Origin of the sequence: Thioalkalivibrio sp. ALRh (genome assembly GCF_000381425.1) — a bacterium.
Taxonomy (GTDB): domain Bacteria; phylum Pseudomonadota; class Gammaproteobacteria; order Ectothiorhodospirales; family Ectothiorhodospiraceae; genus Thioalkalivibrio.
The window spans coordinates 1-56997 of sequence record NZ_KB906523.1 but is presented as its reverse complement, the minus strand read 5'-3'; the positions used below and the strand labels follow the sequence as shown (position 1 = coordinate 56997).

The window sequence follows — 56997 nt, the reverse complement described above, 5'->3', positions numbered from 1 at the left end:
GGCTGCAGCAGGATATAGGCGAACAGAACGGCCGAGACCGCTCCCGAGGCGCCCAGGCTGCGGTAGAAGCGGTTGTCCCGATGGCGCAGGTGGGTGGGCAGGATCGCCAGCACGATGCCGGCCAGATAGAACGCCACAAAGCCCAGTACGCCGATCTCCGGGACCAGCACGCGCTCCATGGCCATCCCGAAGAAGAACAGCGTGATCATGTTGAACGCGAGATGGGTACCGTCCGCGTGAATGAACCCGTGGGTGATCAGCCGCCAGTATTCCCCGCGGGCCACCGCCGGTGGCCAGTAGATCATCCGCTCCATCACGCGCGGTCGCTGCCAGGCCCAGACGGAGGTCGCCACGGTACCCGCGATGATGAACAGCGTGATGTAAAAGTCCTGTTCCATTGATGATCGGCCACGGTCGGGGGGCCGATTTTTCTGATGGGTTCGGCCCTGGATATTGAAAAGTTCGCTCGACTTCCTACGTATCGGGGTAGGAGCCCTGAATGCAAGTGCGTACGACACACAATACGAGGAGGTGACCGCATGGACCTGCAAAAGCTCAAGCCGTGGAACTGGTTCAAGCGCGAGGAACAGGAACAGCCCGAGGTCCTGCCCGTGCGGCGCGATGACGCCACGGGCGACCCGCTGCTGCGGATGCACCAGGAGATGGACCGGATGTTCGAGCAGTTCTTCGGTCGTGCCCCGGGCGGTGCCCTCGCGGGGCGTACCGGTCCATTGTGGCTGAAGCCCAGCGTGGACATCGCCGAGGGACGCAAGGCCTACCGGATCTCGGTGGAGGTGCCCGGGATCGCGGAGGAGGAGATTGACCTCTCGATCGATGGCGACGACCTGATCGTCTCCGGCGAGAAACGCCAGGAACACGAAGAGGACGAGGAAGGCTACCACCGGATCGAGCGCAGTTACGGGCGGTTTCGCCGGGTCCTGAGCCTGCCCGGCGACGCCGACACGGACGGCATATCCGCGCACTTCAGGAACGGCGTGCTGGATATCCATGTGCCCCGCCGCAAGGATGGCGAGCGCCCCGGGGTGCGGCGAATCGAGATTGGCCGTTAGCGTTGCGTGGGGGCACCGGTCGGGACATGCGCATCGGACCGGCGCAGTCTAGGCTGAAGGACAGGTAAGCGGCAGGGAGGCCGATGATGACGCGCCGTATCGTGATCTGCGCGGACGGGACCTGGAACCGTCCGGAAGAGGACGTCGAGTCCGACGTCCCGACGAACGTATTGCGCCTGGCTCGGGCGGTGGCGCCGGTCGACGCCGCTGGCGACACCCAGCAGGTGTTCTATGACTGGGGTGTGGGGTCGTACCACGCCCGGGTCAGTGGCGGAATAACCGGGCGGGGCATCCACAAAAACATCACCGATGCCTATCGCTACATCGTGCAGAACTACGCCTCCGGCACGGAGCTCTTCCTGTTCGGGTTCAGCCGGGGCGCGTACACCGTGCGCAGCCTGTGCGGCCTGATCAACAACTGCGGGGTTCTCCGGCGCCCGGATGCACGCCTGATCGAAGAGGCCTTTCGCCTGTACAAGCGCACAGGGGCGGCTTACAAGCCCGAGGGCAAGCACTCGCGCGCCTTTCGCGAGACCCACAGCCATCCCTCTCGGACGATCCGTTTCGTGGGTGTCTGGGATACCGTCGGGGCACTGGGCATCCCGTTTTCGGTGCTCGGGCTGTTCGACCGCACCGACGAGTTCTACGACACCAAGCTCGGCCCGAATGTCCGGATCGCCCGGCATGCACTGGCCATCGACGAGCGCCGCGCGGACTTCGAACCCACCCTGTGGGAGCCGCGCGAAGGGCTGGATCTGGACCAGCAGTGGTTCGCCGGGGTGCACGCGGATATCGGGGGCGGCTATCCACCCGATGCCCGGGGGCTGCGGGTCGCCGATATTGCCCTGGACTGGATGCTGGAGCAGGCATCCGCCGCAGGACTGGAGTTCGAGCCGCACCTCCCGGCCAGCCTGCGCCCCGACGCTCGCGCCGCGATCCACCAGTCGCGGCGTCACATCTATCGCTTGCGCCGTACACTGGTCCGGGATCTCGACCAGGGGGATTCCCCGACGCGGCTGCACTCGTCGGTCGAAGAACGCTACCGGCAGTCGCGCGACTACCGTCCTCCAAACCTCAAGGCCTATCTCGACAAGCGATCCCGCGACAGGTGACCTCACTGGCGCCGGGTCGTGTCATCATGAATGCACCGGCACGGGGGCGTTTGGAGGTATAACCGCCGCTTTGGCGGGGGTACCGGGCTCGGGGCGAGAGAGTGGCAACGGCTTTGGGGAGGGGGCATGGCGAGGTCGCGTGACGCGAGCCAGGAACGCTGGATCGATCGGTTTCGTGTGCTGGCGACACTGGGGGAGAGTGCGCGCGACGGCCTGTATGTCGCGCATGACGGCGTACTGGACCGGCGCGTGATGGTACGTACGCTGACGCACCAGGCCCTGGGCGATGCCGAGGCGCGTGATGACCTGATGCGCGCGGCCCGCGCGGTGAGCCGTTTCCGGCACCCCCACAGCGCGGCGATCTTCGAAGCGGGGCCCTGGGACGAGGGTCTTTACCTTGTATGCGAGTACATCGAGGGCGAAACGCTGGATGCCCTGCTCGCCAGGGGACGGCTGCCGCTGGACCGCGCCCTGGCGCTGATGCGCGAGATTGTCGATGCCCTGGCCGCTGCGCACGAGCAGGGGATTGTTCATGGGTCGCTGCAGCCCGCGAACATCACGGTGGGCGCGGATGGTCATGCGCGAGTCACCGGTCTGGGGCTCGCGTTGCCCCAGGGTAGCGAACAGGCCGCGGGGCATCAGACACAGACGCGCCATTACCTGGCCCCGGAGCAGCTGCGCGGCGGCACGCCTGCACTGGCAGGGGACGTGTTCTCGCTGGGGGCGCTGTTCTACGAACTCATGGCGGGGCGTCGGGCCTTTCCCGGGGACACCGACCAGGGTGTTCTGGATACGATGGAAACCGGCGTCTTCGAACCGCCGTCGAAGCACACGGGCGAGGGCGACGAACGCCTGGATGCCATCGCCCTGAGGGCACTGCGGCCCGATCCGCACGAGCGTTACGCAACGGCCCAGGCGCTGCGCGAGGCGTTTCTCGCCGTGACCGAGGGCCGCGAGTCCGACGCGGGAGATCCGGGCGACTTCATCCTTCGAAGGATCCGGCGCAAGCCGGACTTCCCGGGGGTCTCGGCCCACATCCGCGAGATTACCCAGTGCTCGGGCGACAGCCAGCAGCGCTCGGTCGCCGAACTGTCGAATGCGGTGCTGAAGGACTACGCGACGACACAGAAGCTTCTGCGGCTGGCCAATTCCCCTTTCTACAGCAACTTCGGCGGCAACATCCGCACGGTGTCCCGTGCGGTCGTCCTGCTGGGATTCGAGCAGGTGCGCACGGCGGCGCTAGGCCTCGTCCTGCTGGAAAACCTCAAGGGCGGGAGCCAGTCCGCTCGCCTGATGCAGGCGATGGTTCAGACGCTGTTCAGCGCGATGCTGGCGCGCACGCTGGCCCGGCAGCTCGGCGGAGTCGAAAGCGAACAGGCGTTCGTCTGCGCGTTGTTCCACGACATCGGGCGGATGTTGGCGCTCTACTACCTCCCCGAGGAGGCCGACGAGATTCAGATCCGGCAGACGCAGGGCGTTTCCGAGGGCAGTGCGGCGCGCCAGGTGCTTGGGCTCTCGTACGAGGCACTGGCGCGTGCCGTGCTGGAGGACTGGAACTTCCCGCGCGAGATCGTGCAGGCGGTCGAACGGGCGCCCGAGGGCACGTTGCCGGCGGTACGCGACCCGGACCAGCGTCTGCACCGGATCGTGACCCTGGCCAGCGAGATGGCGGGCCGGATTATCCACCAGGACCCGGCGGAGCAGGATCTCGCCCTGGCCGAACTGCGGCGCCGCTACAAGGCGTCGCTGGACGTCGAAGCTACGGGTATGCGCCGGGCCATTCAGGACGGGCGCGAGCATCTCGAGCAGTTTCTGAGCGTGGTCAAGCTGCCGCGCGAGGGGCAGGAACATCTGCGGCAACTGCGACGGAATCTGGGGGTTGGCGAGACCGCGCAGGGTGGCGATGTTCCGGACGAGGAGGCCCTGCTGGATGCCAATGGTGGCCTGGCGGCCGACGGCCCGGGCTCCGGGGCGGCGTCACCGGCCGAGCAGGCGGCGGCGCTGATGGAGTCGCTGACGGACATGCTCGATGCGATGGTCGAGGGATTCGAGCTGAACCCGCTGGTGCAGGCCGCGCTGGAAAACATCTACCAGGTGCTGGGGTTGCGCCGCGCGATGCTGATGCTGGCGGATCGGGAACGCCGCACGCTGGTGGCCCATACCGCGTTCGGGCATGAGGCGGAATCCCTGTCCGGGCGCTTGCGCTTGTCTCTGTCCGGCTCCGGCAATGTCCTCTCGCTGGCCATGACACAGCGCAAGGATATGGTGATCAGCGACAGTTCGGACCCGGCGATCAGCCGCTACCTTCCGGGGGAGTTCCGTGATGTGCTGGATGCGCGTAGTTTTCTCTTGCTGCCTCTGGGTGTGCGTGAGCGCTGCGTGGGGCTGCTGTACCTGGAGTTGGCGCCGGGCAGTACGGAACTGGACCCGCTGGTGCTGCGCGCTCTGAAATCGGTTCGGAATCAGCTGGCCCTGGCGATCTGCGAGGCGCGTTCCTGACGCGATTCAAGGCGACCCCTCCCCGGCGAGTACGCCGATGCGGTAGTCGGGGAGCATGTCGTGGGCACGGCGGCTGTGGGGGCGGCCGGTACCCTTCGTATCCCATCCGTGCGAAGCATCCGTTCCGCAGTCGTCCTCGATCGGCGTCGGATGGCGCGGCAGGTACTTGGTGAAGTCATAGACCACGCCATGGATCGCCATCCAGCAGTCGTCTTCGCTGGCGTGGCGGGCCAGTTCCTCGAGCGTGATGCCCTCGTCACCCTCCACAACCGGTGGGGTGGTGTCCGGGCCCAGCAGGTGCACGGCCAGGAGGGTCAGCAGGCTCGCGATGAACGCGACTAGGAGCGTGTAGAGAGTCTGGCCGGTTCGTGTCATGGCGTTCTCACAGCAGATGGAAGGCCTCGGAGTGGATGCGCGCGTTCGGCACGCCTTCGGCATGCAATAGTCCGCGTACGTAAGAATCGACGACCCCCGGACCGCAGATCCAGAACTCGGCGGATGCGAAATTCGAGCAATGCTGCCGCAGGAAATCGGCGCTGAGCAGGCCGTCTCGTTCGCGCAGGTGCAGCGTTACGTCCAGATGCTCGATTGTTTCGGCGAGACGCTCGAGTTCGTCATGGTAGGCCGCAGCCTCTCGGCGATCGGCAAGCTGGAACAGGTGCACAGGGGGATCGGCCGAACGTCCTTCGTGCGCCAGCGTGCGGACTGCGGACACAAATGGGGTCACGCCGACTCCTGCTCCCAGCCATATGGCCGGACGCTTGCGATTATGTCCCTGCAGGAAGGTGCCGTACGGTCCTTCGACCTGGACGGGGCTGTCCCTGGCGATTGTCTGCAAGGCGCGCGATCCATCGCCCAGGGCCTTGATTCCGACCCTCAGGTATTCCTCCCCGGGCGCGGAGGCGATGGTAAAGGGGTGTTCTTCGCCCTGGCCGTTGGCTAGTCCCGGGTCGAACGGTGTCAGGTAGACAAACTGGGCCGGTTGATGCGCCAGCGGTCTTCCTTCGGGGCGCAGACGCAGCTCCACCATGGTCGGGGTTAGTCGCTCGACTCCGTCGACCCGGTAGTCATGCCGTCCGATCCGGGGCGAGAGCAGCTTGCGCCACAGGTAGGCGGCCAGTGCCAGGATCCCGAGCAGCCACCAGGGCCAGGTCGCCTGCGCCAGCGGCCAGGCATGGACAACCCCCAGCAGAAGCGCGAGGCCGGACAGCACATGCAGGCGTTTCCAGCGGGCGTACCCGGGCTCGCCAAAGAACTTGAAGGTCGGGGCCAGCACGATGACTAGCACGACCAGTGCGCCCCATCCGGCCAGGATGGGCCAGTGATCGGGGCCCGGGAACAGGCGGTGAACGGCGGATGCCACCGAGTGTCCCAGCCCCCCGGCGGCGACGAGCCAGACGTGCACGATCGCGAGGAGCAGGGCGGCGGCGCCCAGGGCGTGGTGGCGTCTCCAGAGGTCGATCAGCCCGCCGAACGGGCGGTCGATGTGCGGTAGCCGGATGCTCAGGATGCCGGCCAGCAGCATGCAGGTGAGGGCGAGTACCCCGGAGACCTGCGTCAGCCAGCGGATGACCTCGTCGCGCTCCCAGATGATGGGCGCCAGGTGGCCACCGGCCCAGAGCGGGACGAGCAGGGCCAGCAGTAACAGAAAATCGCCCCGGTGGAGTCGGTTCACGGCGGCGCCCCTGAAGGGTGACCATCCGTCGAGTATGGAAATGCCTCGTGCGCTTCGCAAGTGGGCGTCAGAGCTTGCGCCGGTACCAGTGGATCACGATCCAGTCGTACAGCGCGTGGGTGATGATGACCACCAGCAGGTTGGCCGTCAGGTAATAGACGAGCCCCAGATAAAGCCCGATGGCCGTGGCAAAGACGAAATAGAGCCGCGTGATCGCATGGGCCAGGCCGAAGACCACCCCGGCGATCAGGATCGCCAGGAACGCCGGCAGGTGGGTGTCGAGCCAGGTCTGCAGGACACCGCGAACCAGGAGCTCTTCGCCGAGTCCGGCCAGCAACGAAATCAGCAGGATGGCCCCTGGCCAGGCGCTTCCGAACAGTCGCGCGATGAAATCGCGCACCTGTCCGGAAAGGGTGTCGTAGGCGGACCCGCCGAAATGCGCGATGAGCCCCAGCATCGCCAGCATCGGCAGCACCGCGATCACGCCGATCAGCGCATGATTCGGATCCCAGTGCAGGTGCTCGCCCAGCGGAACCCCGGCGATTGCGGCCAGGAAGAATGCCAGGGGGATCAGGGCGGCCTGGAACATCAGGCCGACCAGGAGGGGGTGGCTGCGCAGGTTCATGGGCGCAGGGTAGCGCACCCATGGGGTGGTTACGTGTTTTCCGTCAGCGCATGCACATGGCTGCGTACGCTGCGCGCCAGCGCCGCGAGATCGTAGCCACCCTCCAGCACCGAGACCAGACGGCCGGTCGCGTGCCGCTCGGCAATCGCCATCAGCTGGCGCGTGACCCACTCGAAGTCGCTCTCGAGCAGATTGAGCCCGGCGAGCGGGTCGTCCCGGTGGCCATCGAACCCGGCTGATATCAGGATCAACTCCGGCCGGAATCGTTCCAGGGCGGGCAGCCAGTCGCGCTCGATCGCCGCGCGAAAGGCGGGGCCGTCTGTCCCCGCCGCGAGTGGGGTATGGACCAGGTGTTCGCGCCGGGACAGCGGCCGGTCCGGATAGAACGGATGCTGGAAGCTGGAACAGAACAGCGCCCGGGGATCATCGCGAACGATGTCTTCGGTCCCGTTGCCGTGATGGACGTCGAAGTCCGCGATTGCGACACGGCTCAGGCCGTGTACGTCCAGGGCCCAGCGTGCCGCGATTGCCACGTTGTTGAACAGGCAAAAGCCCATTGCCCGGTCCCGCTCAGCGTGGTGTCCCGGGGGCCGAACTGCACAGAAGACATTACGGGCCTCGCCCTCGAGGACGCGGCGGGTACCCTCGATTGTGGCTCCCGCCGCATGGTGCGCGGCGCGAATGGAATGCTCGTTGATGTGCGTGTCGGGGTCCACGGCAACGCGAACGCCCGGGTCGGGTTGGGCCGCGTGGATCGCGTCTACATGGGTACGGGAGTGGGCGCGCAATAGGTCCTCGTCCGTGGCCGCCGGCGGGTCCTCGATACGCTCCAGTCCATTGAGGTTTTGCAGCGCGGCATCGATCGCGGCCAGTCGCTGCGGGCATTCCGGGTGTCCGGGTCCGGCATCGTGGAGCCGGCAGGCGGGGTGGGTGATGTACAGGGTACGGGCCATCGCCATCGACCTCTGCGTAGTGGCCGCGGGGTACGGCAGGGTTCAGCGCAACTGGCTGTCCTTGGAGGCGCGCCGGTTGTAGGGGCTGAAGGCCGCGTCCGTCTCGTCATGCGCCTCCTGGCAGGGGACGCACAGGCGTACGCCGGGCAGGGCAAGGCGGCGGGCCTCGGGGATTGTGGCCCCGCATTCCTCGCACGCCTCCAGGCTCTCGCCCTCGGGGAGTTGGCTGCGCACGCGCGCCAGTGCGTCCTCGACGGTGTCGTCGATCTGTTCCTGTTCCGCGCCGTCTTTGGACCAGCCACCCGCCATCACACCATTCCGTCAAAGCCTGTTGGGTGTTAGATACCCAGGCCCTGGCAGGGAGTTCCCGAGGTGTTAGTCGCCGTGGCCGAATTCGCGGGCGACGTAGTCGATGTCCTTGTCGCCCCGGCCGGACAGGTTGGTGAGGATCGTGATGCCGGGGTTCTCGCGGCCGTATTTCATCGCCCAGGCGACGGCATGGGCACTCTCCAGCGCCGGAATGATGCCCTCGGCACGCGACAGGCGGTAGAAGGCCTCCAGGGTTTCGTCGTCGCTGATCGCATGGTAGGCCACGCGTTCGATGGTCTTCAGGTACGAGTGCTCCGGGCCTACACCGGGGTAGTCCAGCCCCGAGGCGATGGAGTGGACCGGGGCCGGGTTGCCTTCCTCGTCGGCCAGCAGCATGCATTTGAAGCCGTGGATCATGCCGGGCTTGCCGTAGGTCATGGTGGCGGAGTGTTCGCCCAGCTTCGTGCCGCGTCCGAGCGGCTCGACCCCGTTCAGCTGCACGCCGGCGTCCTCGATGAAGCCGGCAAACATACCCATCGCGTTGGAGCCGCCGCCAACACAGGCGACCACATGATCGGGCAGTTCGCCGCCGGTCATCTCCATGAACTGCTCGCGCGCCTCGATGCCGACCACGGACTGGAAGTTGCGCACCATCAGCGGGAACGGGTGCGGGCCCACCACGGAGCCGATCGCGAACAGGGCCTCGTCGGCCTGCGACAGGTAGGACTGGAAGGCGGAGTCGACGGCCTCCTTGAGCGATCGCCCGCCAAAGGAGACCGGCACGACCTGCGCGCCCATCAGCTTCATGCGGGTGACGTTGGGCGCTTCCTTGGCGATGTCGATCTCGCCCATGTGGATCTCGCATTCCATGCCGAAATATGCGGCCGCCGTGGCCAGCGCGACCCCGTGCTGCCCGGCGCCGGTCTCCGCGATCAGCTTGCGCTTGCCCATGTGCTTGGCCAGCAGGGCCTCGCCCATGCAGTGGTTCAGCTTGTGCGCGCCGGAATGGTTCAGGTCTTCGCGCTTGAGATAGATATGCGCACCGGCCTCGCGGCTCAGGTTGTGCGCGTAGTACACCGGGGTGGGGCGGCCCTGGTAGTGCTTGCGGATGTAGCGCAACTCGTTCAGGAAGTCGGCCGAGCGGGCGAGCGCGAGGTAGGCGCGATTGATCTCGGCAAAATGCGGTTCCAGTTCCGGGGGCAGGAACGCACCCCCGAACTCGCCGAAATAGCCTTCCTGGTTCGGAAAATCCTTCAGGTACGACATCGCCCGCCCTCGTGCATGTTCGAAAGGGCGAATGATCCTGTGCCGGGCGCGCTTTGCCAAGCCCGTTCGCGAAATCCGCGGGCCTCAGGAGGACGACAGGCGGTCGCAGACCTGGGCGGTGAGTTCCAGGGAGCGACGCCGGGGGCCGTGATCGAAGGTCGTGGTGGTCAGGATCAGTTCGTCGACCTGCGTGGCCTCGAGGAAGCGGCGCATCTCCCGCTCGACGGTGTCGGGCGCCCCGATCGCGGAGCAGGCCATGGTCTGTTCGACGATCGCCCGTTCGGCGCGGTCGAGCTGTTCGCGGTAGTGCGGGATCGGGGGCTGGATCGGTTCCGGCCGGCCGCGCCGCAGGCTGATGAAGGCCTGCTCCATGGAACTGGCCAGTGTCTGGGCGTCGGGATCGGTGTCGGCCGCATAGACGTTGTAGCCGGCCATCACCCAGGGCGCATCCAGGTCCGGGGAGGGCCGGAACTCGCGGCGGTAGGTGGCGATCGCGTCGTGCAGCTGACCCGGCGCGAAGTGCGAGGCAAAGGTGTAGGGCAGTCCCAGGTGGGCCGCGAGCTGAGCCCCGAACAGGCTGGATCCGAGGATCCAGATTGGAACGCGCGAACCGGCGCCCGGTATCGCGCGAATGGCCTGGTCTGGCGCGGGGTCGGCCAGGTAACCCTGCAGTTCCACGACATCCCGCGGGAACTGGTCGGGATCGCTCTCCGCGCTGCGGCGCAGGGCGCGGGCCGTGGCCGGGTCCGTGCCCGGCGCCCGCCCGAGCCCAAGGTCGATCCGACCCGGAAAGAGGGCATTCAGTGTCCCGAACTGCTCGGCCACGATCAGCGGCGCATGGTTGGGCAGCATGATGCCGCCTGCACCCACGCGGATGCGCGCAGTGGCGGCCGCGACCTGGCCGATCACCACAGCAGTCGCCGCACCGGCGATCCCCGGCATGTTGTGGTGCTCGGCGAGCCAGTATCGCGTGAATCCCAGTTCGTCCGCCCGCCGGGCCAGGTCGAGGGTGTTGTGCAGGGCCTGCCCTGCGTCTGACCTCGTGGTGATCGGTGCGAGATCGAGTATGGAGAAGTCCGTCATCGGGGCATTGTAGGACAGGGTGTGTTGTGCCGATTGTCGGGTGACGGGGTGACGGGGAATCGAGGCACCGTGCGGGCAGAGTGGGTCTATATTCCGGGGTAGGGACGGAAAGAGGGCCGCAGCATGGGCATCGCGAGAACCCTGAGTGACTATCTGGCGGCACAGGGTGTCGCTTATGAACTGGTTCGGCACCCGTATTCCAGCAGTGCCACCCGAACGGCAGAGGCCGCGCACGTGCCCGGTGATCGGCTGGCGAAGGCCGTGCTGGTGGAGGATGCCGGCCATTACATGCTGGCGATCCTCCCGTCGTCGCGGCGCCTGCACTTCGGGCAGCTCCACCACCTGATTGGCGAACACGTCGGGCTGGCCACCGAAAGGGAGGTGGCGGAACTCTTCCCGGATTGTGCACTGGGCGCGATCCCGGCGCTGGCCGAGCCCTACGGCCTGGAGGCGATGCTGGACGAACATGCCCCCACCGAGGGGGATGTATATCTCGAGGGTGGCGATCACGAGACCCTGGTGAAGCTGCCGGCCCTTGCCTGGCGGGACCTCCTGGGTGCCGCCCGGCACGGGTTATTCAGTCGGCATTTGTAGCCGCTGTCGGTTGCACCATCGGCGTGTGCGGTGAATGCTGCGCCGATGGATATCGCGATTCGTTTGCAGGGGCTGGTGCGCGGTTATAACGGCACCCGCGCGGTCGATGGTGTTGATCTGGAAGTCCCGAGCGGGAGCATCCTCGGTCTTCTGGGGCCGAATGGTGCCGGCAAGACCACCATCGTGCGCATGCTGTCCACCCTGATCAGTCCGGATGCGGGAACAGCCGAGGTGGGCGGCTTCGATGTCGTCCGCGATGCGGCGCACGTGCGCGAGATCATCGGGCTGACCGGGCAGTACGCCTCGGTCGACGAGAAGTTGACTGGACGCGAGAACCTTTTGCTCATCGCGCGGCTGCTGGGTCTGGGTCGTCGCGATGCGCGCCGGCGCGCGGACGAGTTGCTGGGGCAGTTTGACCTTTGCGGTGCGGCAAACCGTCCGGCACAGACCTATTCCGGCGGCATGCGGCGCCGACTGGATCTGGCGGCCAGCCTGGTCGGGAACCCCGCCATCCTCTTTCTCGACGAGCCGACCACGGGGCTGGACCCGCGGGCGCGCCGCGACCTGTGGCGCCTGGTGGCGGAACTGCGGGAGCAAGGCACCACCGTGCTGCTGACGACCCAGTATCTGGACGAAGCGGACGCCCTGGCGGATCGGATCGTGGTGCTGGACCGTGGGCGGATCATTGCCGAGGGGACCTCGGCGGAATTGAAGGAACGTGTGGGTGGCCGCTCGCTGTTCGTGGTGGTGGCCGACTCGGCCCGGCTCGATGATGCGGCCGAGCAGATCACACGTATCGTCGGGGAGGGCCCGCAGGCGCGGGACAACACCCTGAGTGTCGCCGTGACGAGCAGTAGCGTTGTGCCGAAGGTGCTGCGGGCCCTGGATCAGGCGGGGATCGAGGTGGTCGAACTCGGTCTGCGCACTGCGAGCCTGGACGATGTCTTTCTGGCGCTGACCGGGCATGCGGCCGAGGTCACGTCCGAGACGACAGAGGAGGGCGCATGAACGCACTGGACCAGACGCTGGCGCTGGCCTGGCGCAGTCTCGTGCAGGTACGTCGCAATCCCTGGGAGCTGGGGGATTATTCCATCCAGCCGATCCTGTTTCTGGTGCTGTTCCTGTACGTGTTTGGCGGGGCAGTGGCCGGCTCGACCGAAGCCTATCTGCCGTTCGTGCTGCCGGGCGTGATCGCGATGAACATGCTGTTTGTCACCGTGTATGTCGGGCACGGCCTGAATACGGATCTCACACGCGGGGTGTTCGACCGTTTTCGGGCCCTGCCCATTCCGCGCTGGGCGCCGCTGGCCGGGCGCATCCTGGCCGATCTTTTGAAGCAGGCGCTTTGTATCGCGCTGTTACTGATCGTGGGGGTGTTGCTGGGGTTCCGGGTCGAGACCTCGGTCTGGGAGGTGCTGGCGATGGTCGCGCTGGTACTGGTCTTCGCCTCGGCCGCATCGTGGATCATGGTCCTGGTGGGTGTTCTGTCCCGCGACCCGGAACATGTACAGCTGTTCGGTTTCACGGCGTTGTTCCCGGTGACGTTCGTCTCCACCGCCTTTGTACCGCTGGATACCATGCCCACCGTGCTGCAGCCCTTCGTGCAGGCCAACCCCGTCTCGTTGCTCGCGGACGCCTCGCGCGCCCTGTTGAGCGGAGGCGACGCGCTGGAGCCCGCTTTGTGGACCCTTGTCTGGGCTGCAGCGATCGCGGTGATCTTTGCACCACTGTCGGTCTGGGCCCTGAATCGGCGTCTGGCCCGGGGATAGGGGCTCGGGTAAAGCGCTAACCCGGAATCACATGCGCAGGTCCACGCGTTCGGAGCCTGGCGCGTCGATGCCGCGGTGCAGCAGCAGCGTGCCGCTCGCGTTCAGGAGCTCGGTGGTGAGCTGGCGAAAGCTCACCACGGTCTCGGTCAGGCGGAGACGGCTCTCGAGCAGGTCGCGCTGGGCCTGCGCCACGGCCAGTGCTGTGCCGGCTCCGACGCGGAATCGGGTCTGCTCGACTCGCAGGAGCTCCTCCTGCAGCTCAATGGTCTCTTCCTGCGCGCGGATCTGCTCGCGCACGCGGGCGGCGTCGAACCAGACCGATCGCACGTCTTCGATCGCAAGCTGTTCCAGGTTGGCCAGGGTCTCGGCGATCTGCTGCCGGGTAAGGCGGGCGCGGGTGTGTTCGGCTTCCGCCGCACGGTTGCCGATCGGCATCTCGAAGCGCAGCCCTGCGGCGAGGTCGTAGCCGTCGCCCTGGGTGTCGCGGAAGGTACGCCCGAAGCTGTCCGCATAGCCCGATTGCCCCAGCGTGACGAAGAAGTCCAGCCGGGGGAGCAGTCCGTTGCGGGTGCGGATGACCTCCAGCTCGTCGCGCTGAACCCGCAGGCGGGTCTCGTTCAAGTCCGCGCGGTGATCGCGCGCCAGTGCCACATAGGTATCGAGCGGCTCGATCTCGTAACGGTCCAGCGCCGGTTCGGAGCTGGTCAGCAGCCGCGTGTCCCACAGGCCCCCGTCGCCCTGGAGCAGGCGCGCCAGGGTGTCCTGGGCGCGGGCGCGCTCGCTGCGGGCATCGATCAGCCCCTGGCGACGCAGGGCGACCTCGGCGCGTGCGGATACGGCCTCGGTCTCCGGCCGATCACCGGCATCGATGCGGCGTTGTGTCTCGTCCAGTTGCTGGCTGGCGACCGCCAGGGCCTCCTCGAAGATTTCGATCTGCTCGCCGGCGAGCACCAGGTCCCAGTAGGCGGTCTCGACGTCGGTGATCAGCTGCTCGACGAAAGCGCGCACCTCGTATTCCGTGGCCTCGACGTCCAGCCCGGCCTGCTGCAGGCGCACGAGATTGGACTCGATTCGGCCCCCGCGCAGAAGGGCCTGGGTCAGCGTCAGGCCGGCGCGGGAGGAGAACTGGGTCTGGTCGACCCGCGAACTGCTGGCGCGCTGGCTGCGCACGGACAGGCTCAGGTCGGTACCCGTCGGGAGCGACTGACGAACGCCCGCCTCGCCGAAGCGCTGGGTCGAGGTAACCTCGTCGGTGTCTTCTTCGGCTTCCTCCAGCAGGCGCACGCTCTGGTCCCGGCTGACCTCGACCTCGGCGAACAGCTCGGGGTCGAATACAGCGCGCTCCTGTGCCTCGAAGGTACCCGCGATCGCGGTTTGCAGGCGTTCGGCGCGCAGGCCACGGTTGCCTTCCAGTGCCCGCGCCACGGCTTCTTCCAGCGAGAGTGTCTCCTCACCGACCGGTTCGCGGGCGAACGGATCGATCGCCATCAGCTGCTCGGCCGGCAATGAAAGGCGCAACCCGTTGCCGGTCGGCTCGTCTTCCTCTGCCGTGGCGGGAATGGCCAGGGCGAGCGAAGCCAGCAGTGGCAGGGCGACTCGGTACGGGCTAGGCATCTTCGGTTCCGGCTCGGTAGACGGGCTGCGGGCGCTCGCCGCGACGGTGGAACAGCAGGTAGAGCGTCGGGATCAGCACCAGGGTGATCAGGGTAGACGACAGCAGCCCGCCGATCACTACCCGCGCCATTGGCGCCTGGGCCTCGCCACCGTCGCCCATGCCGATGGCCAGGGGCGAGAGGGCCAGTATCGTGGTCAGCGTGGTCATCAGGATGGGTCGCAGACGCTCGCCGGCGGCGGCCACGACGGCCTCGTGCAGGTCCATGCCGTCGTCGCGGTGTCGCCGGGCCATGCGATCCACCAGCAGAATCGCATTGTTCACCACAATCCCGACCAGCAGCAGGACGCCGATCAGCGACTGCACGTTGAGCGTGGTGTCGGTGACGATCAGCGCGCCGGTGACCCCGATGATCGCGAGCGGGATGGAGAACATCACGATCAGGGGATCGCGCAGGGATTCGTACAGGCTGGCCATGACCATGTACACCAGCAAGGTAGCCAGCATCGTACCCAGCAGCAGCTCCGAGAAGGCGGCTTCCTGTTCTTCGATGTCGCCCGTGACGGAGTAGTCGATCTCCTCGGGCAGCGGGATGTCGGCCAGGGCCTCGCGGACCGAGGCCGCCACTTCACCCAGCGAGCGGTCGCCCAGATTGATGAACAGCGTCCGTACGCGGGCCTGTTCACGTCGTTCGATGCTGTCGGGCCCGATCTCGGTGTCGAAGGAAATCAGGCTGCGCAAGGCGACGCGTTCGCCGTCCTCGCTGCGCACGGTCAGGTTGAGCAGGTCGTCCAGCGAGCTCTGGTCGGCGTCGCGCAGCTGCACCCAGATGCGGGTCTCGTCGCCTCCCGCGCGCAACTGCCCGGCGCTGGAGCCGCCCAGCGCGGTCTCCAGCGTCTGGGCAATAGTACGCACATCCACGCCGAGGTCGGCGGCGCGGTCGCGATGGATACGGGTGGCGAATTCGGGCTGGCCGCCATCGGTCCCCACCCGCGTATCCGTAATACCGGGGACATCGGCCAGCGCCTCCTCGAACCGTTCGAGCACCGCATTCATGGTCGACAGCTCGAAGCCGCGCACCTCGACCGACAGGCGTTCCTCGTCATCGCCACGCCCGAATCCGCGGAAGAAGATGCCACTGGATGCGCGGACACGGATCTCCGTTCCCGGCGGGGTGCCCAGGGCCTCGCGCAGGGCAGCGGCAATCTCCTCGGAAGAACGGCTGCGACTGTCGCGCGAACCGACCATTACGCGCATGTTGCCGGACGCGGGCGACGACGCTCGGAAGGCAGAGGCGCCAGAGCTGGACACCAGGTTCTGCAGCTCCGGCACCTCGTCGCGAATTACCTCTTCCAGGCTGGCCATGGTGGAATACAGCTCGTCGAGTGGTGTCCCCGGTTCCATGGAGACATGCACGCGCAATTCACCCTCGTCGGTGGCGGGCAGAAACTCGGTGCCGACGCCGCGCAGCCCGGCCAGTGCGATGACCATCAGCAAGGCACTGATCCCGATCACCATCCAGGGATGCGCCAGGGTGCCGCGCAGAAGGCCCTGATAGCGCTGTTCCATGCGGGCGAGGGCGCTGGTGTCGCGCTTCGGCATCGGGGCACGCGCCATCAGCATCGGCACCACGGTGAGGGCCACGATCAGCGAGGCGGCCAGCGCGAAGGCGACTACGGCGGCAAGTGGTTTGAACAGCTGCCCGGCCAGTTCCTGGGCGAAGAACAACGGCAGGAAGATGGCGACGGTGGTCAGCGTACTGGCGATGATCGCGGGCGCCACGCGCCCGGTACCACTGACGGCCGCCTCGATCGCGCTTTGCTCCGCGTGTTCCTCCCGCCTTCGGGCGATGCTCTCGATCACCACGATCGCGTTGTCGACCATCAGGCCCACACCCAATGCGATCCCGCCCATGGTCATCAGGTTGAGCGAGTGTCCACCAAAGTAGACCAGCCCGAAGGTTGAGATGACCGCCAGAGGAATCGCGGTGGCCGCCACCAGCGTGTAACGGATATTGCGCAGGAAGACGAGCAGCACCAGAACGGCCAGTGCGCTCCCGTAGAGGATGGACTGCCCGACATTGGTAATGGAGCTGCGGATGAATCCCGCCTCGTCCGTGACGGCGCGGATGTCGATCTGCGGGAAGTCGCGGTTGAGACGGACCAGTTCGGCGTGGACCGCTGCGGAGACCTCCACTGTATTGGCGTCCGCCAGTTTGCGCACGGCCAGCTGGACGCCTTCTTCCTGGTTGACTCGGAAACGACGGGTGACGCGCTGGTGGGTATCGCGGACCTCGGCGACCTGATGCAGGTAGGTCACGCCGTCCTCGCTGCGCTGAACCACGGTATCGCGTATCTCGCCCACCGAGCGGAACTCGGCAGGTGTACGCAGCCGGTATTCACGGCGACCGTCCATGATCGGGCCACCCGGAGTGATCACGTTGGCATCGCGGATGCGGTTGCGCAGGTCGTCCAGCCCCAGGTCGATCGCCTGTATCCGGTCTGGATCGACCTCCACGCGGACCTCGCGTTCGAGCCCGCCAAACGTATCCACCGCGGCCACGCCGGGGATGCGCTCCAGGCGTGGCGCAATGCGGTTGTCAATCAGGGTGCGCAGGTGAATGGCATCGAGCTGCGAGCCGACGCCCAGGCGCATGATGGGCGAGTCCTGGGTGTCGAACTGGCGCACCAGGGGGCGATCCGCCCCATCCGGCAGCTGACCTTCAATACGCGCCAGCCGATCGCGCAGGTCATCAACGGCCTGTCGGATATCGGTGCCCCAGGCAAAGTTGACGCGCACATTGCTGTTGCCTTCGGCCGAAGTGGACCGGATCTCCTGGGCCCCGGTGATTGCGGCCGCTGCCTGTTCCACCGGACGGGTCACCAGTTGCTCGACCTCCTCGGCCCCGGCGTTGGGGTAGGAGGTCATCACCGTGACCACCGGATAGGTGATGTCGGGCAGTAGGTCGACCGGGAGGCGGGTCAGCGCGGTCAGGCCCAGGATCACCACGATCAGGGCCACCATGCTGGTCAGCACGGGGCGGTGGACGGTAAGTCGAGCCGGATTCACGGCTCTTCGGTCTCCGACAGGTCCGGGGCGAAGTCCGCGCCGGGCACACTGCGCGGGTCGGTCAGGCGCAGCGGGGTGCCATCGGCGAGCAGGTGTTGCCCCAGCACCACCACCTCGGTGCCCTCGGTCAACTCGGGTTCCAACAGCTCGATCCAGTTGCCGTCACGCACGCCGGTAACGGCCATGTGGCGGCGCGCCTCTGGCCGTTCGCCGCTACGGTCTACGCTGAACAGGGTGGGACCCGCCTCGCGCTGGATGATGGCGTCCCGCGGTATCGCCAGCGTGTCCGAGCGCTGGCCGAGAGTGATCGCGGTTTCGACAAACATCCCGGGCCGCAGGCGTTCATCGTCGTTCGGTACTTCGACCTCGATTCGTGCCTGGCGCGAACCCGGGCGAAACTCGGGGGAGATCCGTGTGATGGTGCCTTCGAATAACGTGTCGGGGTACGAGGAGGTGCGCACGGTCGCTTCCTGGCCGCGCGAGATCCGCGAATAGTCCGCTTCGGTGACTGCCAGAATCGCGCGGACCGGCTGCAGTGTGACGAGTGCCAGCGCGGGTTCGTTGGCGCTGATCACCGAGCCGGGGTCAACCAGGCGTTCGGCCACCCAGCGGGTGGTGCTGCCCGGGTCGGCGTCGATACGCGTGTAGCCTAGCTGGATTTCGCGGGTGCGCAGGGCAGAGCGGCGTTGTCGAATCTGGGACTCGGCAAGGGCCACGCGGGTCTGTGCCAGGGCGAGTTCGGTTTCGGCGGCCTCCAGCTCCGAGCGCGAGGCGATCCCCTGGTCGCGCAATTCGCGGGTGCGCCGCAGGTCGCGCTGGGCGGCGTTACGGCTGGCGACGGCCTCCGCCAGGCTGGCTTCGGCCACTTCCAGCTCGGCCTCGGCCTGCGTGACGTCCTGCTCGAATTCCTCGGTATCCAGTTGCAGCAGGGGGTCGCCCGGTTCGACTCGGTCGCCCAGGTTGACGAAGACTTCGGCCACACGGCCCCCGACGCGCGGCGTAATCACGATACGGTCGGCGCCCTCGATGCTGCCGGTGAATCGGCGGCGCTCCACCAGATCCTGTTGTTGCACGGTGGCCACCGCGACGGCCACGGGCCGTGTCTCGCCGCCACCCGCGCGCGAGGAAGAGGCCTGTTCGTCATCCGGGCCCCAAAAGAGCCAGGCGAGCACACCGCCCGCCAGGAGGAACAGGACCAGGGTGATCACGGTGGACAGCTTGGGCATGCACGCGGCTCGAAATGGGTGAACGGGATCACGTTATGCTGCGAGTGTGCCGCAAGCCGCTGAATCGCGCATGAACCTCGTTCATTTTGCTGATTTCGGTTCAAATACGCTGGGCCGGCGTCTACAAGCAAGGGTACGGGACGCGCGAGAGAGGAGGGTCGATGACCAATACAAGGGATGGGGTCGGACTGGTGGGCTGGGTGGCCCTGGTGTTCCTGGTGGCCTCCGCGGGCGGGTATGCCACCAGCCTGTCGGTGCAGGACTGGTACCAGACGCTGGAGCGACCCGAGCTGAATCCACCCGATGCCCTATTCGGCCCGGTCTGGACCGTCCTGTTTGCGCTGATGGCCGTGGCCGCCTGGCGGGTATGGCGTCGCACCGGCTTCGCGGGTGCACCGCTCGCGATGGGGCTGTTCCTCGCCCAGCTGGTGTTGAACCTGGGCTGGTCCGTGCTGTTCTTCGGCATGCAACGGCCCGATCTGGCACTGGTCGAGATCCTGATCCTCTGGCCCCTGATCCTCGCGACCCTGATCGTCTTCTGGCGCCACGACCGAATCGCGAGCGCGCTGCTGGTGCCGTACCTGCTGTGGGTAGGTTTTGCGATCTACCTGAACGCGGCTATCGTCGCTCTCAACTAGGGGCACTGCTCAGCCTGTAATGCGGTTGTCATGATCGGGAGGTATCCTGACGCGATTTTTCGCGGGAGGGCGTCATGGCCGTACGGGTCGGCATCAACGGGATGGGGCGGATCGGCCGCCTGGCGCTGCGTGCGGCTTGGGATCGCGATGACCACGAGATCGTGCACCTGAACGAGGTCGCGGCGGACGGCACGGTCACCGGGCACCTGCTGGAGTTCGATTCGGTGCACGGGCGCTGGGATCGCGGCATCCGGGCCGAGCCGGATGCGCTGCAGATCGACGGCCGCAGCCTGCGCCACACGCAGCTGGGCGAACCGGGGCAGGTGCCCTGGGCCGAGTCCGGTGTAGATATCGTGATCGATGCCAGCGGCGCCTTTCGCACCATGCAGACCCTGCAGCCGCACTTCGATCGCGGGGCCCGGCGTGTGGTCGTCGCGGCGCCGGTGAAGGACGAGCTTGCGCTGAACGTAGTGATGGGCGTCAACGATTCGGCCTACGATCCGGCCCGGCACCGCGTCGTCACCGCTGCCTCCTGCACCACCAACTGTCTGGCGCCCCTGGTCAAGGTGCTGCACCCGGCCCTGGAGATCCGCCACGGGTCGATCCTGACGGTGCATGACATGACCGCCACGCAGTCGGCCGTGGATCTGCCGCGCGACAATCTGCGCCGGGCCCGTGCGGCCGGGTTGAACCTGATCCCGACCACCACCGGCTCGGCGAAGGCGATTGGTGACATCTTCCCGGAACTGAACGGACGGCTGAACGGCCATGCCGTGCGCGTGCCGCTGATGAATGCCTCGCTGACGGACTTCACCTTCGAGGCGGCGCGCGAGACCTCCGCGGAGGAGGTGAACGAACTGCTGCGCTCGGCGGCCGCGGGCGAACTCGCCGGCATCCTGGGCTTTGAGGAACGCCCGCTGGTCTCCAGTGACTTCCGCACCGACCCGCGCTCGTCCATTGTCGATGCACAGTCGACGATGGTGGTGGATGGGACGCAGGTGAAGGTGCTGGCCTGGTACGACAACGAATGGGGCTATGCCAACCGGCTGGTCGAACTGGTCGCGCGCGTGGCCGAGCAGGGCGTGTAGGACGAATGGGCAGCCCGGCCGAAACGCCGAACGCACCGCCCACCCTGGGGCTGGGCGCCTACGCGCGCATCACCGCGAACTACTGGGCGTTTACCGTCACCGACGGCGCGATCCGCATGCTGGTCGTGCTGTTCTTCCACCAGCTGGGCTACAGCCCGCTGGAGATCGCGTTCCTGTTCCTGTTCTACGAGCTGTTCGGGGTGATCACCAACCTGACCGGCGGCTGGCTGGCCGCGCGGCTGGGGGTGAACACGACGATGATCACCGGGACCCTGCTGCAGGTCGCCGCACTGCTGATGCTCACGGTGCCCGAGGCCTGGCTGGGCGTGGCCTACGTGATGTTCGCGCAGGCGCTGTCGGGCATCGCCAAGGACCTGAACAAGATGAGTGCGAAGTCCGGGGTGAAGCTGGTCGCCGGCGACGGAGAGGGGCGGCTGTTTCGCTGGGTCGCGGTGCTCACCGGCTCGAAGAACGCGCTGAAGGGGGTGGGCTTCTTCGTTGGCGGCGCGCTGCTGTACTCGGTCGGGTTCCAGATGGCGCTGGTGATCCTGGCCGGGATGCTGGCGGTGGTGATGCTGTTCTCCATCGTCGGCCTGCCGCGCGGGCTGGGGAAGGTCGGGGGCAAGCCGAAATTCACCCAGATGTTCTCCAATTCTGCCGCGATCAATGTGCTCTCGGCCGCGCGATTCTTCCTGTTTGGCGCGCGCGATGTCTGGTTCGTGGTCGCCTTGCCGGTATTCCTCAGCGCGACGCTGGACTGGAACCACATGCAGGTGGGGGCGTTTCTGGCGCTGTGGGTGATCGGTTACGGGATCGTGCAGGCGTCGGTGCCGCGTCTGCTGGGTCGCGGCGGGCTGCACCCGACCGGGCTGACCGCGCGGCTCTGGGCCTTCATCCTGATGCTGCTGCCCATCGGCATCGTGATCGGCCTGGAGACGGGCCTGGACCCGGCCTGGGTACTGATGGTCGGGCTGGGCGTGTTCGGCGTGGTGTTTGCGATCAACTCCGCCGTGCACTCGTTCCTGATCCTCGACTATGCGGAGGCCGACCGGGTCGCGATGAAGGTCGGCTTCTACTACATGGCCAACGCCGGTGGGCGTCTGGTTGGCACCGTCGCCTCCGGCGCCATCTTCATGGTCTGGGGCCTGGAGGGCGCGCTGATCGCCTCCACCCTGTTCATCTTCGCCACCTGGATGATCTCCTCCCTGCTCCCCCGCGAGGCCGCACGCGCCTGAGACGGTGGTTCGACGGCAGTCATCAAATTACTGTAATTCCTCGATCACCGCCGCTAGGGTTCGCGAGCGGTAGCGGTCCGCGTGGCGCACCCAGCCGAGCTGGCGGGTGATGGGTGGGGCGGGCCATTCGAGGATGGCCAAGTCGTCGGTGGCCATGGTGCGGGGGAGGAAGCCGATCCCGAGGCCGGCGGCGATCATCATGCGGATGACCTCCAGGTACGGGCTCTCCTGAGCCGCGGCGGGGTGCTGGCCCTGTGCGGCCAGCGCGTGGTCGATCTGGCGGCGGGTGGTGGAGCCCACCGGCGGCAGGATCGCCGGCCAGTCATGAAGGCGCTGTAGAGTGTCCTGCGGGGCATCCTGGGCACGGCCGCGGGCGATCATCGGGACCAGGTCGTCGGTCCAGACGGGTTTAGCCTCCGAGCCCTTCGGCAGGTCGTCGGGCAGGGTGGCCAGGGCCAGATCGGCGTCACCGTGTATCACCGCCTCGATGCCGGCCTCGGAATCCATGAACGCGAGTTCCAGCTCCAGCTCGGGGTAGCGGGTGCGCAGAGCGGCCAGCGGCGTGGGCAGCCGGTGCAGGGCGATGTGGTGCGAGGTGGCCAGGCGGATGCGGCCACGAACGACCTGGTCGAGGTCGGCCACCTGCTGCTCGATCGCGTGCAGGCGGGCCAGGATCTCGCGGGCCTCGGGCAGCAGGCGCGCGGCGACCTCGGTGGGCCTCACGCGGCGTCCCTGGCGCTCGAACAGGGGGCGTTGCAACGTCGCCTCCAGCGACTGTATGCGCTTGCTGATCGCCGGCTGGGTCAGGTGCAGCCGCTCGGCTGCGGCGGAGAAGGCACCGGTGTCGACCACCGCCACGAAGGCCTGCAGGGACTCGATGCTTAGCTGTTCCGGACGCATCCGCCGCCTCCGTGGGATAATAACCGGCTGACTGATGCGGTGCCGGTTTGCCAATCCATAACCATATGGAATGATAAAGATAATAAATCGGATTTGAAAGAATAGAAGGGCGGCCGCAGACTCTGCTTAAACGGTTGTCCTGAAATGACGTCATTGCGAGGAGCGCAGCGACGAAGCAACCTCCATCCGGAACCACCCGATCCCGGTACTGGCGCTCTGCCAGCTTCAGGAGGTTGCCGCGTCGCCTTCGGCTCCTCGCAATGACGGTGCTAGTGGCGACGCTGTGCAAGGGCGGGCCGGTATGGCGCTGGTAGATCATCGGCGGTGGGGCGCAAGAACGATAGAACGCGGCGTGGCCGCGGGAGCGGGTAATGGCAGGCAAGACACTGTACGACAAGCTGTGGGAGGCGCATGTGGTGCGCGAGGAGCCGGATGGCTCGACGCTGCTCTACATCGACCGCCACCTGGTGCACGAGGTGACCAGCCCGCAGGCCTTCGAGGGTCTGCGTCTGGCCGGGCGCAAGCCCTGGCGCGGGGACTCCGTGCTGGCGGTGCCGGACCATAACGTGCCCACTGCCAATCGTGACCGCGGGATCGAGGATCCGGTCTCGCGTACCCAGGTGGAGACGCTGGAGACCAACGTCACGAGCCTGGGGCTGAAGTTCTTCCGGATGGCCGATGTGCGCCAGGGCATCGTGCATGTGATCGGTCCCGAACAGGGGGCGACCCTGCCGGGCATGACGGTCGTCTGCGGCGACTCGCATACCTCCACCCACGGCGCGCTGGGCGCGCTGGCCTTCGGCATCGGCACCTCCGAGGTCGAGCACGTGCTGGCCACGCAGTGCCTGTGGCAGAAGAAGACCAAGGCCATGCAGATCCGCGTGGAGGGCGAGCTGCGCCCGGGCGTGACCGCCAAGGATGTGGTGCTGGCGATCATCGGCCGTATCGGCACCGCGGGCGGTACCGGCTATGCGATCGAGTTCGCCGGCTCGGCGATCCGGAGCCTGTCGATTGAGGGGCGCATGAGCATCTGCAACATGTCCATCGAGGCCGGTGCCCGCGCGGGCATGGTCGCGGTGGACGAGAAGACCATCGAGTACGTGCGCGGCAAGCCCCAGGCGCCGAGCGGCGAGCTGTTTGAACAGGCGGCGGAGTACTGGCGCACGCTGGTCTCTGACCCCGATGCCGAGTTCGACGCGGTGGTGGAGATGGATGCCGCCGAGATTGCCCCGCAGGTGAGCTGGGGCACCTCGCCGGAGATGGTCGCGCCGATCAACGGTCGCGTGCCGGACCCGGCGGCCGAGTCCGATCCGGTGCGCGCCGAGGGCATGAAGCGTGCGCTGGAGTACATGGATCTGCGGCCGAACACGCCGATGACCGAGATTCGTCCGGACAAGGTCTTCATCGGCTCCTGCACGAACTCGCGGATCGAGGACCTGCGCGCCGCCGCCGAGGTGGTCAAGGGCCGCAAGAAGGCCGACAACATCAAGCTGGCGATGGTGGTGCCGGGCTCCGGGCTGGTGAAGCAGCAGGCGGAGCAGGAAGGGCTGGACCGGATCTTTCTGGATGCCGGCTTCGAGTGGCGCGAGCCGGGGTGTTCCATGTGCCTGGCGATGAACGCGGACCGGCTGGAGCCGGGCGAGCGCTGCGCCTCGACCTCGAACCGCAACTTCGAGGGCCGTCAGGGGCAGGGCGGGCGTACCCATCTGGTCAGCCCGGCGCTGGCCGCCGCGGCCGCCGTGGCCGGACACTTTGTCGAACCGTCGGCACTGAAGGAGGCGTAAGCGATGCAGGCCTTTACCGTACACCGTGGGATTGTCGCGCCGCTGGATCGCTCCAATGTCGATACCGACGCGATCATCCCGAAGCAGTACCTGAAGTCGGTCAAGCGTACGGGCTTCGGGCCCAACGCCTTTGACGACTGGCGCTACCTGGACCCGGGCGAGCCCGGTATGGACAGCTCGCAGCGCCGCATCAACCCGGACTTTGTGCTCAACCAGGCGCCGTTCGACCAGGCAAGCATCCTGCTGGCGCGCAAGAACTTCGGCTGTGGCTCCTCGCGCGAGCACGCGGTGTGGGCGCTGACCGACTTCGGTTTTCGTACGGTGATCGCGCCGTCGTTCGCGGATATCTTCTTCTCCAACAGCTGCAAGAACGGGCTGCTGCCGGTGGTGCTGGCCGAGTACGAGGTACAGGCGCTGTTCGATCAGGTCGAGGCGAACCCGGGCGCGCAGGTCGAGGTGAGCCTGGAAGAGATGACCGTAGCGGCACCGGACGGTACCGTGTTCCGTTTCACGCTCGATGAGGATCGCCGCCACCGCCTGCTGAACGGCCTGGATGACATTGCGCTGACGCTGCAGTACGCCGATGACATCCGCGCCTATGAGGAGCGCCAGCGCCGCGAGTGGCCCTGGATGGCGGAGCAACGATAGAAACGATAGAGATGGCGCGGGTGGCTTGAACCCGGGCCTCGTCATTGCGAGGAGCGAAGCGACGAAGCAATCTCCCAAACAATGGCCGAGCGCAGGTAGCGGGATCCGGTGGTTTCGCCCGGAGATTGCCACGGCCCCTACGGGCCTCGCAATGACGAGGTAGAGGTGCCGTCACTGCGACGAAGCAACCTCCGTCCGGAACCACCGGATCCATGTGCCGGCGCTCTGCCAGCTTCCGGAGGTTGCCACGGCCCCTGGCGGGGCCTCGCAATGACGGGGCCGGGGCGCACCGTCATCGCGAGGAGCGCAGCGACGTGGCGATCTCTGTGGGTGGCCCCGGCGTCGGCCGGGACGAACGTCGTGGTTCCGTCCGGAGGTTGCCACGGCCCCTTGCGGGGCCTCGCAATGACGGTGCTATTGGAATCGTACAAGTAAAAGCTAACAGTTGGTTAGGAGAGGTTTGTGAGCCGAATTCTGGTATTGCCCGGGGACGGGATCGGGCCCGAGATCGTGGCCGAGGCGCTGAAGGTGCTGGAGCGTGTGGGCGAGATCGGCGGCCTGGATCTGGAGATCGAGCAGGGGCTGATCGGGGGCGCGGCGCACGATGCGGCAGGTCACCCGTATCCGGAGGCCACCCGCGAGGCGGCGCGCCGCGCCGACGCGATCCTGCTCGGCGCGGTCGGCGGCCCGCAGTACGAGTCGCTGGAACGCGACCTGCGCCCCGAGCGCGGACTCCTGGGTATTCGTTCGGATCTGGGCCTGTTCGCGAACCTGCGGCCGGCGATCCTGTATCCGCAGCTGGCCTCGGCCTCCACGCTGAAGCCGGAGGTCGTCAGCGGGCTGGATATCCTGATCGTGCGCGAACTGACCGGCGGGATTTACTTCGGCCAGCCGCGCGGGATCGAGGAGCGCAATGGCGAGCGCTATGGCTTCAATACCGCCGCCTACAGCGAATCGGAGATCGAACGCATCGCGCGGGTTGGTTTCGAGTCCGCGATGAAGCGCGGCAAGCGCCTGTGCTCGGTGGACAAGGCCAATGTGCTCGAGGTCTCGGAGCTGTGGCGCGAGGTGGTCGAGCGCGTCGGGAAGGAATTCCCCGAGGTCGAGCTGTCTCACATGTATGTGGACAACGCGGCCATGCAGCTGGTGCGTGACCCCAAGCAGTTCGACGTGATGGTGACTGGCAACATGTTCGGCGACATCCTGTCCGATGCCGCGGCCATGCTGACCGGGTCCATCGGGATGCTGCCCTCGGCTTCGCTGAACAGCGAGGGGGTCGGTCTGTACGAGCCGATCCACGGCTCCGCGCCGGATATCGCGGGGCAGGGCAAGGCCAATCCGATGGCGACCGTGCTGTCGGTCGCGATGCTCTTGCGCCACAGCCTGAATCGTAATGACCTGGCCGAGCGCATCGAGCAGGCTGTGGGGCGGGTGCTGGATCAGGGGCTGCGCACGCCGGACATCTTTGGTGAGGGCATGACGCTGGTGGGCACCCAGGGGATGGGTGATGCCCTGGTGGCTGCGCTGGAGGGCTAGGCGTTGTAGCCAATGATGCGTTTCGCTGCGCTCAACGCATCCTACGAATGTTTCAACGGATCAATATTTTGCAGTTAGAACTTAAACCGGGAATGAACGATGAGTGACCGCAAGTTTGACGTGGCCGTGGTGGGCGCAACCGGCGCCGTCGGCGAGACCCTGCTCTCCATCCTGGCAGAGCGCGACCTGCCGCTGGGCCGTGTGCATGCGCTGGCCAGTTCGCGCTCGGTCGGCAAGACGGTCGCCTTCGGCCGCCGCGAGCTGGAGGTGGAGGATCTGGCCACCTTCGATTTCTCCACCGTGCAGATCGGGCTGTTCTCGCCGGGGGCCTCGGTGTCCGCGGAGTACGCCCCGAAGGCGGCCGCGGCCGGCTGCGTGGTGATCGACAACACTTCGCAGTTTCGCTACGACCCGGAGATCCCGCTGGTGGTGCCGGAGGTCAATCCCGAGGCCGTCGCCGGCTACAAGAAGCACGGGATCATCGCGAACCCGAACTGCTCCACCATCCAGATGCTGGTGGCGCTGAAGCCGCTGCATGACGCGGTCGGCGTCGAGCGCATCAACGTCGCCACCTACCAGGCCGTCTCCGGCACCGGCAAGGATGCGATCGAGGAACTGGCCCACCAGACGGCGGCGCTGCTGAACGGCCGCCCGGTGGAGTGCAATGTCTATCCCAAGCAGATCGCGTTCAACGCGCTCCCGCACATCGACGTCTTCCAGGACAATGGCTACACCAAGGAAGAGATGAAGATGGTCTGGGAGACCCGGAAGATCATGGGTGACGAGTCCATCCTGGTGAACCCGACCGCCGTGCGCATCCCGGTGTTCTACGGCCATTCCGAGGCCCTGCACATCGAGACCCGCGAGAAGATCAGTGCCGAGAAAGCGCGCGAGATCCTGTCCGCCGCACCCGGCGTGACGGTGCTGGACAAGCACGAGGACGGGGGCTATCCGACCGCCGTGACCGAGGGTTCCGGCAAGGATGCGGTGTTCGTCGGACGCATCCGCGAGGACATCTCGCATCCCCGCGGGCTGGACCTCTGGGTGGTGTCCGACAACGTGCGCAAGGGGGCCGCGTTGAACACAATCCAGATTGCCGAGGTTTTGATCCGGGATTACCTGTGATTTAATCCGGTAAAAGTCCGGGAAAATTCATACCCGGCAACACGCGGCCAGGGGGCGCTGGGGCCAGGAAGATGGCCCCAGGCGATGACAGGCCGCGCGGCACATTCAGGGGGGATTCGTGCGCAAGTTACTACTCGGGCTACTGCTCTTGCTGCTGGTTGCACCGGCATCATCGAATTCGGTGAGTTTCGGTGAGGTCAACCTGCAATCCCATCTGAACCAGACCTTGCGGGCGGAGATTCCGCTGCGCGGGGGTGCCGCAGCCAGTGATTCACTGCAGGTGCGCCAGGCTTCGGAAAACGAATACCGGCGCGCAGGCATGAGCCGCGGCAGTGTGCCGGGCGACCTGAACATCCAGGTTCAGGGTGAGGGGTCCGATCGTCGGGTGGTACTGACCACGCGTCAGCCGGTGCGCGAGCCCTATGTGGGCATCCTCCTCGAGGCCCGCTGGGATGGTGGGCGCTCGATGCGCGAAGTCTCCCTGTTGCTCGATCCGCCGGACACCATGCCTTCCGGAGCGGCCGCTCCGGTCCCGCGTGACACCGCTCGGGGGGCACCGCGTCGACAAGACACGCCGATGCCGCGTGAAGGTGAGTCCTACACCGTGCGCAGCGGCGATACCCTCTATCGCATCGTGGAGCGCGCGGGTCTGGCCGGTATGGCGGATCAGGCGATGGTGGCGTTCCTGGAGGCCAACCCCGACGCGTTTTCTGACCAGAACATCAACAGCCTGCGCGCGGGTGCCGAACTGACCGTCCCGTCGCGTTCGGAGCTTGAGTCGCGCAGTGCGGCCGAGGCGCGGCAGGAAGTGCAGCGGCAGGTTCAGGCCTGGCGCGACGGAACGGTGACGGCAGCCCGCGAAGAACCCGAGCCTGAAGAAGCAGCGGAAGTCGAGACGGAAGTCGAAGCGGTCCCGGAAGAGGATGAGACGGTAGCGGAGGACGACGAGGCCGCCGCGGATGACGCCGTGGCCGCTACGGACGAGGACGATGAAGCGGCCGCGGCTGACGACCGCCTGGAGATTGTGACAGAACTCCTGCCGGAGACGGATGAAGGCGCGGCTGCCGCGGCCGAGTCCCCCGATCTGCTCCAGGAAGCCATGCTGTCCCAGCGCGCCGAGATGGAGGGGATGCGCGATCAGATTACAGAACTGCGCGAGGAACTGGGTGAGCGAGGCCGTCTTGCGGAGCTTTCGAGCGAGAATATGGCCGAGCTGGAGGAGCAGCTGAGCCAGCTGCGGGCGGAACGCAATGAACTGATGGCACGGCTCGATCGGGCCGATGCCGAACGCAATGCGCCGCTGCACGAGCGGATCATGAACGATCCGCTGCTGCTGATGATGGCGATTGCACTGGTGATCCTGCTGCTGCTGGTGCTGTTGGCCTTTGCGCGCGGTGGTCGGCGCGAGGTGGTGGTTGAAGAGCGTGCCGCCGGCATGCCGGCGCGGGCGGACAACAGCGGTGTGCGGGCCGCGGCCGCGGATCCCGTCGGCTACGAAGCGCGTGAGATCGATGGTGCGGGCGCGGGATCGAGCGGCGCCGGTGCAGCCGTAGCCGGAGGGGCCGCAGCGGGCCTGGCGGCCGGAGCGGTCGCGGGCAAGGACGATGATCGCGAGCAGTCGGACGAGCCGGAGGAGTCGGTGAGTGAGCCTGTCGTGGTGAGCTCCAGTGGCGACGCTTCGGTGGACGACGTGCTGGCGGAAGTGGATGTCTGCCTGGCCTACGGGATGAATGATCAGGCCGAAGAGACGCTGACCCAGGCCATCGAGCGCGATCCGGATAATTCCCAGTATCGTCTGAAGCTGGTCGAGGCGCGCATGGCGCTGGGCGACGAAGAGGGCGCCCGCGAGGCGGCATCCGCCCTGCGCGAACGCCTGCCGGCGGACGATGTTGAAACCCGCAATCATCTGGCGGAGCTGGAATCGCGTATCGGTGGCGCCGATGATGACAGCGCTGGACCTGCGGGCGCTCCGGCGGGTGTCGAAGGTCTGGGTGCTGCGGTGGAGCCGCAGGCGGCGGGTGACGGCGAAGCGCCGAACGAAATCGACTTCTCCGGCCTGGATCTCCCGGATGTGAAATCCGAAACCGAAGATCTCGGGGACACCGCCGAGCCACAAGAAGAGACCGATTCCGGGCTGGCCTTTGATTTCGACGAGACCTTCGATGAAGGGGCTTCGACGCCTGCGGAGAAGACGTCTTCGGAAACGGACGAAGCGCGCAGCGACGACCTGAACGACTTGTCATTCGATATCGACGACAGCGATCTGCCGAACCTGGATGAAGAGACCCGGGGCGACGCGGCTGGGAGTGACATCCCGGCATTGGATTTGGGAGCCGACGATTTGCCGGCTGCCGGCCAGGAAGAGGACTTGCCGCTGGAGGGCGATGCCTCTGCGCCCATCGGGGCGGACGAAGACAATGAGACACGGTTGAGCCTGGCGCAGGCCTATGCGGACATGGGCGATGACGAGGGCGCGCGTGAACTGATCGACGAGATTGTGGCCACCGGGTCGGACGACCAGAAGGCCCAGGCGGAGGCGATTCGTCAGCAATTGGACGGCTCCTGAGCCGTCCATCTGTCTTGTGAAGAGTATCCTGTCGCGATGATGCGGCAGGGTTTCGATAGGCAACAAGAAACGGCCGGGTCGGCGTCCCTGTGGGCGCTCCCGGCCGTTTTGCTGGTGTCGGTGGTGCTGGCGACCGCGAAGCCGGCCGTGGTGCTGGCAGTGCTGGTTGGCGCGGTCGGGTTGGTATGGGTCGGGCCGTTCGCCTGGCGGCGATGCGGGCGCCTGCTCTGGCGACTGAAATGGTTTTATCTCTCGTTGCTGGTGTTCTTCGGCGTATGGCCAGTCGAAGCAGGCGGGGATTCGGTGCTGGCCGGCCTGAGCGAGGCCGCCTGGCGGATCGGGGCGTTGGCGCTGGTGGTGGTGCTGGTGGTCTGGCTGACGGAGCGTTTCTCGCGCGGCGAGCTGGTCTGGGCGCTGTCGACCTTGTTGGCGGGTCCTCGTGGTTGCTTTGGCGCGTGGGGCGCGCGCTTCGCGCAGCGGCTTTTTCTGGCTCTGGCGCTGTTCGAGTCGGATCGGGTTAATACCGAGCGCGAACGTGAGCAACTCCGGGGTGGATGGCGGGAACGACTGCAGGCGGCGCGCGACTGGCTGATTGCTCGGCTGGATCGGGCCTTGAGTGGGGAGGTGCCAGCGCCAGGGGCTCGCGAGTCCCACCAGGACATGGACGAGGTTCGGAAAGAGGGCGCGGGGGCCGTGGTGTGGTTGTGGACAGTGGCGGTTGCAGGTGGCTGGATCGCCTGGTGGTGGTGATCGGGTGATGACAAATACGACTTCGGCAATGCGTGATGCAGACCGGGTGCCTGGAGCGGTTTGTCAGCGCTGGGCGTTGGGGGTCGAGTACGACGGGCGTGGGCTGCTGGGCTGGCAGCGTCAGAAAGACGGCCCCAGCGTGCAGGGGCATCTGGAAGCGGCGCTGAGTTTCGTGGCCAATCACGGGATCGAGCTCAGCTGCGCGGGGCGCACGGACGCGGGTGTGCATGCGACCGCTCAAGTGGCGCACTTTGACACTTCGGCGGTGCGGGAGCGGCATTCCTGGGTGTTGGGGGTAAACAGTCGCCTACCGGACGGGATTGCCCTGCGCTGGGCCGAGCCGGTCGCTGAAGACTTTCATGCGCGTTTCAAGGCATTCGGTCGCCGCTATCGCTATGTGATCGCGAATCGAGCGGTGCGGCCTGCACTGGAAGCGGGGCGGGTGGCCTGGTGGCGCCGTCCGCTGGATGCCGCGCGGATGCACGACGCGGCGCAGGTCTTCGTGGGCGAACACGACTTTTCCAGCTTGCGCGCCGCCGGGTGCCAGGCCAAGTCGCCGATCCGGGAGGTGCACTTGATTGCGGTCCAGCGGCGGGGTTCGTATGTGATTCTGGATATCCATGCCAATGCCTTCCTGCATCACATGGTGCGCAATATCGCCGGGGTTCTTCTGGCGATCGGCGACGGGCGCGAAGAGCCGGGCTGGGCTGCACGGATTCTTGCGGCTCGCGACCGGCGCGTCTCGGGGATCACGGCGCCGGCCGGCGGGCTTTATTTCGTGCACGTCGACTATCCGCCCGAGTTCGCTCTCCCCAGTGCCGAGGGGCCGATGCTGGAAGGGATCCCCGGCAATGGGGCGATCTGATTGCGGGAAAGGGGTCGCGGGCCGCGGTTCTGGTAGGCTTTGGCGCTTGATGAATGAGGCCGGAGCGGGATGCGCTATCGGGTAAAGATTTGCGGGATCACGACGCCGGAGCAGGCGGTGGCCGCGGCGCGTGCCGGGGCCGACGCGATTGGCCTGGTGTTTCATCCGCCCAGCCGCCGTTATGTCGAGCCCGACCAGGCGGCGGAGATCGCTGCGGCGCTGCCGCCCTTCGTGACGACGGTGGGGCTGTTCGTGGATCCGGAGCCGGCGCGCCTCGAGGAGATCCTTTCCGGGGTGCGCCTGGACTGCCTGCAGTTCCACGGTCATGAATCGGCAACGGAATGTGCGCGTTTCGGGTACCCCTATCTCAAAGCGGTGTCGATGAACGAGACGGGTGATCCGCGGCCGGTGATGGACGCCCACCCCCAGGCGCAGGGCTTTCTGCTGGACAGCCATGGAGCCGGACGTAGTGGCGGTTCCGGCCACCGGTTCGACTGGGACACGGTGCCCGATGGGCTGGACCGGCCCTGGCTGCTGGCCGGGGGGCTGGACGAGGATTCGGTACGCGAGGCGCTGGAACACCTGCGCCCGTACGGGGTCGACGTAAGCTCCGGGGTCGAGAGTGGCCCGGGAATCAAGGATGCACGGCGCATGGAGGCCTTTGTGAAGGCCGTGCGCCAATGCGAGGTGAACGAATGAGCAAGATCGACTGGGCGGCGTTCCCGGATGCCCGCGGGCATTTCGGGCCCTATGGCGGGCGCTTTGTGTCCGAGACGCTGATGGGTGCGCTGGACGAGCTGCAAAAGGCGTACGAGCAGTACATGGGCGATGCCGATTTCATGGCAGAGCTGGACCATGATCTGAAGCAGTTCGTCGGGCGACCCAATCCGCTTTACCACGCCGAGCGCCTGTCGAAGGAGCTGGGCGGGGCGCAGGTGTACTTCAAGCGCGAAGACCTGAACCACACCGGCGCGCACAAGGTGAACAACACCATCGGTCAGGCCCTGCTGGCCAAGCGCCTGGGCAAAACCCGCATCATCGCGGAGACCGGTGCCGGCCAGCATGGCGTGGCCACCGCGACCGTGGCCGCGCGCCTGGGGCTGGAATGCGTGATCTATATGGGCGAGGAGGACACGCGCCGCCAGACTCCGAACGTTTTCCGTATGCGTCTGTTAGGGGCCGAGGTAGTCGCGGTGAAATCGGGCACGCGCACGCTGAAGGACGCCTTGAACGAGGCGATGCGCGACTGGGTCACGAATGTCGACGACACCTTCTACATCATCGGTACCGTCGCGGGTCCGCATCCGTATCCGGCCATGGTGCGGGACTTTCAGGCCGTGATTGGCCGTGAGGCGCGGGAGCAGCACCTGGAGATGACCGGCAAGCTGCCGGATGCCCTGGTGGCCTGCGTAGGTGGGGGCTCCAACGCCATCGGCCTGTTCCATCCGTTTCTGGATGACGAGTCCGTGGAAATGATCGGCGTCGAGGCCGCGGGCGCGGGCATCGAGTCCGGCCGGCATTCGGCTCCGCTCTGTGCGGGGCAGCCGGGCGTGCTGCATGGCAACCGCACCTACCTGATGGAGGACGAGCATGGGCAGATCGTCGGGACGCACTCGGTCTCCGCCGGGCTCGATTATCCGGGCGTCGGACCTGAGCACGCCTGGCTGAAGGATACGGGCCGTGCGCGCTATGTCGCCGTGACCGACGACCAGGCGCTGGAGGGCTTTCATCGGCTCACCCGTACCGAGGGCATCATCCCGGCACTCGAGACCTCCCACGCCATCGCGCATGTCCTGGAGCTCGCCCCGACCATGCGCCCGGACCAGAGCATCATCGTCAACCTGTCGGGCCGGGGTGACAAGGACCTCAACACCGTGGCGGAACGCGAAGGAATCACGCTATGACTCGCATCGAGCAACGTTTTGCCAAGCTGCGGTCGGAGAACCGTGCTGCGCTGGTGCCCTATGTGACCGCGGGAGACCCGGAGCCGGCCGCCACCGTGCCGCTGATGCATGCGCTGGTGAAGGCCGGTGCGGACCTGATCGAGCTGGGGGTTCCGTTCTCCGACCCGATGGCGGATGGGCCGGTGATCCAGAAGGCCTGCGAGCGGGCGCTGCGCTACGGCACGAGCCTGCGGGATGTGCTGGGCATGGTCGCCGAGTTTCGCAAGACCGATCCCGAGACGCCGGTGGTGCTGATGGGCTATCTGAACCCGGTCGAGCGGATGGGTTACGAGACTTTTGCCGAAAAGGCCCGTGAGGCGGGGCTGGACGGCCTGCTGACGGTGGACCTGCCGCCCGAGGAATGCGACGACGTCGCGGGGCTGCTGGAAAACGCGCAGATCGCGCCGATCTTCCTGGTGGCGCCCACGACCTCGGACGAACGCATTGCCCATGTATCGCGCGCGGGGCGGGGGTTCATCTACTACGTGTCGCTCAAGGGCGTGACTGGTTCGCAGACGCTGGATACCTCCGCGCTGGCCGAGCGCCTTGAGGCCATTCGCCAGCATACGAATCTCCCGCTGGGTGTGGGTTTTGGAATTCGCGACGCCGAGACGGCCGGGCGGGTCGCGCGCGTGGCCGATGCCGTGGTCGTGGGCAGCGCGATCGTGCGTCTCGCCGAGGAATTTGACGGTGACCCGGTCGGTTTCGCTCATGCCGCGTCCGAGGTCGTCGCGGGGATGCGCGTGGAGATGGACCGCGTGCGCGCGTCCGGCGTCGAGGCGTCGGTGTAGTAGAATGCGGCGCTCGCAGGACTAAGGGATTCAGGATGAGCTGGTTTGAAAAACTGATGCCTTCGCGCATCCGTACCGACAACAGCAGCAAGCGGGGCGTGCCCGAGGGGCTGTGGGTGCGCTGCGAGGGCTGCGACGCCACGCTGTACCGCCCCGAGGTGGAACGCAATCTCGATGTCTGCCCGAAATGCGGGCATCACCGGCGCATGAGCGCGCGGCGTCGTCTGGAGACCTTCCTCGATCAGGAGGGGCGCGAGGAAATCGCCGCTCAGATCGAATCTTCCGACGTCCTGAAGTTCCGCGATTCCAAGAAATACAAGGACCGTCTGGTCGCCGCGCAGAAGTCGACCGGCGAACGCGACGCGCTGGTCGTCATGCAGGGCCAGCTGATGGGGCGCCCGCTGGTGGCCTCCGCTTTTGATTTCCGCTTCATGGGCGGGTCCATGGGTTCTGCGGTGGGCGAGCGCTTTGTCCGCGGTGCCAACCGTTCTCTGGAGCAGCGCATTCCGCTGGTCTGCTTCAGTGCGTCTGGCGGGGCGCGGATGCAGGAGGCCTTGTTCTCGCTGCTGCAGATGTCCAAGACCAGCGCGGTGCTGGCGCGGATGCGCGAGGAACGTATCCCGTTCGTCTCGGTGATGACCGACCCCACCATGGGCGGCGTCTCCGCGAGCCTTGCGATGCTCGGCGATATCAACGTCGCCGAACCCAACGCCCTGATCGGTTTTGCCGGTCCGCGCGTGATCCAGCAGACCGTCCGCGAGACGTTGCCGGAGGGCTTTCAGCGGTCCGAGTTCCTGCTCGAGCACGGTGCGGTCGACATGATCATTGAACGCGGCGAGATGCGCCGTCGTCTGGCCTCTGTGCTCGGCATGCTGACGCACGGGCCGGCCCCGGCCCCCGAGGCGCCTCCGGTCGAGGAAGAAGAGCCGGAGGTGGAAGTGATTCGTGCGGAGGACACCGGCGAATCGACGGATGCCCCGCGCTCTACCTGACTCCATCCGTGCGCTACGCCACACTGGCTGAATGGCTGGCCTTCCAGGAGCGATTGCACCCGGTGGGGATGGACCTCACCCTGGAGCGCATCGCCCTGGTCGCCGATCGGCTGGGGCTGCGTGGTCCAGGGGCGCGCCGTACGGTCATTGTCGCGGGGACCAACGGCAAGGGCACGGTCACCACGCGCACGGCAGCGCTGTTGCAGGCCCAGGGCCTGAATGTCGGGCTCTTCACCTCTCCTCATTTGCTCCAGTACAACGAACGTATCCGCTTGAACGGCCGCCCGGCTTCGGACGCAGACCTGTGCCGGGCATTCGAGGCGATCGACCAGGCTCGGGGTCACGATTCGCTGACCTATTTCGAGTTTGCAGCCCTGGCTGCGGCCTGGCTCTTCCGTGAGGCTCGGGTCGACGTGCAGGTGCTGGAGGTCGGGCTTGGTGGACGGCTGGATGCTGTGAACATCTGGGATGCGGATGTGGCGGCGGTTACCGCCGTCGATCTCGACCACCAGGCCTGGCTCGGTGATTCGCGCGAGGTGATCGGGCACGAGAAGGCCGGCATCATGCGTGCGGGGCGCCCCGTGGTGCTCGGCGAGTTGTCGCCTCCCCAGAGTGTGCTGGACCATGCCCAGGCGCTTGCGTGTCGTACTGTCCGCCTGGGCCGCGATTTCGACCTGCTGGTTGAACAGGAGCGGCTCGTCTGGCGCTGGAATGGGGCCCAGGTCGAGTGGAATGTCCCGCTGGCGCGTGGGCTGAGTGGTGCGGCGCTGGCAAATACCGCCACCGCGCTGGCGGTGGTCGAGTCGCTTGGCATGGACGCCGGGCTGAGTGCGGCCACAATGGAGCGGGCTCTGAAGGTGCGCCCGCCGGGCCGTCTGCAGCGCCTGAATGGCCCGCCCGATTGGCTGCTGGATGTGGCGCACAACGCCCAGGCCGTCGCCGAGCTCGCCCGCTGGCTGCGCGAGAACCCGTCGGCAGGCCCGACCGTTGCGCTGGTGGCGGTGATGGCCGACAAGGATCGCAGTGCCATGTGGCGCGACCTGGACGGGCTAATCGATATCTGGATTCCGGTACCGCTCGATCTCCCTCGGGCCCTTCCTGCCTCCGATCTGGCCGGGGAGCTGGAACAGGTGGGTCAGTCCGGGGTCCGTCCGGCTGGCGATATCCAGCAGGCCTTGAAACAGGCCGCCGAATCGGCAGGTTCACAGGGTCGTTGCGTCGTATTCGGCTCGTTTCACACGGTGGCTGCGGTCCTTGAACAGGCACCGAAGCTGGCTGCTGCGGCCTTGAGAGAGTCACTCCCGGACTCAGCGGTAGCGGAGGGAGTGTGACATGGCGAGGCTGAAGCGGATCATTCGCCTTGCCCGGGCGGGCGCGTGCGGCGTAAGGTCGCTGGGAAGACCCGACGCACGGGACCCCAATGCGAACATGGCATGACCACCGATAATCCCATTCGCTTTCGCCTCACAGGCGCGGTGATCCTGATCGTGATCGCCGTGATCTTTCTCCCGTGGCTGTTTGATGGCGCGGGCTATGAACACATGAGTGGTATCGATGACCCGGTCCCCGATGCCCCGACCTTCGCCGCACCCGATATCGCGCTTCCTTCCGAACGCGAGGCAACGCCTCCGCGACCCGAGCGTGAGGGGGAAGGGGAGAGCCGAATTGCTGACCTGCATGCGCTGGAGAACGGCGAGGAGGGTCGCGAGACCGCAGCTGACAAGGACAATGGGCCGATCCCCGAACCAGTGGAAGCCGCTCCGGAGTCCAGGGCGATCGAGGCCGGCTGGGCTGTCCAGGTGGGCAGCTATCGGGACGGAGACAATGCGCGCGAGGAGGAGGCGCGCTTGCGCGAGGCCGGCTTGCCGGCGTTCATCGACGAGTCGGAGGCTGAGGGGCGCAGCATCTATCGAGTCAAGGTTGGACCGGTGGCGCAGCGCGACGAGGCCCAGAAGCTGGGCGAGCAGCTGAAGGACGAGCTCGATATTACCGGCATCGTGGTGACCTTCCCGTGAGGTCCGGGCATTCCACAAGCGCGGGCGAGCGCCTGCGAATTGCGATTCGCTGCGGTACACTACGCAGCCTTTTCGCACCCGAAGTCCGCCGCGCGTGAACTGGATCGACCTGGTCATTGTTGCCCTGATCGTTGTCTCGGGGCTTATCAGTCTGTTTCGTGGCTTCGTGCGCGAGTCGTTCTCGCTCGCGACCTGGATTGTGGGCATCTGGCTGGGTATTCGACATGCCGCCGAGGTTGCCGAAGTCCTGCCGCAGGCGCTGTCGGATGCCACTTTGCGCTTGGGCGTGGGGTTCGCGCTGATCTTCATCGGGGTCCTCATTGTGGGCGGCATTCTCGGAGTGCTGGCCAATCGTCTCGTACGCGGGAGTGGCCTGACGGGTACCGACCGCTCGCTCGGCGTAATCTTTGGTCTGCTGCGCGGGGTGGTACTGGTCGCCGTGCTGGTTTTCGCTGCGTCCCTGACCTTGATGCCCGAGGAGGGCTGGTGGGAAAACAGCCGCCTGATCCCCGAGTTCGAGCGTCTGGTCGACTGGATGATCGCGCAATTGCCGGAGGGCTGGCAGGAACAGATTGGTGAGCTGCTGGCCTCCGATCCTGTAGAACCGCCTCCGGATGCCCCTGCCGATGATGCGCCGGCACCACAACCCGAACCCCCCGCCGAAGATCTCTAGTCGATCGCCTTGATGGAGCCCTGAGCCGTATGTGTGGAGTAGTCGGAATCGTCGGGCGTGGCCCGGTGAATCAGCCGCTTTATGATGCCTTGCTGGTGTTGCAGCACCGCGGGCAGGATGCCGCCGGGATCGTGACCTGCGACGACGAGGGTCGGTTGCACCTGCGCAAGGACAACGGCCTGGTGCGGGATGTATTCAACGACCAGCACATGCAGGGGCTGATCGGCAACATGGGCATTGGTCATGTGCGCTATCCGACCGCCGGGAGCTCCAGTTCTGCCGAGGCCCAGCCGTTCTACGTGAACTCCCCGTTCGGTATTACGCTGGGACATAACGGCAACCTGACCAATGCCCGCGAACTGAAACAGGCCCTGTTTGCGACCGATCGTCGGCATATCAACACGGATTCCGACTCCGAGATTCTGCTGAACGTCTTCGCGCAGGAGCTCCTGCGCTATCTGGATAACGGTCTGACCGCCGACTCCGTTTTTAACGCAGTCGAACGCGTGCACGAGCGCGCCAAGGGCGCTTACGGCGTGGTCGCGATGATCGCCGGGCGCGGCCTGTTGGCCTTTCGCGACCCGAACGGTATCCGTCCGATCGTCTATGGCTCGCGTGAAGCCGAGGAGGGCGGGCGAGAATGGATGGTTGCCTCCGAGAGCGCCGCGCTCGAGTCCCAGGGCTTCGAGCTGGAACGCGACCTGGCGCCCGGCGAGGCCGTGTTCATTACCCCCGAGGGCGAGGTCTCGACGCGCGTCTGCGCCGAGGACACCCAGCTCAACCCCTGCATTTTCGAGCATGTGTACTTTGCCCGGCCCGATTCGGTGATCGACAACGTGTTTGTGCACCGCGCGCGCATGCGCATGGGCACCGCGCTGGGCGAGAAGATCCGCCGCATCTGGCCGGATCATGACATTGACGTGATCGTGCCGATCCCTGATACCGGCCGCACCGTGGCGCTGGAGATGGCGCACGAACTGAACATCAAGTATCGCGAGGGGTTCATCAAGAACCGCTACATCGGCCGCACGTTCATCATGCCGGGCCAGACGAAGCGGCGGAAATCGGTACGCCAGAAGCTCAACGCGATTTCGCTGGAGTTTCGGGGCAAGAACGTGATGCTGGTGGACGACTCGATCGTGCGCGGAACCACCTCGCGCGAGATCGTCATGATGGCCCGCGAGGCCGGGGCCAGGAAGGTCTACTTCGCCTCCGCCGCGCCCCCGGTGCGTTATCCGAATGTCTACGGGATTGATATGCCCGCGGCGCATGAACTCATTGCCCATGGCAGAGACGAACAGGAAGTATGCGAGGCGATCGCCGCCGACCGCCTGATCTACCAGGACCTGGAAGATCTGCAAAAGGCCGTGCGGCGGGGGAACCGAAACATCGAGACCTTCGACTGCTCCGTGTTTACCGGCGAGTACGTGACTGGATTGCCCCCTGATTACCTCGAGTATCTGGCCTCGCTGCGGGGCGAAGGACTGGTGAATACGCCCGTGGCGGGCGAGGTGCTGGATCTGGCCAACAAGAAGTGACGAGAGAGTAGTGACCTTGCCGAGTTTGCAGTGGATCGAACCGGTCGTGGAAGCGGCGCGGGAACAGGCGGGAAGCGGCGAAGGTTTGCCGGCGGTCGTGGTGCGCGTGGACCAGCAGCGCCTGTACGTGTGGGAAGACGGCAAGGTCACGGAAATCTTCGATGTCTCGACCTCCGAGCGAGGCATCGGGAACCAGGATGGCACGTACAAGACGCCGCTGGGGCTGCATCGCATTGCCGAGCGCTTCGGCGATGGTGCCGAGCGCGGCACAGTGTTCCGGGCGCGCGCGAACACTGGCGAGATTGCCGAGATCCTGACCGGCGAAGGCGAGCGCAGCCAGCGCGACAACATCACCTCGCGCATCCTCTGGCTCGAGGGCCTGGAGCCTGGCCTCAATCGTGGGGGCAGCATCGATTCCTACCACCGCTACATCTACATCCACGGTACGGATGAAGAGGGGCGGATCGGCCAGCCGGCCTCCGTAGGGTGCGTACGTATGCGCAACGACGAGGTCATCGAACTGTTTCCTCGCCTCCCGGTGGGGACCCTCGTCGTGATCCTGAACGGCCCGGATTACGAAACCGGTCGTATCCTTCCGGTTTAGCACACGTCCGGCGGCCCAGCGCGGCTCGCGTTCGGCGTGATCCAGAAATCCCTAATTTTCTAACAATTTCCGAGGGAACTCCGTCAGCATCAGACGGCTCTCACAATAACCTGCGTTTGGCGTACGTGAATTCGCGGCAATCGCCTGATACAATCAGGGAATTATTCCTGACAACAACTGTCAGGTAAAAAGGGAATTATTCCTGACTATGATTGTCAGGAAAGGTGAACGGATTCGAATCTGTGAATGGATGTCGACCTCGACACGCACGATCACGGTTTCTCGGAGGCTTTAAGACATGAAACTCTCAACCAAGGGCCGCTACGCGGTGACCGCCATGATGGATCTCGCGATCCATGATCGGGTCGGACCGGTGACCCTGGCCGACATCTCGCAGTGCCAGGGCATCTCGTTGTCCTATCTGGAACAACTGTTTGCAAAGCTGCGCAAGGCTGACCTGGTGGAAGGCGTGCGGGGGCCCGGCGGCGGTTACCGCCTGGCCAAGCGTGCGGACCAGATCAGCATTGCCAACATCATCACGGCAGTCGATGAATCAGTCGACGTGACCCGTTGCAAGGGTCACAAGGACTGCCAGCATGGCGAACGCTGCCTGACGCACGAGCTGTGGGATGACCTGAGCCAGCAGCTGTACGACTTCCTCGACGGCATTACGCTGGCGCAGTTTGCCAACCGTCCGGAAGTGCAGAAGGTCGCTCGTCGTCAGGATGAGCGCCGCGGCGCGCGGCACCACTTCATCTTCCGTAACGACGCGGCCTGATAGCGGCCGGACGACCCAGCGGCCCGGGGCTCCCGGCGCCGCTGCGCAAGACCTGAAGGCCCGACCGGGTGCTGAATCCGGCCGGGCCTTTTCCATTGGCGCATCCTATGTCGTCCGCGGTGCAGGCTGGCCGACGGGTGGCTTCCGAAGGTCGGATGCAGCCAGGCGGCGCAGGGCCATCAGATGTCCGGCCCGGTCGTCGGGCCGCGCGGGCGCGAAGCGGGCCAGGTTGTAGTGCTCGGCGAAGGCGTCGACGATGGGCGCGAGATCGGGCCGTGCAGCCTTGATCCGTCGGGTCCAGGTGACGACGGGCTCGTGTGCGTGGCGGCCGAGTCCCGTCTGTTGGCGTTCGATGCGACGGGACAGGCGTTGCAGGAGTCGATCCGCTGCGTCGAGGGGACGACGAGGTCGGCGCCAGCCGGCCCAGGCCAGAGCCGCGACCGCCAGCAGCCCAAACCCCGCGCCCAGTGCCGTGACGATGTCGCGCCAGTCCGTTGCGTCGAGCCCGAAACGCGCGAAGAGCTCGCGCTGGCGCTCGGGATCGAATGCCAGCACCCAGCTCTCCCAGCGGAACCGGGCGAAATCGCGCCAGTCTTCGAACCCAAACCGAAGCTGTTGCACCCAGCCCAGCCCGTCACGGCGCAGGAAATCGGGCACGGATTCGCCCTCGCCACCGGTCAGGCCGCCAATACCGGCCTCGATGCGCTCCGGAGCGATCGCCACGGTGGGGTCGACGCGAATCCAGCCCTCGCCATCCAGCCATACCTCGTTCCAGGCATGCGCGTCGGCGTTTCGCAGGCGCAGATATTCGCCCCGCTGCATCCATTCCCCGCCCTGGTAGCCCGTGACCACGCGGGTCGGGATCCCCGCCGAGCGCATCAGCACGGCGAACGCGGAGGCATAGTGTTCGCAGTAACCGGCCTGGGTTTCGAACAGGAACTGGTCGGTGACATCCCCCGCGAGGGTGGGGGGCTGCAGGGTATAGCGATAGGGGGCGGCGGCGAAGCGATTCAGGGCGGCCTGGATGATCGCGCGGTCATCATCGCCATGCGTGGCGCGCCAGAGGGCGACCTCGGCACGGGAGCGAGGGGCTGCGCTGGGTGGGAGTTCAAGGGCGCGTTCACGGGCGGAGCTGCTTAGGGCTTCCTCGCCACCCGGTGGGCGCGACAGGTCGGCCTCGGCGTCGTACTGGATGCGGTTCACGATGCGTCGATCGCGTATGACCTGATGGTTGTCGCGGTACTCGGCGTTATCCGGCAGCGAAACGGGATAGTCGAGCACCGGCAGGTAACGCACACGGGTGGGTTCCAGCGTGGCGGTATAGGCCACCACGTTGTCCGGGGCGTCGGCTTCCGGGACCTCGATGCTGGACTGGCCGCCTTCGGCCTGCCAGCGCCGCCCGTCAAAGTCCGTCATGACCAGTGCACGCCAGTACTGGGCTGGGGGCGGTGGCACGGTGTCGTGGAACTGGACGCGCATCGCGGTGGTTTGGTCCTGCAGGAGTTCCGCGATGTCGCCGGGATTCAGCTCGCCCGAGAGGGCCGTGGTGGCCACCTCGTCACGCTGCGGATCGCCCCAGAGTGGTCCCTGAACGCGCGGGAAGGCGAGGAACAGGATCAGCATGAACGGGAGGGCATGGACGATCATCCAGCCGGACTGCTTCGCCAGGCGCCACCGTTCGAGGGCGCGTCCGGCGTGTACCTGGACCAGGGCGGCGGTCAGCAGCCAGGCGGACAGCAGGGACCACGCAGCGATCAGCAGCGACTGATCGAAGAAATAGGTCGTGACGACCACGAAGTAGCCAAGGAACAGGCCGATCACGATATCCCGCCGGTTACGGGTCTCGAGCAGTTTGAGGGCCATCATGACCAGCAGTAGCGCGGTACCCGCTTCCTGCCCGAACAGGGTCCCGTACTGCAGAAAGGTCATTGCCCCCGCGAACGCGGCCAGAAGGGCCATCAAACCAAGGGCGGGCGGCTTGCGGTCGCGCAGATGGAGCCAGGTCCGCAGCAGGATGGCGGCCGCCACGAGCAACGTCACCCACGGTGGCTGGTGCCAGGCATGCGGGAGCGCGGCCACCGGCAGGGCCAGGAGGGCGAGTTCCAGGCCTCGTAGTTCCGGTGATCGGTGCTGGCCTGCGCGGTTCACTCCTTCGTTCTCCTGGGAGTTTCTGGGATCGGCAAGGGGATCGGCTCGAAGCGGAATTCGGCGAGGGCGCGAAGACCCCGCTCCCGCTGCGCCGGGCCTTGTCCGGGCGGGAGGATCTGGTCGGGCAGGCGCAGCCCCCAGGCGCGGCCTTCGGCCTCGGCGGCCAGGATCTGGTGGCAGAGCATGGAGAGGCGCGTCTCGGTGTCGCTGGCTGGCATGGAGGACCAGTCGATCCAGAGCGTGTCACGGCCTCCTGCGACCGTTTCGCGGATGTGCAGCTTGCCGGTGCGGGCCAGGGCCTTCCACAGGATCCGGCCGGGCGGGTCTCCGGGGCGGTACGGGCGGATGTGATCGGGTGTGGAGGCTTCCTGACGCCGCTGGGGGCCGGCCTCGTCTCCGAGACCGGTATGGGCGGTGCCCGGGTCCACGGGTTGCGGGTACACAAGGATTTCGGCGGCCAACCCAAGCCAGCTCCAGGCATTCAGGATGCCGAGCGGATACTGGGTGCCCAGGTGTTGGCGGGGTAGCCGGTAGACTCCGCGGCCGAGCGGCGGGAGGGGCAGGCTGGCGACTTGCTGCCCGCGGGCCGGTACTGCAACGGGCACGCTTGTGTATTCGCCAATGCTCAGGTGCAGGGCTTCCCGGTCGCGGCCGCGCGTATCCTCCAGGCGCAGGGAGACGGACAACGGCTGTCCGGCGAACACCGGTGTGGTGGGCAGCGCCGACACCTTGAGCCCGAGCAGGTTGCGATGGGTATACCAGATGGCGTTATGGCCGATCCCGACCAGGAGAAAAGTCAGCAGGAACGCCATGTTGTTGGAGTAGTTGATCGCCCCCAGCAGCATCACCCCGAGGATCGCCAGGAGGGTGTAACCGGCCCGGGTCGGCAGGATGTAGATGCGGTCGCGGCCAAGCGTCGCCTCCGAGCCATCGTCGCGGTGGCGCCGCGTGATCCAGCGGATCACGCCTTCACGCAGGCGTTGCCCGTGCGATCGGAAGCGCTTGTGCAGGGCTAACGAACCGGCACGCATTCCAACAGCCGTTCCACCGTGCGTGCGGGGGTGTCCGGTTCGCGGGCTCGGATCCGATGGCCGGACACGGCCGGCAGGACGTCCGCCAGGTCATCCGGAGTGACGTAGTCGCGCCCATCGAGAAAGGCATGGGCCCGTGCGGCGCGCAGCAGGCCGAGCCCGGCGCGGGGCGAGAGCCCGTGGGCAAAGCGTGCGCGGTCGCGGCTCGCCTGTATCAGGTCCTGCAGATAGTCCAGCACCACTGGCTCGGCATGCACCTGGTTAATTCGGGACTGCCAGCCCTGCAGGTCCTCGGGTGTGACGATCGCGCTCGGGGCAGGATGCGCAACGGGTGCCGCCGCGCCACCGCCGCGTTCGAGCAACGCGCGCTCGGCACGGGCATCGGGATAGCCCAGTTCGATGCGCATCAGGAAGCGATCCATCTGGGATTCCGGCAGGGGATGTGTGCCGACCTGTTCTTCCGGGTTCTGCGTGGCGATTACGAAGAACGGTTGGGGCAGGGGGCGGGTTGCGCCCTCCACACTGGCCTGACGTTCTTCCATCGCCTCGAGCAGGGCGCTCTGGGTCTTGGGGGGTGCGCGATTGATCTCGTCGGCCAGCAGAACCTGGGTAAAGATCGGGCCGGGGTGAAAGCGGAACTCGCCGGAGCTCTGCTCGAACACCGACACCCCGAGGACATCGCCGGGCAGGAGATCGCTGGTGAATTGCACGCGGCGGTAATCGAGGTTCATCGCTGCGGCCAGCGCGTGTGCGAGGGTTGTCTTGCCAACGCCCGGCTGGTCTTCAATCAGCAGGTGGCCATTGGCGAGCAGGCAGGTCAACGCCAGCCGGACCCGATCGGGTTTGCCCAGCAGGATGTCGTTCAGCGCGCTTTCGACCTGGTGGAGAGCTTCGTTGGCCGCGGGCATTGGGCTCCTCGTGGTGGATGGTGTCGGGCGGAAAAGGGGCAGACCGATCAGCGTGATGCGTGGGAAAGATTTAAGCCCCGCTTCGCGTGCCGGGTGAGTTTGCGGCTACCATGGCCGCAATTGCCCCACGAGCGACAGTATGGACAAGCAGGCCGCCGATTCGGGCCAGACGTTTCACTATGATGCCACAGCCTCGCCGGATGCCCGCCTGCACCTGGCCGGTCGGCTGGACGTGCATGCAGTGGAGCGGGCCTGGTCGCCTCTGCGCCGCCGCGCCCGCGAGCTGGCCCAGGGTACGCAGGCCGCGGTGACGCTGGATGTCGGGGACCTCGAATATTGCGACGGTGCCGGGGCGGCGTTACTCCATGCCCTGGAGCGCGATATCGAGCGGGCGGGGCGCAAGGTGGACCTGGTGGGTGTCCAGGGCCTGGTGGAGGAGCAGCTGACCCCGTACCGAGAGCTGGAAACCGTTGAACCGGCACGTCACGAAACACGTGGGGGACTGTGGGCCCAGTCGCTGGAGGCGGTGTCCCGGGTCGGGCAGGCGGCCTATTCGCAGTTCGGGTTCATTGGCGAACTGACACGGGCCCTGGGTTCGGCGCTGGTGCATCCCCGACAGGTTCGCTGGGGCGATACCTTCCGGGTCGCCGAGGCGGCCGGATTCCAGGCGCTGCCCATCGTCTCCCTGATTGCCTTCCTGCTGGGCGTGATCCTGGCATTCCAGTCCGCGATCGCGATGCGGCAGTTTGGTGGCGAGATCTTTGTCGCTAATCTGGTGGCGGTTTCGCTGTTCCGCGAGCTGGGGCCGTTGATGATGGCGATCCTGCTGGCCGGGCGCTCCGGGGCGGCGTTCGCCGCCGAGATCGGCACGATGAAGGTGAACGAGGAGGTCAACGCCCTGAAGACCATGGGGCTCGACCCGGTTCGTTTTCTGGTGTTGCCCAAGGTGCTCGCCGGCATTCTGGTCGCGCCTTTGCTGGCGCTGTACGCGAACATGATTGGCCTGCTGGGCGCTGCAGTGGTGATGCAGGGCTTCGGGATCCCCTGGACGGCGTTCTTCAATCAGGTGACCGTCGCACTCAGCCTGTCGGATCTGTTCTCGGGGCTGTTCAAGGCCGTGATCTTCGGCCTGCTGATCGCGGGTGTGGGCTGCCTGCGCGGGCTGCAAACGGCGAGCGGGGCGGCTGCCGTAGGGATCTCCACCACCAGCGCGGTGGTGACGTCGATCATCCTGATTGTGGTGTTCGACGGCCTGTTCGCCGTCCTGTTCTATCACATGGGGGTCTGACGGGTGGCGAACGCAGAGCCGGTCATCAGGGTGCGCGACCTCACCATGGGGTTCGGTGATTTTGTGCTGATGAGGGACCTCGACTTCGACGTCCAGCGCGGCGAGATCTTCGTGATCCTCGGCGGCTCCGGGAGCGGCAAGAGTACGCTGCTCAAGCACATGATCGGACTGTACACGCCACAGAAGGGAAACATCTGGGTGGCCGGTGCCGACATCACCACGGCCGATGGCCAAGAGCGCGAGGCGATCCTGCGCCGGGTGGGCGTGATGTACCAAATGGGGGCGCTGTTTGGCTCCATGACACTATTGGAGAACGTCCGGCTGCCGCTGGAGGTCCATACCGACCTGCCACGCGAGGCGATGGACGCAATCGCCAAGGCGCGACTGCAGCTAGTCGGGCTGGGCGAGTTCGCGGACTTCATGCCCTCGGAGATCAGTGGTGGCATGCAGAAGCGTGCGGCGATCGCGCGTGCGATGGTGCTGGACCCGGAAGTGCTGTTCCTGGACGAACCTTCAGCCGGGCTGGATCCGATCACCTCGGCGGAGCTCGACCAGTTGATTCTGCGGCTGGCCCGCAGCCTGGACATGACCATCGTGATCGTCAGCCACGAGCTGGCCAGTATTTTTGCGATTGCCGACCGGGTCATTATGCTCGACAAGGAAAGCAAGGGCATCGTTGCCGAAGGGAACCCGGCGACTCTGCGTGACACATCCGATCACCCGTGGGTAAAGCGGTTCCTGCAGCGGGCCGATTCGGCCGACTCCGAAGAGAGATCTACATGAGTGCCCGACAACATTTTCGCCTGGGATTGTTCATCGTCGGTGGCCTGGTGGCGCTGGTGACCGCGCTGATCATCATGACCGCAGGCAATATCTTTCGCGCATCGATCCCGATCGAGACCTACGTGGATTCATCCGTGCAGGGGCTGGAGATCGGTGCGCCGGTGAAGTTCCGCGGAGTGACGATTGGCGAGATCACCAATCTGGGCTTTACCTCGGTGGAATACCAGCAAGACGTGGATCCGCGCGAGCGCAAACGCTATGTGATGGTCGAGGCCCGACTCTGGCCAGACCGCTTCGCGGCCAGTGCCCGCGAGCAGGATTTTGAGTCGGAAGTCCTGAAAAACCTGGTGGATGCAGGATTGCGTGTGCGCATCGCGGCACAGGGCATCACGGGCATGAACTATCTGGAGGCGGATTTCTCCGATCCGGAAGAACACCCACCGCTGGAGCACGACTGGGAACCACGGTCGATCTACATCCCGTCGTCCCCGAGTATCGCCGTGCAGTTCATGGAGTACGCCGAGAATCTGCTTATGCGCATCGACGGACTGGACATCGAGGGCGTGATCGAGAACCTGAACTCTTTGCTGGTGACCGTCGACGACACCGTGTCCAGTCTGGACACCGGAGGGCTGAACCAGCGCGCGGATGATCTGATCTCGGAACTCGAGCAGACCATGCGCACGGCTGATCGGGTGATGCAGTCGGTCGAGAGCCTGGTCGAGCATCCGGACACGCAGGCACTTCCGACCGAGACCCGCAAGGCGATCCAGGAGCTGCGTCGTACGGCCGAGGCGGCCGATGTCGCGGGCCTGGTCGAGCGCATGGACTCGATGGTCGAACGCCTTGATCGCGGCATGGATGTTAGCGAGTCGAAGTTGCTGGAGACCCTGGACGAGCTGCAAGGCGCGATCTCGGGCCTGCGCGGCCTGTCGGATGATGTACGCCGCAACCCCGGTGGTGCGCTGTTCGGTGCCCCGCCACCGCGCAGCCGCATGGACGAGGAGTAAGCATGAACTGGTGGAAAGTGCCGATCCTGATGCTCGCCGCGCTGGTCCTGGGTGGCTGCACGCTGTTGCCGGACCGCGAGCCGCTCGATCGCTCCTGGTATCTGTTGGAGTTGCCGGACGAGCCACCCGCACGGACGGCGGAGGAGCCGGTGGCCGTCGAACTGGGGTCGGTCCGGGTCGCTCCGGCCTATGCCGGCAATGGGCTGGTATACAGGCTGGGGAATCACCAGTACGAGTCGGATTACTACAACGAATGGTTCCTGAAGCCGTCGGAGCAGCTTGAGCAGCTGCTGCGGGAACGCTGGACGCGCAATGGTGCCGCGCTGGAGCTGGTCGACAACGCATCGGCGGTGCGCGAACAGGGGCGTCCTGCCGTGCGGGTCCATGTCCTGATCACCGCGCTGTACGGTGATCTAGAAGGGGCTGAAGCCGTCGAATCCAATGGGCTGGCCGTGACGGGGACCGGGCACATGGGTCTGCGCGCCCAGTTGAGCCAGGGCGATCGCAGTCGTCTGGTGCATCTGGAATCCGAGCAGGCGCTGGAGCGGCGCTCGGCCTCGCAGCTGGTGGGGGCTCTGTCGCGCGCGACGGCCGAGGTCCTGGCGGATCTGGAGGATGCGATCCTGGAAGATGTCGAGGCGGCGCGCGATGACTGATGTCTTCGACTTCTCGGTACCGGCAGCGGATGGCACCGAACAGCCCCTGGGGACGTATCGCGGGGATGTCCTGCTGATCGTCAATGTGGCCAGCGAATGCGGATTCACCCCGCAGTACGAGGGGCTGCAGGCACTGCAGGAACAGTTCGCCGGACGCGGCTTTCACGTGCTCGGCTTCCCCTGCAACCAGTTTGGCAGGCAGGAGCCGGGTGATGCGGAGGCCATACAGGCCTGCGGTGTGCGTTTCGGGGTCGAGTTTCCGGTGTTTGCCAAGATCGAGGTGAACGGCGAGGGTGCGCACCCGTTGTACCAGCACCTCAAGCAGCAGGCCCCCGGCGCATTGGGCACGCAGGGGATCAAGTGGAACTTCACCAAGTTTCTGGTCGGTCGTGATGGCTCCGTACTCGACCGCTTTGCGCCCCAGCGCAAGCCGCAGGACCTGGCCGACGTGATCGAGCGCGCACTCGCCGCACCGCGCCCGGGCGATGGCGGCTGAGGTCGCGTCCGACGCGCGGAGCATGGAACCCGGCGAGCGCGGTCCGGCGCCCACGGAACCCGGTGCGCATGCCTACTGGATGGATGTCGCCCTTGCGCAGGCCGAGCGGGCCGCGGAGGTCGGCGAGGTGCCGGTGGGCGCTGTTCTGGTGGATGCGGAGGGTTATTGTCTGGCCGTCGCCCACAACGCACCGATCGGCGAGCATGACGCCACTGCGCACGCCGAGATTAGAGTCCTCCGTAGAGCCGGAAAGCGGTGTTCCAACTATCGGCTGACCGGTACCACGCTCTACGTAACCCTCGAGCCGTGTTCGATGTGTGCGGGGGCGATGATCCACGCCCGGGTGGAGCGGCTGGTGTTTGCAGCTTCGGACCCTCGCACAGGGGCCGCCGGAGGCGCCATCGACCTGCTTCATCACCCCGCTCATAACCACCGTCTGGAATGCATCGAAGGCGTGGCGGCGAAGCGTTCTGCCGAGCTGTTGCGCAATTTCTTTCGTCTACGCCGAAAGCGTTAGATCCCCGTGATGTAAAGGCGTTGCCCGGCGGTACGTTGGGGCGCAGAATCAAGCAAATATGAGAAGGCGTTCACGTTCTGCACATCAACAGTGCGCGCGGATGCCGAGATTCTGTGTCCGGCCACAGGGGTGTACCGATTAGCCAGCCTCCTTCCAATGACGATCGCGGGGATCCCGTACTGGACCCGGCCACGGGCACACCCGAGTCGGGGTCCATGGGCGATGTGGATGACCGCGAGCCGGAGTTCCCGATCGTGGATGGGGAGGGCCGTTCGGACAGCCTTCTCGGTGGATTGATCCTGATCGCCCGCATGCACGGGCTGCGCCTGACCCCGGATTCCGCGCTTGCGGGGCTTCCGCTGGACGACGGGCGGCTGTGCCCCTCCCTGGTCCCGCGTGCGGCACAGCGGGCCGGACTGACCACACGCACCGTTACCCGCGACGCCCGCGGACTGAAGGACGACCTGCTGCCCGCGCTGCTGCTGCTTGACCAGAACGAAGCCTGGGTGCTGGTCGGCTGGAACGACGACAAGAGCGTGGCCCGGGTCATCGATCCCGAGCTGGGTGATGCGGTCATCGATGTGCCGCTGAAGCGGCTGAAAGAGCGCTACGTAGGGCGGGCCATCTACGTGCGGCCCGAGTTCCGCATGGATGCCCGCGCCCCGCGGGTCTCGAAGGAGAGCAAGGGGCACTGGTTCTGGCGGGTGATTCGCGAGAACCGGCCGCTGTATCGGGATGTGCTGATCGCGGCGGTGATGATCAACCTGTTCGCGCTGGCAATGCCCCTGTTCGTGCTGAACGTGTACGACCGCGTGGTCCCGAACCACGCGACCGAGACGCTGTTCATGTTCGCGGCGGGTGTTGTGATCGTGCTGATCGCGGACCTGATCCTGCGCACCATGCGCAGCCACTTCGTCGACAAGGCGGCGATGCGCGCGGACGTAAAGCTCTCTTCGCACATCATGGAACGCGTGCTTGGGCTGCGCATGGAGAACCGCCCAGCCTCAGTCGGCTCGTTCGCATCCAATATCGGCGCGTTCGAGTCGGTGCGTAGCTTTATATCGTCCGCAACGATCATCGCCTTTGTCGATCTGCCGTTCGCGTTCATGTTCATCGCCATCATCGCGTTGATCGCCTGGCCGCTGGCGATCCCCGTGGCTATTGGCGCGCTGCTACTGCTGTTCTATGCCACCGCCATCCATCGCAAGCTGCACGGACTCGCGGAGGAGAGCTACCGCGTGGCGGCGCAGCGCAATTCGACGCTGGTCGAGAGCCTGACGGGGGCCGAGACGCTCAAGGCCCTTGGAGCGGAGGGCCGGGTGCAGGCGACCTGGGAACGCGCCACGACGCACCTAGCCCGGACCAATGCGCAGAATCGACTGCTGACCGCAAGCGTGACGCACACGGCGATGTGGGCGCAGCACACGGTCGGCGTCGCCATCATCGTGCTCGGCGTGTTCCTGCTGATGGAGGGGGATCTCTCGATGGGCGGGCTGATTGCCGCCTACCTGATCTCCTCGCGCGCGATGGCGCCCATTAGTCAGACCGCCGGGCTGCTGATGCAGTATCACCAGGCCTCGACCGCGCTCGGTTCGCTGAACGAGATCATGGCGCTGCCGGTCGAGCGCCCGGCGGACTCGCACTTCCTGAGTCGTGATCGCTTCGAGGGCGCGATCGAGTTTCGCAATGTCGGTTTCGCCTATCCCGAGTCCGCCACGCCGGCACTGCAGGGGGTTTCGCTGAAGATCGAGGCGGGCGAACACGTCGCCGTGCTGGGGCGCGTGGGCTCGGGCAAGAGCACGCTGGCCAAGCTGATCATGGGCCTTTATCAGCCGACCTCCGGGGCGGTGCTGGTGGACGGGATTGACGTACGCCAGCTGGACCCGGCCGAGCTGAGGCGGTCGCTGGGCTATGTGGGCCAGGAGGTCACGCTGTTCTACGGGAGCCTGCGCGAGAATCTGGTGGCGGCCGATCCTCTGGCCAGCGACGAGGCGATCCGCAAGGCGATCGCGATCTCCGGGATCGAGGACCTGATTAACACCCACCCAGAAGGTGTCGATCTGCAGGTCGGGGAGCGCGGGGGCCGGCTTTCGGGCGGGCAGAAGCAGAGTGTTGGTGTGGCGCGGGCCGTGTTGCACGAGCCCAGCATGCTGTTGATGGACGAGCCGACAAGCTCCATGGACAACTCCACCGAGCAGGGCATGAAGCGCCGTCTGGCGGAATTCATCCAGGGGCGGACGACCGTGATCGTCACGCACCGCACCTCGCTGCTAGAGCTGGTGGACCGGATCATCGTGCTGGATCAGGGCCGTGTGGTGGCCGACGGGCCGAAGGAGCAGGTGATCCAGGCGCTGCGGGAAGGCCGCGTGGGCAAGGCGCAGGCATGAGCAAGCGCACGCGCAGGGACGGCCAGGGATTCGAGGCGCTTGGCCGCGGTATGGATCAGACCGGAAAGGTTGGTGCACCGATGGTGGACCGCATCTTTCGCCCGTGGCTGACCAAGGGTGGTGGCGACCACCGCAACTGGGCATCGGACGCCGACTGGACGCAGATACAGGAGCGTCCGATCCGCGCCCGCGCGCTCCTCTACGGGATCCTGATTACGCTGGGCCTGCTGGTTTATTGGGCCTCCGTTGCCGAGATTGACGAGGTGGCCCGCGCGGATGGGCGGGTGATCCCGTCGCAGAACCTTCAGGTGCTGCAGTCGATGGACGGGGGCGTGGTCTCCGAGGTGCTGGTGCGCGAGGGGGATGTCGTGGAACAGGGCGACGTGCTCGTGCGTGTGGACCCGACGCGGTTTTTGTCCGACCTGGGCGAGGCGAGGGCGAGCGAGTTCGCGTTGAAGGCGCGCCGGGCGCGCCTGATGGCGCTGCTGACGGAAACCCCGTTCCTGATCACACCAGACCTGCAGGAAGGGCCACAGGCCATCGTCGAGCAGGAACAGCAGCTTTACGAAGAAAGCCTGGATGAGCTGCGCTCGCGAATTCGCATTGCCGAAGAGCAGATGCGGCAAAGGCGCGAGGAGCTGAACGAGGTAAGGGCGCGACGCAGCCAGGCCATCCGTGCCCTGGAGCTGGCCAGTCGCGAGCTGGAGGTCACCGAACCGCTGGTGCAAAGCGGGGCGGTATCCGAAGTGGAGATCCTGCGCCTGCGGCGCGAAGTCTCCAACGCCCGCGGCGATCGTGATCAGGCGACGGCGCAGATTGCCCGTCTGGACGCCGCGATCGAGGAAGCGGAAGAGAAGATCCGCGAAGTCCGGCTGAATTTCCGCAATCAGTGGCGTTCGGAGCTCGCCGACACCCTTGGGCGTCTGCAGGAGCTGGCCGAGGGCACCGAGGGCCTGGAGGATCGCGTGCGGCTGTCCGAGGTGCGATCACCCATGGCGGGGATTGTGCAGCGGATGTTCATCACCACGCGCGGTGGCGTGATCTCGCCTGGGCGCGAGGTGGCCGAGGTGGTGCCGCTGGAGGACGAATTGCTGATCGAGGCGCGGGTATCGCCCCGTGATATTGCCTATCTGCGCCCGGGGCTTAACGCCAAGGTGAAGTTTACCGCCTATGACTTCGCCATCTACGGCGGCCTGGATGCCACCGTGGAGCACATCAGCCCGGACACGATTACCGACGACGACGGCAACACCTATTACAAGGTCCGCGTAAGAACCGAGGAAACTGGGTTCGACGAGGAGCATCCGATCATGACCGGGATGGTCACGCAGGTGGATATCATCACCGGGCGTCGCACCATCCTGCAGTACCTGCTGAAGCCGATCCTCCGCGCGGGCGAGCTGGCTTTTACGGAGCGCTGAGCAACATGCAGATCTTTATGATGGACCGAGCGTCGCGGCCGTCGTCGCGCTGGGTAGAGGCCTTTCCGGATGCCCAGGTGCTGCGCCCGCCATTTCCGTCGACCCTGCCGGAGGGCACCGAAGCCTGCTGGATTGGTACGGATCTGGCCGACTGGGAGGACTACGTCAAACAAAGGACTCTGGTGCATCGGGTGATTGTGCAGTCGCGACACCCGAATGACGAAGAAGGCATCCGTGCATTCGACGCGGGGGCCCACGGCTACTGCCATACACTGGCCAACGTCGCCCAGCTGCGAACGATCGCAGCCACCGTCACCGGGGGTGGCTTGTGGGTGGGTCCCGACCTGATGACTCGGATGATTCGCACAGTCCGCAGCGCCCAGCCCCGCGATCTGGAAACACCGCCGGAGGGGTTCGAGAACCTTACGCCCCGCGAGCGGGAAGTTGCCCTGGCCGTGACCACGGGGGCGCACAACAAGGAGATTGCGCGCCAGCTCGGCATGACCGAACGCACCGTCAAGATGCACCTCGGCTCCGTCTTCAAGAAGCTCAACGTGGATGACCGCGTTCAGCTTGTGCTCCACCTGACCCGCCTGCGCGAATCGCACCCGACCGTCTGATTCAGGTGCGATACGCGTAGCTCGCCTCCAGCGGCGGTGATGCGATTCGCGGCGCTTATCAGCATCCTACGTGACGCTATCCCTCTTCGTTTGACGAGGGTCGTAGGATGCGATGAGCACAGCGAATCGCATCAATCCAGCCCCCGCGCCCCGCAGCTTCCATCCGTTTTCATCCAACCGAGCCTCATATCGGTTCTCCCATAACCCCACAAACCCTGTACTTCGGTACACCTGTCGTGCCAACGCCGACTCCCCTAGGCTCGTACCCATCGAAAACTGTGAACTAATTCTGAATCCAGGGAGAAGATCATGTCTGAAGTCGTCGTAGCTACCGTCGAATCCGTGGTGGGTACCGTCATTGCTCGAGACGAGGACGGCAACACCCGCGTCCTGCAACCCGGAGACGAGATCTTCTACGGCGAAGAAGTCATCGCCGAAGACGGCGCCTTCATCGAGATGGCCTTCGAGGACGGCTCCACCATGTCCCTCGCGGGCAACGAGTCCGCCACCATCACCGACGATCTGGCGGAATCCGCCCAACCCGCGCCCGAGGAAGGCGAGATCGCCGACGCCACCGTCGAAGAGATCATCGCCGCCCTGGATCGCGGTGAAGACATCACCGACATCATCGAAGCCCCGGCCGCCGGTGCCGACGGCGGCGCAGCCGGCGAGGGCGGGGGCTTCGTCCGAATCGCTCGTGGCTCCGAAGAGGTCGGCCAGATCGAGTATGCCTATGACCCCAACGTCCTGGGTGGCCCCGGCGATGCTGGCGATGGTGGGGGTACGCTCGCGGATAGCGACGAAACCACGGACGACATGGCTGCGGCACCAAGTCTCTTAATCTCCGTTACACCGGTCAGTGAACTGGTAGAACGGATGGGCTCGGAGCTTCGTCCCCAGATGCAGGACTCGGTGGCCGTCCTTTCCCAACAGGGCGACGTGCAGCCGTCTGAACAGCCTGGCACGGGCATGGTGGTGTTTAGCCTCGACAGCACGCTGGACCTCGATGGACTGCCGGACTCCGCCGCTGGCCCGATCGAATACGAAATCGTTGGTGGCGACTCGGACTATTTGGCGATTGGCGCGGATGCCGATGGGAATCCGGCCATCGTCTTGACCGAACAAGGCGCATGGGCGCTTCAGAATGGTCAGGTTCCTAACAACGAATTCTCCGTAGACGTTCAGGGAACGGTCGAGATCGAAGGGATCGGTCCAGTGTCAGCCACTGAGAGCTCAATGGTCGCGGTCGAGGTGCCTGAACCGACATTTGAATTTCAGCTATGGCCGGGAGAAGTCTTCCCGATGCCCCCGGTCGAACAGCTGCCTGGGGATGAAGGATTCGGCCTGCAGGCACTGAGCGAGGAGGTAAATGCCCCATTCCCCGGGGACTTTGGCTTCCCCTCCTCGGAGGTCGAGGCTGGCATGCTGGTGTTCGGAATTAGTCCGCAGTCGGACTTTGATGGCATTGACCCCTCGCTCGGCGAGTTCGCCTACGAGATCGTCGGTGGTGACAGCGAATACCTCGAACTTTCGCAGAGTGACTGGGGCGACTGGTCGGTTGTGCTCACCGAGGCAGGCGCGGAAGCGATTCAGAACGGGCAGGTTTCCGGTAACGATCTCAATGTCACCATCGAGGGGACGCTGATCATTGGGGAAAACCTTGTCAACAGCTTCACGCTTGAAGCCAGTGCCGAAGGCGGTGTCATGGTGCCGGTGCCGAATCCTGAGCTGACGGTGGATCTTGCCCTGGCCGATGGTGCCACCGAGGGTTGGCCGCAGGCGGCAGGCGCGGGCGATGTGGTGTTCGAAGTCACCACGGATCTGGGCCTGGACGGCATCGATGGTGATCTGGCGGGCGAAATCGCCCTGTCGCTGACTGAGGACAGCAACGGTTATCTGGCGCTGGACGGTACCAATGTGGTGCTGACCGAGGACGGTGCTGCGGCCATCCGCAACGGCCAGGTCGGTCTGGATGGTCTGATGGCGGCGGTTGAAGGCACGGTCACGATCGCCGAGGACGGCGTGAATCCGTTCGTGCTGAGCGATGACGCGCAAGCGGGTATCGAGGTGCCGATGCCGGAGCCGACTCTGGATGTGACGGTGACGGCGGCGCTGGACCTGGATAGCAGTGACCAGGCCTCGGAAGGGCAGCTGGCATTCACGCTGAGCAGCGAAACCGACTACGCCGGGATCGATCCGGAGTTGGGCGGTGAGGTGAGCTATGAAATCACCGGAGGCAATGAGCAGGGGTACTTCGAGCTGAACGAAGCCGGTGATGCGGTGGTGCTGAGCGAGGCCGGTGCGCAGGCGATCCGTAATGGTCAGTTCGATCCGGCGGGAGCCAGCGTGACGGTAACGGGCACGCAGGTGATCGGTGAGGACGAGGCCAACAGCTTTACGG

Annotated in this window: 51 protein-coding genes (1 of these 51 only partly in view); 36 read left to right on the top strand and 15 right to left on the bottom strand. The window is 66.0% G+C overall.

Annotation, left to right across the window (positions count from 1 at the left end):
- Window positions 1-398, bottom strand: the 5' portion of a protein-coding gene (locus tag F791_RS0110670; RefSeq protein ID WP_018139320.1) for a rhomboid family intramembrane serine protease. It extends 220 nt beyond the left edge of the window; the window shows 398 of its 618 coding nt (coding positions 1-398); its start codon is at window positions 396-398; its stop codon lies off the left edge, out of view.
- A gap of 141 nt (window positions 399-539) precedes the next feature.
- Between F791_RS0110670 and F791_RS0110665 the strand changes: the two genes are divergently transcribed.
- The 3 genes from F791_RS0110665 to F791_RS0110655 all read left to right on the top strand — a co-directional run bounded on the left by F791_RS0110665 (window position 540) and on the right by F791_RS0110655 (window position 4681).
- Complete coding sequence (locus F791_RS0110665) at window positions 540-1070, top strand: Hsp20/alpha crystallin family protein (protein WP_018174213.1); 531 nt, start codon at window positions 540-542, stop codon at window positions 1068-1070.
- An 86-nt stretch (window positions 1071-1156) separates the two neighbouring features.
- Complete coding sequence (locus F791_RS0110660; RefSeq protein WP_019592568.1) at window positions 1157-2182, top strand: DUF2235 domain-containing protein; 1026 nt, start codon at window positions 1157-1159, stop codon at window positions 2180-2182.
- A gap of 126 nt (window positions 2183-2308) precedes the next feature.
- Window positions 2309-4681, top strand: coding sequence for an HDOD domain-containing protein (locus tag F791_RS0110655; RefSeq protein WP_019592567.1), 2373 nt, complete (start codon window positions 2309-2311; stop codon window positions 4679-4681).
- 6 nt (window positions 4682-4687) lie between these two features.
- On the opposite strand, the gene F791_RS0110650 is transcribed toward F791_RS0110655, so the two are convergent.
- From F791_RS0110650 to F791_RS0110620, 7 genes are all read right to left on the bottom strand, one after another.
- A complete protein-coding gene (locus F791_RS0110650) occupies window positions 4688-5056 on the bottom strand; it encodes a cytochrome b5-like heme/steroid binding domain-containing protein (protein ID WP_019592566.1) in 369 nt (122 codons plus the stop codon).
- 7 nt (window positions 5057-5063) lie between these two features.
- Window positions 5064-6356 (bottom strand): ferric reductase-like transmembrane domain-containing protein, encoded by a 1293-nt coding sequence (locus F791_RS0110645; protein WP_019592565.1) that lies wholly within the window; start codon window positions 6354-6356, stop codon window positions 5064-5066.
- Between the two features lie 67 nt (window positions 6357-6423).
- The gene (locus tag F791_RS0110640; RefSeq protein WP_019592564.1) at window positions 6424-6981 is read right to left on the bottom strand and encodes a CPBP family intramembrane glutamic endopeptidase; all 558 of its coding nucleotides are present in this window, start codon (window positions 6979-6981) and stop codon (window positions 6424-6426) included.
- Window positions 6982-7010: 29 nt separating this feature from the next.
- A complete protein-coding gene (locus F791_RS0110635) occupies window positions 7011-7940 on the bottom strand; it encodes a histone deacetylase family protein (protein WP_018139327.1) in 930 nt (309 codons plus the stop codon).
- 36 nt (window positions 7941-7976) lie between these two features.
- Complete coding sequence (locus F791_RS0110630; RefSeq protein ID WP_018139328.1) at window positions 7977-8243, bottom strand: DksA/TraR family C4-type zinc finger protein; 267 nt, start codon at window positions 8241-8243, stop codon at window positions 7977-7979.
- A 66-nt stretch (window positions 8244-8309) separates the two neighbouring features.
- Window positions 8310-9509, bottom strand: coding sequence for a tryptophan synthase subunit beta (gene trpB, locus F791_RS0110625; RefSeq protein WP_019592563.1), 1200 nt, complete (start codon window positions 9507-9509; stop codon window positions 8310-8312).
- 84 nt (window positions 9510-9593) lie between these two features.
- On the bottom strand, window positions 9594-10592 hold the full coding sequence (locus tag F791_RS0110620; RefSeq protein WP_019592562.1) for an LLM class flavin-dependent oxidoreductase: 999 nt from the start codon (window positions 10590-10592) through the stop codon (window positions 9594-9596).
- A 123-nt stretch (window positions 10593-10715) separates the two neighbouring features.
- Between F791_RS0110620 and F791_RS0110615 the strand changes: the two genes are divergently transcribed.
- Genes F791_RS0110615 through F791_RS0110605 form a run of 3 tightly spaced genes read left to right on the top strand, consistent with a single transcriptional unit; the run spans window position 10716 to window position 12955 of the window.
- A complete protein-coding gene (locus F791_RS0110615) occupies window positions 10716-11186 on the top strand; it encodes an aminoacyl-tRNA deacylase (protein ID WP_018139331.1) in 471 nt (156 codons plus the stop codon).
- A gap of 45 nt (window positions 11187-11231) precedes the next feature.
- Entirely contained in the window at window positions 11232-12194 is a 963-nt protein-coding gene (locus F791_RS0110610; protein WP_018139332.1) for a daunorubicin resistance protein DrrA family ABC transporter ATP-binding protein, read from the top strand.
- Window positions 12191-12955, top strand: a complete 765-nt coding sequence (locus tag F791_RS0110605) for an ABC transporter permease (RefSeq protein ID WP_019592561.1) — start codon at window positions 12191-12193, stop codon at window positions 12953-12955. The genes F791_RS0110610 and F791_RS0110605 overlap by 4 nt, the downstream gene beginning before the upstream one ends.
- 27 nt (window positions 12956-12982) lie before the next feature.
- Here the strand turns inward: F791_RS0110605 and F791_RS0110600 are convergent, their stop codons facing one another.
- Genes F791_RS0110600 through F791_RS0110590 form a run of 3 tightly spaced genes read right to left on the bottom strand, consistent with a single transcriptional unit; the run spans window position 12983 to window position 18862 of the window.
- Window positions 12983-14569: a TolC family protein gene (locus F791_RS0110600; RefSeq protein WP_018139334.1), complete on the bottom strand. Its 1587-nt coding sequence runs from the start codon at window positions 14567-14569 to the stop codon at window positions 12983-12985.
- Complete coding sequence (locus F791_RS0110595; protein ID WP_019592560.1) at window positions 14562-17636, bottom strand: efflux RND transporter permease subunit; 3075 nt, start codon at window positions 17634-17636, stop codon at window positions 14562-14564. The genes F791_RS0110600 and F791_RS0110595 overlap by 8 nt, the downstream gene beginning before the upstream one ends.
- Window positions 17633-18862 carry an efflux RND transporter periplasmic adaptor subunit gene (locus F791_RS0110590; protein WP_019592559.1) on the bottom strand — a complete coding sequence of 410 codons (1230 nt, stop codon included), beginning with the start codon at window positions 18860-18862 and terminating at the stop codon, window positions 17633-17635. Before F791_RS0110590 ends, F791_RS0110595 begins: the two co-directional genes overlap by 4 nt.
- 161 nt (window positions 18863-19023) lie before the next feature.
- Between F791_RS0110590 and F791_RS0110585 the strand changes: the two genes are divergently transcribed.
- From F791_RS0110585 to arsJ, 3 genes are all read left to right on the top strand, one after another.
- Complete coding sequence (locus F791_RS0110585; protein ID WP_019592558.1) at window positions 19024-19500, top strand: TspO/MBR family protein; 477 nt, start codon at window positions 19024-19026, stop codon at window positions 19498-19500.
- Between the two features lie 74 nt (window positions 19501-19574).
- Window positions 19575-20588 (top strand): ArsJ-associated glyceraldehyde-3-phosphate dehydrogenase, encoded by a 1014-nt coding sequence (locus tag F791_RS0110580; protein WP_019592557.1) that lies wholly within the window; start codon window positions 19575-19577, stop codon window positions 20586-20588.
- Window positions 20589-20593: 5 nt separating this feature from the next.
- Window positions 20594-21823, top strand: coding sequence for an organoarsenical effux MFS transporter ArsJ (arsJ, locus tag F791_RS0110575; protein WP_019592556.1), 1230 nt, complete (start codon window positions 20594-20596; stop codon window positions 21821-21823).
- A gap of 27 nt (window positions 21824-21850) precedes the next feature.
- Here arsJ and F791_RS0110570 read toward each other — a convergent pair whose 3' ends face one another.
- The gene (locus F791_RS0110570; RefSeq protein ID WP_019592555.1) at window positions 21851-22723 is read right to left on the bottom strand and encodes a LysR family transcriptional regulator; all 873 of its coding nucleotides are present in this window, start codon (window positions 22721-22723) and stop codon (window positions 21851-21853) included.
- Between the two features lie 371 nt (window positions 22724-23094).
- On the opposite strand from F791_RS0110570, the gene leuC reads away from it, so the two are divergent.
- From leuC to iscR, 17 genes are all read left to right on the top strand, one after another.
- Window positions 23095-24507 carry a 3-isopropylmalate dehydratase large subunit gene (leuC, locus tag F791_RS0110565; RefSeq protein ID WP_019592554.1) on the top strand — a complete coding sequence of 471 codons (1413 nt, stop codon included), beginning with the start codon at window positions 23095-23097 and terminating at the stop codon, window positions 24505-24507.
- Between the two features lie 3 nt (window positions 24508-24510).
- Window positions 24511-25155 carry a 3-isopropylmalate dehydratase small subunit gene (leuD, locus tag F791_RS0110560; RefSeq protein WP_019592553.1) on the top strand — a complete coding sequence of 215 codons (645 nt, stop codon included), beginning with the start codon at window positions 24511-24513 and terminating at the stop codon, window positions 25153-25155.
- Window positions 25156-25617: 462 nt separating this feature from the next.
- Complete coding sequence (gene leuB / locus F791_RS0110555; RefSeq protein WP_018875312.1) at window positions 25618-26691, top strand: 3-isopropylmalate dehydrogenase; 1074 nt, start codon at window positions 25618-25620, stop codon at window positions 26689-26691.
- Between the two features lie 99 nt (window positions 26692-26790).
- On the top strand, window positions 26791-27816 hold the full coding sequence (locus F791_RS0110550) for an aspartate-semialdehyde dehydrogenase (RefSeq protein ID WP_018174230.1): 1026 nt from the start codon (window positions 26791-26793) through the stop codon (window positions 27814-27816).
- A 181-nt stretch (window positions 27817-27997) separates the two neighbouring features.
- Window positions 27998-30382 (top strand): FimV/HubP family polar landmark protein, encoded by a 2385-nt coding sequence (locus tag F791_RS0110545; protein ID WP_019592552.1) that lies wholly within the window; start codon window positions 27998-28000, stop codon window positions 30380-30382.
- A gap of 36 nt (window positions 30383-30418) precedes the next feature.
- Window positions 30419-31132 (top strand): hypothetical protein, encoded by a 714-nt coding sequence (locus F791_RS0110540; protein ID WP_018139346.1) that lies wholly within the window; start codon window positions 30419-30421, stop codon window positions 31130-31132.
- Window positions 31133-31208: 76 nt separating this feature from the next.
- Window positions 31209-31997 (top strand): tRNA pseudouridine(38-40) synthase TruA, encoded by a 789-nt coding sequence (gene truA, locus F791_RS0110535; RefSeq protein WP_018139347.1) that lies wholly within the window; start codon window positions 31209-31211, stop codon window positions 31995-31997.
- 69 nt (window positions 31998-32066) lie between these two features.
- Window positions 32067-32696: a phosphoribosylanthranilate isomerase gene (locus tag F791_RS0110530; protein WP_019592551.1), complete on the top strand. Its 630-nt coding sequence runs from the start codon at window positions 32067-32069 to the stop codon at window positions 32694-32696.
- Window positions 32693-33901: a tryptophan synthase subunit beta gene (trpB, locus tag F791_RS0110525; RefSeq protein ID WP_018139349.1), complete on the top strand. Its 1209-nt coding sequence runs from the start codon at window positions 32693-32695 to the stop codon at window positions 33899-33901. The genes F791_RS0110530 and trpB (F791_RS0110525) overlap by 4 nt, the downstream gene beginning before the upstream one ends.
- Entirely contained in the window at window positions 33898-34731 is an 834-nt protein-coding gene (trpA, locus tag F791_RS0110520) for a tryptophan synthase subunit alpha (protein WP_018994923.1), read from the top strand. The genes trpB (F791_RS0110525) and trpA overlap by 4 nt, the downstream gene beginning before the upstream one ends.
- 35 nt (window positions 34732-34766) lie before the next feature.
- Window positions 34767-35723, top strand: coding sequence for an acetyl-CoA carboxylase, carboxyltransferase subunit beta (gene accD / locus F791_RS0110515; RefSeq protein ID WP_018139351.1), 957 nt, complete (start codon window positions 34767-34769; stop codon window positions 35721-35723).
- 8 nt (window positions 35724-35731) lie between these two features.
- Window positions 35732-37054 carry a folylpolyglutamate synthase/dihydrofolate synthase family protein gene (locus F791_RS0110510; RefSeq protein WP_019592550.1) on the top strand — a complete coding sequence of 441 codons (1323 nt, stop codon included), beginning with the start codon at window positions 35732-35734 and terminating at the stop codon, window positions 37052-37054.
- A gap of 102 nt (window positions 37055-37156) precedes the next feature.
- Complete coding sequence (locus F791_RS0110505; RefSeq protein WP_018139353.1) at window positions 37157-37738, top strand: SPOR domain-containing protein; 582 nt, start codon at window positions 37157-37159, stop codon at window positions 37736-37738.
- Window positions 37739-37832: 94 nt separating this feature from the next.
- Window positions 37833-38411 (top strand): CvpA family protein, encoded by a 579-nt coding sequence (locus tag F791_RS0110500; RefSeq protein WP_018139354.1) that lies wholly within the window; start codon window positions 37833-37835, stop codon window positions 38409-38411.
- Between the two features lie 29 nt (window positions 38412-38440).
- On the top strand, window positions 38441-39949 hold the full coding sequence (gene purF / locus F791_RS0110495; RefSeq protein WP_018139355.1) for an amidophosphoribosyltransferase: 1509 nt from the start codon (window positions 38441-38443) through the stop codon (window positions 39947-39949).
- Window positions 39950-39959: 10 nt separating this feature from the next.
- Window positions 39960-40553: a L,D-transpeptidase gene (locus tag F791_RS0110490; protein WP_018994926.1), complete on the top strand. Its 594-nt coding sequence runs from the start codon at window positions 39960-39962 to the stop codon at window positions 40551-40553.
- Between the two features lie 298 nt (window positions 40554-40851).
- Window positions 40852-41331: a Fe-S cluster assembly transcriptional regulator IscR gene (gene iscR, locus F791_RS0110485; protein ID WP_018139357.1), complete on the top strand. Its 480-nt coding sequence runs from the start codon at window positions 40852-40854 to the stop codon at window positions 41329-41331.
- Between the two features lie 105 nt (window positions 41332-41436).
- Here iscR and F791_RS0110480 read toward each other — a convergent pair whose 3' ends face one another.
- The 3 genes from F791_RS0110480 to F791_RS0110470 are packed head-to-tail and all read right to left on the bottom strand — an operon-like array spanning window position 41437 to window position 45418.
- Window positions 41437-43479 carry a DUF3488 and transglutaminase-like domain-containing protein gene (locus F791_RS0110480; RefSeq protein WP_019592549.1) on the bottom strand — a complete coding sequence of 681 codons (2043 nt, stop codon included), beginning with the start codon at window positions 43477-43479 and terminating at the stop codon, window positions 41437-41439.
- Window positions 43476-44510 (bottom strand): DUF58 domain-containing protein, encoded by a 1035-nt coding sequence (locus F791_RS0110475; protein ID WP_019592548.1) that lies wholly within the window; start codon window positions 44508-44510, stop codon window positions 43476-43478. Before F791_RS0110475 ends, F791_RS0110480 begins: the two co-directional genes overlap by 4 nt.
- On the bottom strand, window positions 44492-45418 hold the full coding sequence (locus F791_RS0110470; RefSeq protein ID WP_018139360.1) for a MoxR family ATPase: 927 nt from the start codon (window positions 45416-45418) through the stop codon (window positions 44492-44494). The genes F791_RS0110475 and F791_RS0110470 overlap by 19 nt, the downstream gene beginning before the upstream one ends.
- 139 nt (window positions 45419-45557) lie before the next feature.
- Between F791_RS0110470 and F791_RS0110465 the strand changes: the two genes are divergently transcribed.
- The 10 genes from F791_RS0110465 to F791_RS0110420 all read left to right on the top strand — a co-directional run.
- Window positions 45558-46706: an ABC transporter permease gene (locus F791_RS0110465; protein WP_019592547.1), complete on the top strand. Its 1149-nt coding sequence runs from the start codon at window positions 45558-45560 to the stop codon at window positions 46704-46706.
- A gap of 3 nt (window positions 46707-46709) precedes the next feature.
- Window positions 46710-47489: an ABC transporter ATP-binding protein gene (locus tag F791_RS0110460; protein WP_018649476.1), complete on the top strand. Its 780-nt coding sequence runs from the start codon at window positions 46710-46712 to the stop codon at window positions 47487-47489.
- Window positions 47486-48499 carry an MlaD family protein gene (locus tag F791_RS0110455; protein WP_019592546.1) on the top strand — a complete coding sequence of 338 codons (1014 nt, stop codon included), beginning with the start codon at window positions 47486-47488 and terminating at the stop codon, window positions 48497-48499. Before F791_RS0110460 ends, F791_RS0110455 begins: the two co-directional genes overlap by 4 nt.
- Window positions 48500-48501: 2 nt before the next feature.
- Entirely contained in the window at window positions 48502-49155 is a 654-nt protein-coding gene (locus F791_RS0110450) for an ABC-type transport auxiliary lipoprotein family protein (RefSeq protein WP_018174240.1), read from the top strand.
- Window positions 49148-49651 carry a glutathione peroxidase gene (locus tag F791_RS0110445; RefSeq protein WP_018994933.1) on the top strand — a complete coding sequence of 168 codons (504 nt, stop codon included), beginning with the start codon at window positions 49148-49150 and terminating at the stop codon, window positions 49649-49651. The genes F791_RS0110450 and F791_RS0110445 overlap by 8 nt, the downstream gene beginning before the upstream one ends.
- Window positions 49641-50168, top strand: a complete 528-nt coding sequence (gene tadA, locus F791_RS0110440) for a tRNA adenosine(34) deaminase TadA (protein ID WP_018994934.1) — start codon at window positions 49641-49643, stop codon at window positions 50166-50168. Before F791_RS0110445 ends, tadA begins: the two co-directional genes overlap by 11 nt.
- 215 nt (window positions 50169-50383) lie before the next feature.
- Window positions 50384-52555 (top strand): type I secretion system permease/ATPase, encoded by a 2172-nt coding sequence (locus F791_RS0110435; RefSeq protein WP_019592545.1) that lies wholly within the window; start codon window positions 50384-50386, stop codon window positions 52553-52555.
- Window positions 52552-53976: an HlyD family type I secretion periplasmic adaptor subunit gene (locus F791_RS0110430; RefSeq protein ID WP_012982711.1), complete on the top strand. Its 1425-nt coding sequence runs from the start codon at window positions 52552-52554 to the stop codon at window positions 53974-53976. The genes F791_RS0110435 and F791_RS0110430 overlap by 4 nt, the downstream gene beginning before the upstream one ends.
- A 5-nt stretch (window positions 53977-53981) precedes the next feature.
- On the top strand, window positions 53982-54596 hold the full coding sequence (locus tag F791_RS0110425) for a response regulator transcription factor (protein WP_019592544.1): 615 nt from the start codon (window positions 53982-53984) through the stop codon (window positions 54594-54596).
- A gap of 309 nt (window positions 54597-54905) precedes the next feature.
- Window positions 54906-56997, top strand: a 2092-nt coding sequence (locus F791_RS0110420; RefSeq protein ID WP_026333027.1) for a retention module-containing protein, incomplete at its 3' end; no start/stop codon positions are given.

What these genes read in the sequence shown, in the direction of transcription:
- F791_RS0110465 (WP_019592547.1), top strand. Translation starts at nt 45,558, where the DNA reads ATGGACAAGCAGGCCGCCGATTCGGGCCAGACGTTTCACTATGATGCC.
- F791_RS0110635 (WP_018139327.1), bottom strand. Translation starts at nt 7,940, where the DNA reads ATGGCGATGGCCCGTACCCTGTACATCACCCACCCCGCCTGCCGGCTC.
- trpB (WP_019592563.1), bottom strand. Translation starts at nt 9,509, where the DNA reads ATGTCGTACCTGAAGGATTTTCCGAACCAGGAAGGCTATTTCGGCGAG.
- F791_RS0110505 (WP_018139353.1), top strand. Translation starts at nt 37,157, where the DNA reads ATGACCACCGATAATCCCATTCGCTTTCGCCTCACAGGCGCGGTGATC.
- arsJ (WP_019592556.1), top strand. Translation starts at nt 20,594, where the DNA reads ATGGGCAGCCCGGCCGAAACGCCGAACGCACCGCCCACCCTGGGGCTG.
- F791_RS0110540 (WP_018139346.1), top strand. Translation starts at nt 30,419, where the DNA reads ATGATGCGGCAGGGTTTCGATAGGCAACAAGAAACGGCCGGGTCGGCG.
- leuD (WP_019592553.1), top strand. Translation starts at nt 24,511, where the DNA reads ATGCAGGCCTTTACCGTACACCGTGGGATTGTCGCGCCGCTGGATCGC.
- F791_RS0110550 (WP_018174230.1), top strand. Translation starts at nt 26,791, where the DNA reads ATGAGTGACCGCAAGTTTGACGTGGCCGTGGTGGGCGCAACCGGCGCC.
- F791_RS0110445 (WP_018994933.1), top strand. Translation starts at nt 49,148, where the DNA reads ATGACTGATGTCTTCGACTTCTCGGTACCGGCAGCGGATGGCACCGAA.
- F791_RS0110640 (WP_019592564.1), bottom strand. Translation starts at nt 6,981, where the DNA reads ATGAACCTGCGCAGCCACCCCCTCCTGGTCGGCCTGATGTTCCAGGCC.
- F791_RS0110605 (WP_019592561.1), top strand. Translation starts at nt 12,191, where the DNA reads ATGAACGCACTGGACCAGACGCTGGCGCTGGCCTGGCGCAGTCTCGTG.
- trpA (WP_018994923.1), top strand. Translation starts at nt 33,898, where the DNA reads ATGACTCGCATCGAGCAACGTTTTGCCAAGCTGCGGTCGGAGAACCGT.
- iscR (WP_018139357.1), top strand. Translation starts at nt 40,852, where the DNA reads ATGAAACTCTCAACCAAGGGCCGCTACGCGGTGACCGCCATGATGGAT.
- purF (WP_018139355.1), top strand. Translation starts at nt 38,441, where the DNA reads ATGTGTGGAGTAGTCGGAATCGTCGGGCGTGGCCCGGTGAATCAGCCG.
- F791_RS0110615 (WP_018139331.1), top strand. Translation starts at nt 10,716, where the DNA reads ATGGGCATCGCGAGAACCCTGAGTGACTATCTGGCGGCACAGGGTGTC.
- F791_RS0110665 (WP_018174213.1), top strand. Translation starts at nt 540, where the DNA reads ATGGACCTGCAAAAGCTCAAGCCGTGGAACTGGTTCAAGCGCGAGGAA.
- F791_RS0110620 (WP_019592562.1), bottom strand. Translation starts at nt 10,592, where the DNA reads ATGACGGACTTCTCCATACTCGATCTCGCACCGATCACCACGAGGTCA.
- F791_RS0110475 (WP_019592548.1), bottom strand. Translation starts at nt 44,510, where the DNA reads ATGCGTGCCGGTTCGTTAGCCCTGCACAAGCGCTTCCGATCGCACGGG.
- F791_RS0110435 (WP_019592545.1), top strand. Translation starts at nt 50,384, where the DNA reads ATGGGCGATGTGGATGACCGCGAGCCGGAGTTCCCGATCGTGGATGGG.
- F791_RS0110655 (WP_019592567.1), top strand. Translation starts at nt 2,309, where the DNA reads ATGGCGAGGTCGCGTGACGCGAGCCAGGAACGCTGGATCGATCGGTTT.
- F791_RS0110425 (WP_019592544.1), top strand. Translation starts at nt 53,982, where the DNA reads ATGCAGATCTTTATGATGGACCGAGCGTCGCGGCCGTCGTCGCGCTGG.
- F791_RS0110630 (WP_018139328.1), bottom strand. Translation starts at nt 8,243, where the DNA reads ATGGCGGGTGGCTGGTCCAAAGACGGCGCGGAACAGGAACAGATCGAC.
- F791_RS0110580 (WP_019592557.1), top strand. Translation starts at nt 19,575, where the DNA reads ATGGCCGTACGGGTCGGCATCAACGGGATGGGGCGGATCGGCCGCCTG.
- F791_RS0110660 (WP_019592568.1), top strand. Translation starts at nt 1,157, where the DNA reads ATGACGCGCCGTATCGTGATCTGCGCGGACGGGACCTGGAACCGTCCG.
- F791_RS0110570 (WP_019592555.1), bottom strand. Translation starts at nt 22,723, where the DNA reads ATGCGTCCGGAACAGCTAAGCATCGAGTCCCTGCAGGCCTTCGTGGCG.
- leuC (WP_019592554.1), top strand. Translation starts at nt 23,095, where the DNA reads ATGGCAGGCAAGACACTGTACGACAAGCTGTGGGAGGCGCATGTGGTG.
- F791_RS0110585 (WP_019592558.1), top strand. Translation starts at nt 19,024, where the DNA reads ATGACCAATACAAGGGATGGGGTCGGACTGGTGGGCTGGGTGGCCCTG.
- F791_RS0110600 (WP_018139334.1), bottom strand. Translation starts at nt 14,569, where the DNA reads ATGCCTAGCCCGTACCGAGTCGCCCTGCCACTGCTGGCTTCGCTCGCC.
- F791_RS0110455 (WP_019592546.1), top strand. Translation starts at nt 47,486, where the DNA reads ATGAGTGCCCGACAACATTTTCGCCTGGGATTGTTCATCGTCGGTGGC.
- F791_RS0110530 (WP_019592551.1), top strand. Translation starts at nt 32,067, where the DNA reads ATGCGCTATCGGGTAAAGATTTGCGGGATCACGACGCCGGAGCAGGCG.
- F791_RS0110610 (WP_018139332.1), top strand. Translation starts at nt 11,232, where the DNA reads ATGGATATCGCGATTCGTTTGCAGGGGCTGGTGCGCGGTTATAACGGC.
- F791_RS0110430 (WP_012982711.1), top strand. Translation starts at nt 52,552, where the DNA reads ATGAGCAAGCGCACGCGCAGGGACGGCCAGGGATTCGAGGCGCTTGGC.
- F791_RS0110590 (WP_019592559.1), bottom strand. Translation starts at nt 18,862, where the DNA reads ATGCCCAAGCTGTCCACCGTGATCACCCTGGTCCTGTTCCTCCTGGCG.
- F791_RS0110470 (WP_018139360.1), bottom strand. Translation starts at nt 45,418, where the DNA reads ATGCCCGCGGCCAACGAAGCTCTCCACCAGGTCGAAAGCGCGCTGAAC.
- accD (WP_018139351.1), top strand. Translation starts at nt 34,767, where the DNA reads ATGAGCTGGTTTGAAAAACTGATGCCTTCGCGCATCCGTACCGACAAC.
- trpB (WP_018139349.1), top strand. Translation starts at nt 32,693, where the DNA reads ATGAGCAAGATCGACTGGGCGGCGTTCCCGGATGCCCGCGGGCATTTC.
- F791_RS0110450 (WP_018174240.1), top strand. Translation starts at nt 48,502, where the DNA reads ATGAACTGGTGGAAAGTGCCGATCCTGATGCTCGCCGCGCTGGTCCTG.
- tadA (WP_018994934.1), top strand. Translation starts at nt 49,641, where the DNA reads ATGGCGGCTGAGGTCGCGTCCGACGCGCGGAGCATGGAACCCGGCGAG.
- F791_RS0110650 (WP_019592566.1), bottom strand. Translation starts at nt 5,056, where the DNA reads ATGACACGAACCGGCCAGACTCTCTACACGCTCCTAGTCGCGTTCATC.